Raw genomic sequence first — 57,671 nt, forward strand, 5'->3', positions numbered from 1 at the left:
ATCAATACCGGCGCTTTCCTGAACAAAGACATCACCAAAGACATCACGCTCGGCGTAATCGAAAGCATCGTCGAAGAGACCGCCGTATTCAAACCTTTCGGGACCGGGACCGGTTTGGCGTACTTGGACGTGCCTGGATATGAACCGCCGTTGGAAGATGAGAATTACAAGAAACTGGTCAAAGAACGGATGACGATGCGCACGGAATTCCTGCAGACGTTCAACCAAGAACATCCAGAATGTCCGCTTCCGGATGAAGCCATCCATGCGTTTGACCAGATTGTCCAGTCTCTGTAAGTGCCAGCAGATCGGTTAACTCCTGATTTGAAATGAAAAAACCAACAGCATTGTCCCCGTCAATCAGGAATAATGCTGTTGGTTTTCGTTTGTTGTTGTGTCAGCTTTTTTGGAGTGGGATATTGATGCAGACCGTCAAACCTTTTTGGGCTCTGTCCAGTCTGATTTGCCAATCATATTTATCAGCGATGGAAGAAACCACAAACAGTCCCAAACCGGACCCATTGCTGCCTTTGGTGGTGAAGAAAGGATCGAACAGATCATTGCTCTCCAATCCTTCCGCGATGCCGGGTCCATCGTCTATGATGGATAAGACCGCAAATTCCTTGTCCTTCGTCACAATCGAACGCTTCTGCAATTCGGCGTTGCATTCGGCATCAGCTTTTTTCAGCCTGATCCTGACATTGCCGGGACGCGTGTCGATCGCTTGGAAGGCGTTTGTCAGAAGGTTATACAGGACCACCTGCAAGTCCTGCTTATCGAAGCCTTCAACCAAGATGCCAGGAGCGATGTCACTCTCGACTTTGATGCTCTTCGGCGTCAGGATCGTGATTTCGGAAATGGTGTCCTTGAGCACTTGCGAAAGATCGTGCGCGGTATCTTGTTGTCCTTCGCTGACTTTGGAAAAACGCAATACGTTTGTTGAGAGATCCTTGCCTTTTTCCGCCGCAAGGTAGATTTCCTTCAGTTCGCTGACCAATTCCTCGTTCTCGGCGTAGTCATCCATCAACAGCTGAGCATTTCCCAGGATAGGGGTAAGAAAATTATTCATGTCGTGAACGATGGTCGTGGTCAAAAGTCCGATTGCTTCCAGTTTGCTTTCTTTCAGGATCCGTTTTTCCAGTTGATGGCGCTCATTTTCGAATTTTTGTTTTTCGATGAGGCGTTGGCTTTCTTCGTAAGCCTGATTCTTTTTGTTGTAGCCCCTTATCAAAAGGATGAAGATGAGAATTATAGCAGAAATCAGCAATAATAGACTTAATAGGATATAATTGTTTTGTATAGGAACGCGGTTGTGCTCGTAGAAATCCGAGTTCAGTGCGACTACCCAGTGGGCTGCACCAATGTCGATCCACTCGAAAGCACCCAACTTCAGGACCTTGGTCGGATTCTCTTCGTCCCACCAATAGGAGTAGTAGCTGAGCGTCCCTTGTTCTTGGGTAAGCTGCGCTTCCTCCAATCGTCTCAGGTCGGAAAGATCCAAATCCGGGAACTGCTCTTGGCGGCCGGAGATGATATCAAGTCCGACTTGGCTTTCGACAGGATGGATGACGACTTCCATATCGGCATTCTTTACCAAGGGATAGCCACTGTAATCACTGGTGTTGCTGAATATTTCCGCCTTGAACATGTTCTCAAGGTTCAACGGTGCGACAAAATAACCGCTGACTTGGCCATCGTCTTCAACGATGGGGGAATAAAGATTCACGAAAGATTGGTTTTCCAGAAAATAATCGCTGCTGTTTTGGACGGGTGACCCACCAGTGAATAACGATTTCAGACTCGGATCTGCTTGCAGATACGATTCGGCACGGGTTTCGGAAAGTACCTGAAGGGACCCATCTTCGATCTGCCATGCCTTCGCGAAAATACCTGCGCCATCAAGTTGGATCAAGAGATTCGTTTGATCTGCATAGGAACCGAGATAAGCGGCTACGATTGCCTCTATATCGGCATCGGCGAGTTGCGATTCTGGGAAATCCTCGGAAGCCAGTTTCTGAGAAAATTGCTGGAGCGATAAGGAACGGTTTTCGATGACAAGTTGCAGATTGTTCGTCACATAGTTCAAGGTGCGCATCAGTTGTTCCTGGCCGCTTTTCTTGGCATTCTCCTCCACGGAGTAGAAGCTGCCGGCGATCGTGACCAAGGTAATCGCGATGATGATGAATAACCCTGTCATGATGATGTTGATGATACGTGTCGTTGGTTTATTTTCCATCATAAGAGCCCTTTCTTAAAAAATACACAGTATGTAAATTATCAGTTGACAAAACGATGTTCTGCTTGCGAAACTAGAGAACATTGAGGAGGAAAAATATGAATAATCAAAAAATACTCGTCGTTGATGACGATATCGCAATCCGGCGCCTTATTTGGAAGTCGCTGCAATCAACGGGTGTTCTTATTTACCAAAGTGATTCCATCGAAAAAACACTGGATATTATGACCCGTGTGACTTTTGATCTTTTTCTGTTGGATATCAGTCTGGAATATGAGAATGACGGCTATCATCTGGCGCAGCTGATCCGTGCTGACTACCCGTTAACCCCTATTATATTTATAAGCGGCAAAAAAAGCGAGACCGATATCATCAACGGTCTCGAAACAGGGGCGGATTATTATATTACAAAACCTTTTTCACCTAATCTTTTGCGTGCTCAAATTTTGAGCACGTTGCAAAGAATGAAGACCATTCAGTCACAAAAAACAAATCCGAACAGCCGTGTATTGAAAGTGGGCGATTTTACTTTCGATAAAAACCTGTATCAACTGCAGAAGCGGGGGCAGGATATCGCCCTATCATCCAAAGAAATCCAATTGATGCTGTTTTTCCTGGAAAATCCGAATCAAGTTTTTTCGAAGGAGCAGATCTATGCGAATGTATGGAATGATGGGGAAATGGACAATAACCTGATCATGGTTTACATCAGTTATCTGCGCAACAAGATTGAGGATGACTCGAAAAAGCCGCTTTATTTGAAGACTGTCTGGGGAATAGGCTATACGTTCAGCCCGGACGGCGAATAAGATCAGAAAAGATTTTCCAATTTTGCAAAAAAGATACCTAAGGATAAAAGATCGGCAGCTCCGCCTGGGCTCAAGTGTCTTTCTATCAAGATCAGGTCATAGCTGTACATCAACTCTTTCAGGTTTCCTTCATGTGAATCTTGCAGGAGTTGTTTTGCTTCCGTTTTGACTGTCTGCCAGGCGTCGATGCCTCCACGGTGGATGATGTTGCCATCTTCAACTTGGCTCATCAACAGGAGCAGCGCCTTTAATAATAGCGTTTCAATGGGCTGGCTTTGATTTGCTCTTAAAAAAGGCAAAATCAGTTGGCTCAAGGCAGGGTAGCCGGCTTCGGCTTCACCGCGGATACCGGTGACGCCATAGCTGAGGTATAATTTTTCTCCATACGTCAAGGAGTCTTTGGCTGCGAGATCGGCAAAATCATCCGTCACCAATCCATGACTCATTTCTTGGGCATAGGAGAGTACTTCTTGTGTATCATTTTGTGTGAAAGGAGGCTGCAGACCCCGACCAATGCAAGCGCCAGTCGCCCCCAACAGTACCGCGAAAGAGAAGTTGGCCCCTTTATGGGTATTGATGTTTTTAGTGGCAGCCAACATCGCTTTTTCGGCATGGACGCCCATTGAGCGGACTTTATGGAACAACTCTTTTGCGGTTCCTTCATGTTCCATTCCTAATTTTACATATTGGTACAGGTAAGGGCTCAGGCTGACGATGCTGTCCAAGAAAGTAAAGAAGTCCATGTCGGAGTGGGCACCGCTGTTGTTGCGGTCCACCAGACCAGGTTTTGGCGTCAATGCTACCTCATAAAGGAGAGCTTTCTCGGCTTGCCCGGCAATTTCGACAAGCAGCTCATTCATTGGTTTCAAAGTCAATTTTACGTTTCTCCATTTCTTTGACGATAAAATTCAGCGAGCGATCCAAATGTTCATGGGTGATGAGTTGGATCTGAAGCGAATCTTGCGTTTTCATCCCGCGGTAGATCAACCAGTGTTCCGCCAATGCAAAATCACGTCTTTCCTTCGAACTGATCGAGATGTCCCTGAAGTACATCAAGTATTCCGAAAGCTTCAAAACGATGGACTTCAAGCGTTGCATCTGGCTTTTTTCGTATATGAAATCATTGAACTCAAAAAATTTTTGCTGTAATTCTTCAACTTTATCTTCCTGATTCAGCATTTCGCAATATTCCAAATGCAGGCGCATCACTTTGAAATCCTCGGCTGTCATCAGCTTCATGGCTGTTGTGGTAGCGAGGGTATCCAGCGCTTTGCGGATATCATAAATTTCGTACGCATCTTTGATGCTGATGCCTTTTACGACAACGCCGACTCCAGGGACGTGTTTCACTAAATCTTCTTCGGTCAACTTTTTCAGAGCGTAGCGGATGGGTGTGCGGCTGATGTTCATGTTTTCGGAGAACTCTTTTTCGTTGATGCGTTCTCCAGCTGGGATTTCGCCTAAAATGACGGTCTTGCGAAAAGCTTCGTAAATCAAGTCTTTAAGTGGCTTGTTTTGGCTAAGGTCTAAGTTTTTGCTGACTGCTTTGATTATAGTGCTCATCTTTTTCCCCTTCATCCTATTATTTTTTGGTTAATTGTTGGTTAGTTCTTTATGAGAGCGATTCCTTTATACTAAAAAGCCGAGCAGAGTCGCCCGGCTTTCCAGTCCTTATAAGGATTATACGTTTCTTTATTGTGGGATGTAAAGCGGCATTTGGCCGAACAATACGATTGTCACTAGGAAGATAACGAAAATTCCCAATGCATATTTCGCAGATTCTTTCTGCCAAGCGCCCATGTCCAAACCAGTCAAACGAAGCAACAGGTAGATGAATGCTACCAATGGGCTAAGTAAGTGGAACGCTTGACCCATCAGGGAAGCCAAAGCCATTTGCATGTTTGTGAATCCGTAAGAGCGACCAGCTTCAGCCAATACAGGCAATACACCGAAGTAGAAGCCATCATTGGAGATGAAGAAAGTACCTGGTGCAGAGATAAGGGCGATGATGATTCCCCAGAAACCGGCTAATTGTTTAGGAATGATTGTTGCGAAGCTTTCTGCCAAAGCAGTAGCCATTCCTGAACCTTGGAACAAGCCCATGAATACGCCAGCTGCGAATACTAAGATAACTACTTGAACAGCGTCGCCGCCGTTTGCGCCGATACGAGAAGATTGATCTTTAAGAGCAGGGTAGTTGACCATTAAAGCGATACACGTACCAACCAAGAACAACATCAAAGGTGGCATTGAGATAGCTTCGATAAATGATCCAGCAACCAACCAACCGATCAAGCCGATTGTAAGGATACCATTGAAAGCGAAGTTTTGTGGACGACGGATTTCTTGTGTTTCAGGATCAGTAACAGTAGTCATTTCATCGATTTCTTCATCAGTCAGGACTTTAACGCCTAGACGAGCGCGTTCTTTGCGGCCCATGTGTGGAGCAACCCAGAAAGTGACATAAAGTAAAGCCAATATCATACCAGGAGCAAGGTAAGAAAGGATGCTTGCATCAACTTCAAGAACAGCCATTGCACGAGCAGTAGGACCGCCCCATGGAAGCAAGTTCATGATTGTGTTTTGCAGGATAACCAAGACAGCAAGGTTCATCAAGTTCATGTTTAACTTCTTATAGATAGGAATAAAAGCTGAACAGCAGATCAAAGTTGTTGTAGTACCGTCACCATTCAAGGAAACAGTGGCAGCAACGACAGCAGTTGCCATCAATACTTTCATCGGATCGCCTTTAGCGAAGTGGATCATTTTTTTAGTGATAGGGTCGAATAGACCAGTATCCAACATGATAGAGAAGTAAAGAATAGCGAACAATAACATGATACCAGTTTTAGAAGTTGTGGTTACCCCTTCCAAAACAAATTCCCCGATGTTTCCAGAGGTAACACCCGTTGCCAAAGCGATAAGCGTAAAAACAAGTGGGATGATTACTAATGCGGTGAACGGTGATAATTTCTTTTTCATGATCACGTACATGAAGATCGCGATCATTCCATAAGACAATACTGTAAGTAACATTTTTTTTCTCCTTCCGACTATAAAAAAGTTTTTTGAGAGTGCCTGACCGCTTCTGTATTTAAATAAGTAAGTGAATCGATTCACATTTCTTCTAATTTAAAAAACCCGAAGTTGTTTGGGCTGTCTCTCTAAGAGCAATAATAGTTACTTTGCAAGTCAATTGAAAGCCGTTACTTTAAAAAAACACGAAAAACACACTCGAATTGAAACGCTTTCTTAAATGCGGCTTAACCAAATATTAAAAAAGTCTTAAATGTCTCCAAACGTTGATATGACAACGTTTTTAGTGTTTGGTCGTTTTTGAGAACATAAAAAAAACAATAAAACAGGTGTAATGACCTGTTTTTAATGAGAGAAATTTCTATAATGGGATTAAATCCATAGAAAGGACGTGAGAAAATGATTTTTTTCAAAGGTTTCTTTGGGAAAAAGGACACAATAGCGCCTAAGCAAGTACCGCCAGCAACTGTTTCAGCAAGTGCACCCGTGAATGACCTGATTGAAATTCCAGCTTTTATACCCACTGATCCGAATGAATATGAATTAGTCAGTGTCATCGCGACAGCAATCGCTGCAGGAGATCATCCTAAATCGCAGTTTGTGGTAAAGAATATTATGAAGCGTAATCCCGAGGCTCATCTTGTTTCGCTGATTTCCGCAAGTATTGCGGCAGGCACCATGCCTGAAAGTAAATTTGTCGTAAAAAAAATAAGTCAGGTTAAATAATAAGGAGGAATTATAAATGTTAAGAAAATTCAAGATTGCAATCGATGGTAAGGAATACTTAGTGGAAATGGAAGAAATCGGCGGCGTGCAACAACCGGTTCAAGCGCCAGTTGCAGCAGCACCGGCAGCTCCAGTAGCAGCACCAGCAGAACAAGCAGCACCAGCTGCAGTGCCAGTTTCAGCAGCTTCAGGAGACGCAATGACATCCCCAATGCCAGGAACTATCCTAAGAGTGTTAGTGAACATCGGCGATGAAGTTAAAGAAAACCAACCATTGATGATCCTTGAAGCCATGAAGATGGAAAATGAAGTTGTCGCAAACCATGCTGGTAAAGTAGCTGGAATCCATGTGAACCAAGGTCAAGTCGTAAATGCCGGCGATGCATTAATCACCATCGCATAATTATTTTATTAGGAGGAAGTGAATAAATGGAGACATTATTAGCAGGAATTACATCCATTACGATGGGCCAAATCGTGATGATGCTTATCGGAGCCACCCTGATTTATTTAGGAATAAAGAAAGAGTACGAACCTACATTATTGGTGCCTATGGGACTTGGTACCATCTTGGTCAACTTTCCAGGTACAGGCGTTCTGACTCAAATGGTCAACGGATCTGAATCAGAGGGCGTTTTGGATGTTCTCTTCGAAGCAGGTATCAGCACAGAGCTGTTCCCGTTACTGATTTTCATCGGTATCGGTGCCATGATCGATTTCGGTCCGCTATTGCAAAACCCGTTCATGTTATTATTCGGTGCTGCCGCTCAATTCGGTATCTTCTTTACAATCGTTGTCGCTATCTTCTTCGGATTTGATATCAGAGAAGCCGCTTCAATCGGTATCATCGGTGCTGCTGATGGCCCGACAGCCATCTTCGTATCCAACCAGTTGGCGCCTAATCTACTAGGACCGATCACTGTTGCTGCTTATTCCTACATGGCGCTTGTTCCGATCATCCAACCGATCGCGATCAAAGCTGTCACTACCAAAGCAGAACGTCGCATCCGCATGACTTATAAAGCGGAAGGCGTATCCAAATTGACAAAAATTCTTTTCCCGATCATCATTACGATCGTTGCCGGTTTTATCGCACCAATTTCCCTTCCGTTGGTAGGTTTCCTGATGTTCGGTAACTTGTTGCGCGAATGTGGCGTCTTGGACAGACTTTCATTGACTGCCCAAAACGAATTGGTAAACATCATCAGTATCCTGTTGGGTCTTACGATTTCCGTCAAAATGCAGGCTGAATTGTTCTTGAATTTCCAAACATTGATGATCATCGCTTTCGGTTTGGTTGCCTTCATCATGGATACAATCGGCGGCGTATTGTTCGCAAAACTGCTGAACTTGTTCAGAACTGAAAAAATTAACCCAATGATCGGTGGAGCCGGTATTTCCGCCTTCCCGATGTCAAGCCGTGTTATCCAAAAAATGGCTACGGATGAAGATCCTCAAAACTTTATTTTGATGTATGCTGTCGGTGCGAACGTATCCGGACAAATTGCATCGGTAATCGCTGGTGGTTTAGTACTTGCCTTCTTTAGTTAAGAAGGTTCATTGAAAGGAGAATTATTATGGTATATGATCCAGAAGCTTTAAAAATTGCATTTGAATTGATGATTTTCGGTATGGGCGGCATCTTCCTAGTCCTATTCCTCCTGTATGTTGTATCGATTGTACTGATCAAACGTTTTCCAGCCTAAAAATAAAAAAAAGAAGGCTTACCTATGTATGAACTGAAAAGAATCTGGATAACGCGTGTTCCAGCAGACAAAAAAGCTTGGGAGGATTTATTGTTCTTAGGCGGACTTGTCCCGGACGAGCAAGTCGACTATACAGTAGGCCTTTACGACCGAAACAAATTAGTCGCTACCGGATCGACTTATCAAAATATCATCAAACTTGTCGCTGTCGATCCTGAATATCAAAGCGAAAATTTATTGACAAAAATCGTGATGGCTTTATCTTCCAAGCTTCATGATGAGGGCATTATCCACTTCTTTTTGTATACGAAGCCCTGTGTGGCGATTTCCTTTGCATCTCTGGGTTTTAAAGAGATCATTCGCACAAACACGATTCTCTTTATGGAACAAGGCTCACCCGATTTTTCGGACTACATGGCCTTGCTTGAAAGCCATAAGAGGGATGCCGATCATGCGGGAGCCATCGTAATGAATGCGAATCCGTTCACTAAAGGTCATTTGTACTTAGTCGAAACGGCTGCTGCACAAGTTGATATTCTCTATCTTTTTGTCCTGTCCGATGATCGCTCCGAATTTTCGACGGAAGAGCGATCAATGCTTGTCAAGGCGGGCACACAGCACCTTCCGAATGTGGTCATCCTCCCGACAAGGGATTACCAAGTGTCATCCGCTACTTTCCCATCCTACTTTCTGAAGGATCAGGCAGTAGAAAGCATAGCCCGCGTACAGGCAACGCTGGATGCAACCTTGTTCAAGGAGAGGATCGCGCCTGCTCTCCAGATCAAAACGCGCTTTGTAGGGGAAGAACCACTATCCCCCGTTACAGAGGTATATAACGAGAGTATGCGTGAGATTTTTTCTGATACGCTTGCCCTGACAGTCGTTCCCCGGATCGAACTGGATGGACAGGTCATCAGTGCTACACGTGTACGAAAAGCATTGAAAGAAGATGATTTTCAAACAATTAAAAAACTTGTACCACCAACAACTTATATTTATTTGGCAGAAAATTATGGAAAAGACAAATTTAGGGGTGAAAAAAGTGGAAATTAAAAAATATGCAGTAGCTGGAACGACTGAATCAAGTGACATCATGATCGTCGTTGAACCTAGTGATAACAATGAAGTTGCAGTGACACTGGATTCAAGCGTGGAAAAACAATATGGCGATCGTATCGAGGAAGTCATCATCGCAACACTTAAAAATCTGGGCATCACAAGCGCGAAAGTATCCGCTGTTGACAAAGGCGCATTGGATTGCACGATCGAAGCGCGCACAGTAACAGCCATTCATCGTGCTGCTGAAAACGACGACTACAACTGGAAGGAGATGGACACATGGAACGTTTAAGAAGAACGATGATGTTTGTCCCTGGCGCAAATGCTGCAATGCTTAGGGATGCACCCCTGTATGGTGCTGATTCAATCATGTTTGACTTGGAGGACGCTGTTTCTCTGAAAGAAAAAGATTCAGCCCGCACATTGGTGCATTTTGCATTGAAAACGTTTGATTACAGCAAATCAGAAACAGTTGTACGTATCAATAGTTTAGACACTGTTGGAAAACTAGACATTGAAGCTGTAGTTTTGGCTGGCGTAAATGTTATCAGACTCCCAAAAACAGAAACTGCTCAAGATATCATTGATGTAGATGAAGTAATCACTGAAGTCGAAACAAAATATGGTATCGAAATCGGAACAACTAAAATGATGGCAGCCATCGAATCTGCTGAAGGTACATTGAATGCTCGTGAAATCGCAAAAGCATCTACTCGTTTAATCGGGATTGCATTAGGCGCAGAAGACTACGTAACAAACATGAAAACAAAACGCTACCCTGACGGACAAGAATTGTTCTTCGCAAGAAGCTACATTCTTCATGCTGCTCGTGCAGCTGGAATTGCTGCTATTGATACAGTTTACTCTGACGTTGAAAATGTACAGGGCTTCTCCAGAGAAGTTGAACTTGTTAAACAACTTGGTTTTGATGGTAAATCTGTTATTAATCCTCGTCAAATCCCAATCGTGAACAAGATTTACGCACCAACAGAAAAAGAAATTCAAAATGCAAAAGAAGTTATCTGGGCAATCAGAGAAGCAGAAGAAAAAGGTTCAGGCGTTATCTCATTGAAGGGTAAGATGGTTGACAAACCAATTGTTGAACGTGCACAACGCGTTATTGCATTGGCCAAAGCGGCTAAACTGATTAACGAGGAGGAAATTTAATAATGGCCATCAATAAAGTTGGAAAAGACATTCCTGAAGTATTTGCTCAACAATACGGTGTTTATGACGGGGAATTAGCAAACATCGCTGATTACGAAGAGTCTACTCGTAAACTTCATCCTGTAAAGCCTAACGACAAAAAGATGTTAGGTAGCATTCGTGAAGCGATTGAAAAAACAGGACTTAAAGACGGCATGACAATTTCTTTTCACCATCATTTCCGCGAAGGCGACTTCGTAATGAACATGGTTATGGATCAAATTGCTAAAATGGGTTTCAAAAACATTTCTATCGCACCAAGCTCCATTGCAAATATTCATGAACCATTAATTGGACATATTAAATCAGGTGTTGTGACAAACATTACATCAAGCGGATTACGTGATAAAGTTGGGGCAGCTATTTCCCAAGGTATCATGGAAAACCCTGTTGTGATTCGCTCTCATGGTGGACGTGCCAGAGCAATCGTCCGTGGAGATATCCATATCGATGTTGCTTTCTTAGGCGCTCCAAGTTCTGATGAATATGGTAATGTGAATGGAACATCAGGAAAAACAACGTGCGGATCTTTAGGCTACGCTATGGTAGATGCAAAGTATGCTGATAAAGTTGTCGCTATTACTGACTCATTGATGCCTTATCCAAACACACCAATCAGTATTCCTCAAACAGATGTTGATTATGTTGTTGTCGTTGATGCAATTGGCGATCCTGAAGGAATTGCTAAAGGGGCAACACGGTTCACTAAAAACCCTAAAGAACTATTGATTGCAGAATATGCTTCTAAAGTAATCATTAATTCTCCTTATTATAAACAAGGTTTCTCTTTCCAAACAGGTACCGGTGGAGCATCTCTTGCTGTAACGCGCTTCTTGAAAGATTCTATGATTGAAGATGGTATCAAAGCTAGCTTTGCTTTAGGTGGTATTACTAACGCAATGGTAGAATTGCTTGAAGAAGGACTTGTTGGAAAAATCATCGACGTGCAAGATTTTGACCATCCATCTGCTGTTTCTTTAGGAAATAATGTTAACCATTATGAAATTGATGCAAACATGTATGCTTCTCCATTAAGCAAAGGCGCTGTCATCAATCAATTGGATACAGCTATTTTATCTGCGCTAGAAATCGATACCGACTTTAACGTGAATGTTATAACAGGTTCTGATGGTGTTATTCGTGGCGCTTCAGGCGGACACTCAGATACAAGTGCAGCATGTAAAATGAGTTTGGTTATTTCACCACTTATTCGTGGACGTATCCCAACAATTGTTGATACAGTAAATACTGTCGTTACACCAGGTGCTAGTGTAGATGTAGTTGTTACCGAAGTTGGTATTGCTATCAATCCTGAACGTAAAGATTTAATTGAACACTTCAGTAATCTTGATGTTCCTCAATTTACAATTGAACAATTAAAAGACATTGCATATTCTGTAGTAGGAGCACCAGAACCTATTGAATACGGGAACAAAGTAGTTGCTTTAATCGAATACCGTGATGGCACGATAATCGATGTGGTAAAAAATGTCTAATTCAACCCTTTTTACTGAAGGAGAACGCGTCACTTTAGCAGAAATGTTGGCAGTGCGTGAAAAACGTGTCGCCATCCAACGGGAATTATTGAGCAGCCAGAAAGAGGACAGCCTCTTGATGGCACTCATGAATATCCCGGGTCCGATAAAAAATAATCAACAGTTGGAAGCTGTCTTTACTGAAGTTCTGGAACGCATAGAAGAAGTGGTGGGCAATGATCTGCCGCAAGCTTCCCTCTACCGGAACCTGAAGACCGGAGCGGAATACTTTTTCCTTTCGCCATTGACGCCTGCACAACTGAAGGAAAAAATGGTGATGATCGAAGAAACGCATCCTTTCGGCCGATTGTTTGACTTGGATGTTCTTTGGATGGAAGGCAATGATCTGAAGAGCATCAGCCGGACCGAATTAGGCCTGAATACGAGACGTTGCTTCATCTGCAATCGTGATGCAAAAGATTGCGGCCGAAGCCGTCGCCACACCATAGAAGAAATGCAAGATGCCATTTCTAAAATAATACAAGAAGGAAGTGACCAATTACATGACTAAAGAAATCCGTTTTATGGAAACGGTCTTGCGTGATGGTCAACAAAGTTTGATTGCAACACGTATGCCACTATCAGATATGTTGCCGATCATCAAAACCATGGATGAATCCGGCTACCACTCCATCGAAATGTGGGGAGGCGCCACCTTTGATTCTTGTATCCGTTACTTGAACGAGGATCCTTGGGAACGTCTGCGCACGATCCGTAAAGAAGTCAAAAATGCAAAATTGCAGATGCTTTTACGTGGCCAGAACTTATTGGGATACAAACACTATTCCGATGATGTCGTCAGCGCATTTGTCGAAAAATCGATCGAAAACGGAATCGATGTTGTGCGTGTCTTCGATGCATTGAATGACTTGCGCAACCTGAAGACAGCCATCGATATCACCAAAAAAGCTGGCGGCCATTGCCAGACTGCTATCTCTTATACAACTAGCGAATTCCACACAGTCGACTATTTCGTCGGCTTGACGAAGGAAATGGCTAAAATGGGCGCAGATTCCATCTGCATCAAGGACATGGCAGGCGTTTTGACGCCAGCCGTCGCTTTTGAATTGGTAAGCAAAATCAAAGCTGCAGTTGATTTGCCTTTGGAAGTCCACACACATGCGACAAGCGGCATTGCTGAAATGACGTACTTGAAAGCTGTTGAAGCAGGTGCTGACATCATCGACACAGCCATCTCTCCGTTTGCTGGCGGAACAAGCCAACCGGCTACGGAATCCGTCGCAATCGCGTTGGAAGGTCTAGGCTACAACACGGGGCTTGATATGAATAAACTTGCAGAAATCGCTGATCATTTTGCACCGATCCGGGATCGTTTCCGCAACGATGGTATCCTGAACCCTAAAGTGAAGGACGTCGAGCCGAAAACATTGCTGTACCAAGTACCAGGCGGCATGCTTTCAAACTTGTTGAGCCAACTGACTGAACAAGGCCTGCAGGACAAATACGACGATGTATTGGCAGAAGTTCCGAAAGTGCGCGCGGACTTAGGCTATCCTCCATTGGTTACACCGTTATCGCAAATGGTCGGTACGCAAGCCTTGATGAACGTCATCTCAGGTGAGCGCTACAAACTTGTGCCTAACGAAATCAAAGAATATGTAAGAGGTCAATACGGCAAACCGCCAGTAGCGATTTCTGCAGAAATCACGAAAAAAATCATCGGCAACGAAGGCATCACAACTGTGAGACCTGCCGATCTGATCTTGCCGCAAATGCCTAAATTTGAAAAAGAGATCAGTCAATACGCTAAATCTACGGAAGACGTCTTGATGTACGCTTTGTTCCCGCAACAAGCAAAAGACTTCCTGGGACGCAGAGAAGACAGATTCTACGATGTTCCGTTACAAACAATCGATGTTTCCATCGACGTACAATAATTTTGTATCAAACCAAAAACTTCAAGCAAACCTTTAGTGGTTCGCTTGAAGTTTTTTTGAGTTTCGGATGTTAAAATAAATGTATACACAGTCGATAGACCGAGTTTATCGACGGGAAAAAGGAGGGCTATAATGTTCTGCGATTATCATGTCCATACGTATTACAGCGATGATTCCGTCTACCCGATGGAAGACGTCGTAAAGGATGCCATCGGATTGGGGATGGCGGAAATCTGCTTCACGGACCACGTCGACTACGGCATCAAGGTCGATCCGGAAAACTTGTCGGAAGAGGAAAAAATCGGAAAGATCCTGAACGTCGATTATCCGGCTTATTTTGAAGAGTTAGGCCGCTTGAAGGAAAAGTATGCGGAAAACATCGCCATCCGGACAGGCTTGGAATTCGGGATGCAAACCCATACCATCGAAGTTTTCCAAAAGTTGTACGATCGCTTTGAACTGGATTTTGTGATCCTTTCCTGCCATCAGGTCGGAGACAAAGAGTTTTGGACTCAGGACTTCCAGAACGGGAAAACCCAAAAAGAATACAATGATAGTTACTATCAAGAAATCCTGGATGTCATCTCCCGCTACAAAGACTACAGTGTGCTGGGTCATCTTGATCTGATCAAGCGCTATGACATGAAAGGGGATTACCCATTCGAAGCGGTAGAGGAGATCATCACCGAAATTCTCAAGAAGGTCATCCAGGACGGCAAAGGAATCGAAGTGAACACGTCCTCCCACAGATATGGCCTGAAGGATCTGACGCCATCCAGAGCCGTTTTGAGGCTCTACAAGGACTTGGGCGGCAAGGTTATAACCATCGGCAGCGACAGCCATGAAAAGCATCACCTGGGGGCATATATTGAAGATACAAAGTTGGAATTAAAGGCGTTGGGGTATGAACAGTACTGCACCTTTGAAGGGATGCAGCCGATTTTCCACGAATTGTAGAACGATGAAAGAAGAGCCGAATGCCTGTGAGCATTGCGGCTCTTCTTTTTGTCGATTGGCTTATATGATTGCCTTGTGGGGTTCGCGTTCATGGCGTGATTCCCCGCCAAGGTGGTTTTGGCGGGTTATTTCTGTAGCTTGCAGTCCCTGCGTCTTTATGTTGTATGCGGCACCTCAAGGGAATCACCGGTGTGAGCTTTTTGCTGCTCAACCTGCCAAAAAGATTTCCGGTATTTCTCCGGCGTGATGCCTACATAATCTTTGAAGGCTTTTTGGAAGTGGCTTTGGCTGGAGAAACAGAGATAATTGCTGATTTCGCCTAGGCTTTGCATGGAATAGGACAGCAAATCTTTGGCTTCCTCCAATTTTGTATCCCTGATGAAAGTACTCAGGTTGAAACCAAGTTCTTTTTTTACCTTTCTGGAAAGAGATGTGCGGGTGTAGCCCACGCGGTCCGCGATTTCCGCTACAGTAAGGGATTTATTCGTGTTGTTGCGGATGTATTGGACCACTTCATGCAGTACTTTGTCGGCATGGAGCGGAATTGCGGAATCGGCTACCCGTTGCGCATAATCGAATTGGACTTGCCAAAGGAGCGCTTTGACAGCCTCCACATCGGCCAACCGTTCCACTTGCTGCAGATAGACATTCGATAATTGGTAAGCTGTACTCGGGGAGAGTCCGCCTCGCATGGCAGCCCGGGAAACAAGCGTGACGCTGACAATAAACAAATTTTTCCATTGCCGCAGAGCGCCCGGCGCAATCGCACCTATTTTTGCGTATCTGGCTTGGTTGGCGAATTCTTTCAATTTCTCGACTTGGCCGGTCTCGACAAAACGCACCATCGCTTCCTCTACGTTGAAGGTGTTATACAGGGCACCTTCCTCTTTTTCCAGAGCATTCGTCAGTACAAATTCTTCATGGATGGGCATATTGGACTGCTGCGGGGAAATGAGCGCAACCTCTTTTTTTGTCAGTTTGGTTCCATTCAAAAGGAAGTCGACAAACAGCAACGTATTGATGAAAGAGTCCCAGTTTTGGGAAGGTATCTTTTTGAAAAAATCGCTGAAGGTAGGAGAATCGGCATCCGCGACGCCAAATTCCTTTTGTATCGCCGCCAACGAGTCTTCCGAATAGGCGAAATCATTCACTGGCCCAATCAGGAGATGCTGATTCCCTTCCAAGTGCACACAGCCGTAATAAGAGTGGAAGGAAGTCATGATATAGGTGATCTTTTTGGAAGGATCTCCCGTCAAAAGCGCCAAATAATCTTCCGGGGGATGGGTGTCTTCTCCTTGTGACGGGACTGCGCGGATCACTTCCTGATTTTTACATAAGTAGACCGGAATGTAGTAGGAAAAGTAAAAGTAGTCCAAAAAAGAAGATAGATCCATTATTCACGCCTCCTGAGCATTGTTGGCACCATTATATAATTTGAGGAACATATTTGCAATACAGGATTGGAAACGCTCTCTATAATAACTACTATACGACAGAAAAGGGAATGGTAGAAATGGAAAAAATGGATTTCATGAAAGGTTGGGAGTTCTTCAGAGAGGGAAGTACAGTAAAGGAGATCATCAAGCTGCCCCATGATGCCATGATAGCGGAAAAACGGCATCCTGAGAATCCATCCAGCAGTGCGGGGGCATTCTTCCCAGGCGGAGTCTATACCTACAAGAAAGAGTTTTTCGTTCCTGTTGATTGGAAAGGTAAAAAGATTCTGCTTGAATTTGAAGGGGTTTACAAAGATGCTTGGGTGTACATAAACGGGGAAGAGGCGGGCAAGAATGCCTATGGGTACACGCCCTTTGTGGTTGATACAGATGGTTTCCTCCATCATGGGGAAAGCAATGATGTGAAAGTGGTGGTGGACAACAGTCAGCACCCGAATAGCCGTTGGTACACCGGCAGCGGCATCCATCGCCCGGTCTGGTTGCATATCGGGAACAAGGCACATATCCAGCGTCAAGGGGTGAAAATAACCACTTTATCCCATCAACCGGCAAGCATCCGGATAGAAACGGAACATACCGGGGAAGAAGTGCAGGTGGAAATCCGCCGTGAAGATGCAACCGTGGCCTCCGGAAAAGGAGACAAACTCACTTTAGATATTCCGGATGCGCAGCTATGGAGTGACGAAAGCCCTCATCTTTACCAGTGCGTGGTCCAGCTTAAAAGAAATGGAAAGATTGTTGACCAGGTAACGGAAGATTTTGGGATCCGCACGATTGAATGGAATGAAAACGGTCTCTTCGTCAATGGGAGAGAGACATTGCTCAGAGGCGGCTGTGTCCACAGCGACAATGGCCTATTGGGTGCCGTTTCGCTTCCTGAAAGTGAAGACCGTAAAGTCAGGATCATGAAGGAAGCCGGTTTTAACGCTGTGCGGGCTTCGCACAATCCTGCATCCGAATCTTTCCTGACGGCTTGCGATAAATACGGCATGTATGTGATGGATGAGACGTGGGACATGTGGTACTTCCATAAGAGCAAACATGACTACGCATCTCAATTCATGGATAACTATCAGGGGGACATCCGCGCCATGGTGGAAAGGGACTACAATCATCCTTCCGTGATCATGTATTCGATCGGAAACGAAATCTCCGAACCGAAGGACGAGAAAGGTGTCCAGCTTGCGCGGGAAATGGTGGATATCATTAAGGAACTGGATGCTACGCGTCCTGTGACTTGCGGGGTGAATCTGATGGTCATCAATATGGCAAGCAAAGGAAAAGGTATCTACAAAGAAGAAGGCGGAAGAGAGAAGGAAACCGCTGGCGGAGACAATAAGAAAGTAAGCAGTACCTTGTTCAACCTTATGACATCAGTCGTAGGTACGGGGATGAACAAGGCTGCCAACTCCAAAAAAGCGGATGCCGTCACTACTCCGTTATTCGATAGTTTGGATATCGCGGGCTACAACTACGCTTCCGGCCGTTACCGGAAAGAAGGGAAGATCCATCCCGAAAGAATTCTGGTAGGGTCAGAAACCTTTCCACAGGATATCGCCAAAAACTGGAAAATGGTAAAAGAATTGCCTTATCTGATCGGGGATTTCATGTGGACTGCTTGGGACTATTTGGGTGAAGCCGGCATCGGTGCCTGGTCGTATACGGAAGACGGCAGACGGTTCGACAAGCCTTATCCTTGGATCTTGGCGGATGTAGGCGCCATAGATATCTTGGGCAACATCGGCGCGGAAGCGGAATATGCAGCAGTTGTCTGGGGAGTCCGGAATGACCCCTATATCGCAGTTCAGCCAGCCAATCAGCCAGGGAATCGTCCCGCAAAATCCGTTTGGCGAGGAACGAACGGGCTCAACAGTTGGTCCTGGAAGAATTGCGAAGGAAATAATGCCATCATAGAAGTGTATGCAGCTGCCCATTCAGTGCAATTACTGCTGGGCGATAAAGCAACGAAGAGGAAAAAACTGAAAGACTGCAAAGCGACTTTCAAGAGTACTTATGCGGCGGGTACACTTATTGCTGTGACCTTCGATGAAAAAGGCAATGAAACGGGCAGGACAGCACTCAGCTCCGCGAGCGGCAAGACGGGTTTGCAGTTGACCACAGACGGCGCTACAATCAAGCAAAATGAAGTCGTATACATAGAAGTGTCCTTGATCGGCGAGAACGGGATCATCGAAAGCAATGACGATCAGCTTTTGCAGGTAACGGTTGACGGCGGGGAGCTGCTTGCTTTCGGCAGCGCAAATCCCCGGACCAAAGAGGAATACCACAAGGGCGCGTTCACTAGCTATTATGGCCGTGCACAAGCAATCGTGCGGAGCGGAAAGCAAGGCGAAATCACCGTTAAGGTGCAAGGAGTAAGCGCAGGAACGGCTGAACTGAAAATTCAGGTAAAAGAGGAGGGACAAGCGTGAAGGCATTTGAGCTTCGGACAGAGTATTTAAAAGAACCGATTGGTATGGATATTCTCCGTCCCCGTTTGTATTGGAAATGTGAAAACGGGATTCAGCAGACCGCCTACCAATTGACCGCAAAAAAGGATAATGAAATCATTTGGGATACTGGGAAGGTACAGTCCAACAGGATGACGCATATCCCGTACGAAGGCCCTCCTTTGAAGAGCCGTGACCGCATAGCTTGGTCCGTCGCGCTTTGGGATGAACAGGACAGAAAAGGGGAAGCCGTTACCTCCTGGTTCGAAATGGGGCTTCTGGATGAAACCGACTGGGAAGCACATTGGATCAGCGGGGATTACATCCCCCGTAAGAATGAAAGATACCCGGTGGATTGCTTCAATAAGACTTTCCGACTGCACAAGGAAATCAAAAAAGCCCGGTTATACATCACCGCCTGCGGGCTGTATGAGGCGGCTATAAATGGAAAGCGCGTCGGCAATTTTGAATTGGCGCCCGGCTGCACCGATTACCGTCACCGCATCCAGTATCAAAGCTATGATATCACAGATCTTTTGGGAACGGAAAATGCCTTGGAAATCCAATTGGCGGATGGCTGGTATCGTGGATCGATTGGTTGCTTTGGCCCAACGAATGTTTTCGGAAAACAGACAAAACTGCTTTGCCAACTGGAAGTGGAATTTGAGGACGGAACGAAAGAAAAAATAATCAGCGACGAGCGTTTCGCTTGGTCGAATGATGGCGCCATCCGGTTTGCTGACCTGAAGGATGGGGAAGTAGTAGATGCCTCCTTCACACCTTCCTATCAAGGGAAAGCGGCGCTTGTTAAAGAAGAACTGTTTCCTACAGCTTCCAACAATGTCGACATCAAACAACAGGAACACTTCACGCCGAAATTGATCGTGACACCTTCAGGGAAAAAAGTGCTCGATTTCGGCCAAAACATCGCCGGATTCATTTCATTCCGGATAAAAGGGGATAAAGGGCAAAAACTGAAACTGCGCTTGGGTGAAATTTTGGATGAGGATGGGGAATTCACCCAAAAGAATTTCCAAAAACTGAAGCCCGCCAAAGAATTCGGGACAGTGAAAAAGTTGCTGCTAATAACCGGAAATGAGAGCAAGATTCCGGGGGAAATGGCCGCTACACCCAAACAGGAAGTTGAATACGTTTGCAGCGGCGAGGCTGATGCCTACCAAACCCGGTTTGCCATCTTTGGCTTCCGTTATGCCGAAGTGGAAACGGATATCCGCATAGAACCCGAGCAATTCACAGCAATCGCCGTGTATTCCGATATGGAAGAGACAGGAGAATTTTCCTGCTCAAACGAGAAGGTCAACCGATTTTTGGAGAATACGCGCTGGAGCATGAAAGGCAACTTTGCCGATATTCCAACAGATTGTCCTACGAGAGAGCGTTTGGGATGGACCGGCGATGGGCAAGTATTCTTCCATACCGCAGCATTTCTGATGAATATCGCTCCTTTCTATCGGAAGTGGATGCACGACTTCGCGGATGGACAATTCAAAAATGGTAAAAATGCTGCAGTGATTCCTTATGTCGGAATGGACATGGTGTACAACAATACCGGAGGATCGGTTGGTTGGGCGGATGCGATCGTGTTGATCCCTTACCGCTTCTGGAAATGGTATGGAGACAAAGACATCATAGAAACCTTCTATCCTCAGATGGCGCGCTATGCGCAGTTCATGATCAAAAACACAGGAATGAAAAATAAAAAACTGGCGAAGGATAACCCTTATGACCAGTATACGTACGAGAAAGGATTCCACTTAGGGGAATGGCTTGAGCCCGAGGAATTCAGGATCTCTCCAAGGGAACGGACGTTGCACACGGAAATATGCACCGCCTACCTGCACGAAACGATGAAGTGCATGGCTGAGATAGCTGCAGCAATCGGGAAAGAGCAGGATGCGGCTGTATACGGAGAATATGCAAAAGGCGCAAAAGAAGCCTATGCATGGCTGTTCCTCAAGGACAAGTCATTCGAGACCAACCGTCAAGCCGTATTGGTCCGGCCTTTAGCCTTCGATTTAGCGGAAGATGAAAAACGGGAGGAAATCGCCACAGCTTTAGTAAGTGCGGTCAAGAATCGAGACTACCGCGTCGGAACGGGCTTTCTCTCCACGCCGTTTCTCCTGACGGCCTTGTCGAAGAATGGGCATCCGGATGTTGCCTATAAAATGCTGGAGAATGAAAAGTCCCCCAGCTGGCTCGCAGAAGTGAATGCGGGAGCTACAACTGTTTGGGAAGATTGGGAAGGGAAAGAGAGCCACAACCACTATTCTCCTGGTGCGGTATGCGAGTGGTTGTTCAACACGGTTGGCGGCATTACGGTTGCTGGCGAAAATCATTTCAGGATTGAAACACAGCCCGGAGGAACATTCACTTATGCCAATACGCAATACAACAGTTTGTATGGAGTAGTGGAGACGCGTTGGGAAAAAACAGCAGCTGGCTACCACCTGGAGGTGATGATACCGACGAATACATCAGCAGAAATCCAGTTGCCGAACCGGAAGCCGGAAACAGTGGGAACCGGGACTTATCACTATACATTTCAATAAAAGAAAGGTGATCAACAATGAAATATAAATCAATTAGACCCGGCCAAGTTTGGTTGGATACAGAGGGAAAAAGAATCCAGGCTCATGGAGGATCCATCCTCGAGGTGGATGGAACTTATTACTGGTACGGAGAAAATAAAGAAAAAACGGAAGTGGGCGGGGGCATCTGGCACTGGGGTGTCCGCTGTTACGCATCCACTGATCTTTACAACTGGGAAGACAAAGGGCTGATCATCCCGCCGGAACCGGATAATCCGGAATCGTCATTGCATCCGGAAGCCTGCATGGATCGTCCGCATATCATTTATAACCGCTGGACGAAGAAATACGTTTGCTGGTTGAAAATCATGCATAAAGACGATACGCAGACGGCCACAATCCTGACAGCCGATCACATATTAGGACCGTACACGAAGGTAAAAGAAGGCTACCGTCCGCTGAACATGAATGCGGGAGATTTTGATCTGGTGGTTGCACCGGATGGAAAAGCTTATTACTATTTTGAAAGGGTCCACAGTGAGACAATCTGCGCGGACCTTACCGAGGATTACACAGGTGTGACTGGGTATTACAGCACGCATTTCCCGAACATTGCGCCACCCTTCGTCAGGGAAGCAACGGCTCATTTCTATCGGAAAGGCCGCCATTATTTAGTGACATCGGGAACGACCGGGTACTTCCCGAATCCATCCGAAGTTGCTGTCGCAAAAACATGGCATGGGCCTTATGAAGTGCAAGGAAATCCGCACACAGATCATCATGAAAGAACTTCTTTCCAATCCCAAATCACTTCCGTGTTTAAGGTGCCGGGGAAAAAGGATTTGTATATAGCGCTGGCTGACAGATGGTTAGTGGGCGAACTGCCGATCCGCTATGATGACTTGGAAAAAGTGTTTGCTTGGCTTTATGCTCCTGACCTTTACGAAATGCCGACCGATGTCGATCCGGAAGTGCGAAACGCATTAAAGAACTTAGGTAACCCGGATACTGCGGTTGCGGATTATGTGTGGCTGCCGTTGCGTTTCGATGGTGAAAAAGCGTATCTTGATTGGGAAGATGAGTGGACAACAGAAGAATTTGAATAAAAAAATTGATTAGAAGGAGTAACATATAATGAAAAAAGAACGCGTACAGAATCCGGATAACATCGGAGCGTTAAAGTTTTGGGCATGGCAAGGACGGGGAGTATCCGTTGCGGCTTCCGTAATTCTGATGGCTCATCTGATGTTTTACACAACGGAAATTTTACATTTGAACGCTGCGATTGTAGGTACCTTGTTGATGGCAACCCGCCTCTTGGACGGGGTGACGGATATATTTGCCGGCTACATCGTTGATCGCACGAATACGAAAATGGGTAAGGCGCGGCCTTATGAATTGGCGATTCTGATAGTGTGGCTATCCATGTGGCTCATGTATTCGACACCTACCGGATTAAGCGATGTCCTGAAATATGTATGGGTATTTGGTTTTTATTCTCTTGTAAACGCTGTCGGAATCACTTTGCTTAGTGCCAATAATAATGCTTATATGATCCGCGCTTTTGGAAGCAATGAGCAACGGGTTAAAATTGCTTCTTTCGGTGGTGGCGTCATCATGTTGGGTGCCCTCGTCATCAATATTTCTTTCCCGATTTTTTTACAGCGAATGGGAGATACAGCAGCCGGATGGAGCACGATGTTTGCGATCTTCGCTATTCCTATGGCAATCATCGGAATTATGCGTTTCGTCTTTGTGAAGGAAACGAATCCCGTTGAAGTTTCAACAGATCCGCCAAAAGTAAAAGATATATTCCGGGTATTAAAGGGTAATCCGTACGTACTGATGGTTGCCGGAATGTATTTCTTGTATTCGGCTGCAACAGGATTGGGGATCGCCACCTACTACTTTAAGTATATCGTCGGCGATCTTAGTCTGATGGGTATCGCAACTGCCGTCAGTGTATTGGTGGTTCCGCTGCTGTTCATTTTCCCTAAGCTGATGAAAAAAATATCTATGGGTAAAATGATTGTTTTTGGAAGTATCGCAGCGATTCTTGGTAATATTACGATGTTCTTTGCAGGGGCTAATTTCCCTGTCATTTTGGTCGCAAATCTTATGATGGCAGTCGGAATTCTTCCTGTAACGTATCTGACTGACCTGCTTATGATCGACTGCGCTTCCTACAATGAATGGAAAGGAGAGCCCCGCATGGATGGTACTATAGGCGCAGTAAAAGGGTTGGCCGGAAAAATCGGTGGAGCAGCAGGAGCAGCGGTTGTCGGGGTTTTGTTGAGTTGGGGTGGTTACAGTGGAGCGTTGGCTGTGCAACCTGCTTCGGCTATGCTGATGATCCGCATCATTATGGCAGTTGTTCCGGGAATCATGAACGTGTTGATCCTGTTACTGATGTCCTTTTATAAATTGGATCGTTTGATGCCTCAAATCAACCAAGAACTGGAAGAAAGAAGAGAATCCGCAGCAGCAGAAGTTGCAGCAGTAAAAGAGACAGTTGCCTTGGACGTGAATTGATCCAGGAAGACGGAAAGGAACGATAAGTCATGACAATTTTAATAGGAGCTGCTACGGCAGCGCATCAGATCGAAGGAAACAATACGAACAGTGATTTTTGGGTGTTGGAAAACATCGAAAATACGACCTATAAAGAACCGTCTTTGGATGCAGTGGACCATTATAACCGATACAAAGAGGATATTACGTTGCTGAAGCAAGCGGGATTGAACGCCTTCCGCTTTTCAATCGAGTGGGCAAGGATCCAGCCGAATAAAGATGCGGTCGATCTAAAAGAAATTGAGCATTATAGAGATGTCTTAAAATACTGTCAGAGTTGCGGTATTACCCCTGTTGTGACGCTGCACCATTTTTCATCCCCAAAATGGTTGATTTCGGAAGGCGGATGGGAAGACAGAAAAACAATCGGCTACTTCAAGAAATATGCCGGGATCGTGATGGAGCATCTGGGCGAATACATCCCTTATGTGTGCACAATCAATGAAGCGAATATGGGCGTCCAATTGAACCGGATCATTGAGGAATTCAGAAAACAGGCACGAAAAATGAGTGAAAAACAAAATGATGTTCAAGTGGGTGTGAACCTCCAGCATAACAAACGGGAACTGGGAGCGATCGAAGCGAGTGAAATCTTTGGTGTCGCACCTGATAAAATGGCTACCTTCCTATACCCAAGGAGCGAAGAGGGGCAAAAAGTTATTTTTGAAAGTCATATAGAAGCAAGAAACGTCATCAAAAAATTTGATCCAAACATAAAAGTGGGCCTGACGCTTTCCTTGTACGATTATCAAACAGTAGGGGAATATTCATCCCTCGCAGACAATCTCTGGCAAGAAGACTATGGGCAATATCTGCCATATCTGGCGGAAGATGACTTTATCGGGGTACAGAATTATACAAGGAAGCTAATCGAAGGAGGGGAAATTCTCGATGTCCCGGATACTGCCATCAAGACGGAAATGGGGAACGAATTTTATCCCCATTCTCTGGCGAACGTATGCAGAAAAGTATCCGAAACTTGGCATAAAGAAATCCTCATCACCGAAAATGGTGTTTCAAGTTCGGACGACAGCTTGCGCGAAAAACATATCGAAGTAGTGATGGATGATCTGAAGGCTATCTTAGAAGCGGGAATCCCGGTAACAGGTTATTTGCATTGGTCCCTCCTGGATAATTTCGAATGGCAATTAGGGTTCGCTCAAAAATTTGGCTTGATCGAAGTGGACAGGGAGACGATGGAAAGAAAACCGAAGAACAGCTTGTGGTTATTGGGGCGTTTGGGCGCAACTTTAAATGAACAACTGGAAGAAGCAGTAACTACGTGATAAAAACAAAAAAGTGAAATCAAGAGAATCATAAAGGGGACACGTTTACCAATGAAAGACAAAATACAAGCATGGATAGAAGAAATGACATTGGAAGAAAAAGCCGGCTTATGCTCGGGCAAAGATAATTGGCGGACAAAAGCGGTCGATCGTCTTACTATTCCCGAAATTTGGGTATCGGATGGCCCGCATGGCTTGCGGAAACAAGATGGGACGCAAGACCATCTGGGAATCAACGAAAGCAATCCCGCGGTATGTTTCCCGACAGCTTGCAGCAGTGCCGCCAGTTTTGACACAGATTTGCTTTATGAAATCGGCGAAGAATTGGGTAAACAAAGCAAGGCTGAAAATGTGCACGTACTCCTGGGACCAGGCGTAAACATCAAACGCTCCCCGCTGTGCGGTCGCAACTTCGAATATTTTTCGGAAGATCCGCTCTTGTCGACTGAATTGGGAACGGCCTTTGTCAAAGGAGTCCAGGATCAAGGCGTCGGCACAAGTTTGAAACACTTTTTGGCAAACAATCAGGAACACAGACGGAATACCTCTTCCTCAAATATTGATGAGCGGACGCTGCGTGAAATTTATCTGCGCGCATTCGAAAAGGTCGTAAAAGAAGCACAGCCTTGGACGATCATGTCCGCCTATAACAAAGTGAATGGCACTTTCGCTTCACAGAGCGAATATTTTCTGACCGAAATCTTAAGGGATGAATGGGGATTTGAAGGTGCGGTCGTCAGTGACTGGGGCGCTGTTCATGACCGCATAGCTGCACTTACTGCCGGATGCGACCTGACCATGCCAGCAGCGTTGGATACGGATAACGACATTGTGAAAGCAGTACAGGATGGAAGCTTGGAAGAAGCAAAGCTGAACCAAGCGTGCGAACGCATCCTTACACTCATTCTGAAATCACACGAAGCAGAACAGGCAACAGGAACCATTGATCTGAAAAAAGGGCATCAGCTTGCGCAAAAAGCGGCTGAAGAGTCCATCGTCCTGTTGAAGAACCAAGACAACATTCTGCCTTTACAAGACACCCAAAAAATTGCTTTCATCGGAAAATTTGCAGAAATTCCACGCTATCAAGGCAGCGGGAGTTCGCGCGTCAACAGTTGGAAAGTCATACCGGCTCTGGAAGAAGTGGCCCACAAAGCCAAGGTAACCTATGCGCCAGGGTTTGATCCGGAGCAGGATGTGGATGATCCGGCATTAAGAGCGGAAGCCGTTAAGGTGGCCGCTGAAGCTGACGTCGCCGTTATTTTTGCAGGATTGATCGAACAGATGGAATCAGAGGGCTTTGACCGCAAGCATCTGGGTATGCCTGCGAATCAGAATGCACTTATTGAAGCCGTTTGCGACGTGCAACCAAATACCATCGTGATTCTCCATAATGGGGGGCCGATCGAAATGCCGTGGCTTGGACGCGTGAAAGGGGTATTGGAAGCCTATTTGGCAGGCGAAGCGGTTGGTGGAGCAGTCGTACGGATTCTTTTTGGGGATGTAAACCCAAGCGGAAGACTGCCGGAATCATTTCCTATCCGTCTGAAGGACACTCCTTCCTATCTGTCTTTCCCGGGTCAAGGAGATCAAGTGGATTACCAGGAAGGAATCTTTGTCGGGTACCGCTACTATGAAACGAAAGACGTGGACGTTCTGTTCCCGTTTGGTTACGGACTTTCCTATACACACTTTACTTACAGCAATCTGCAGGTAAGCCAGAAAAAGGCCACTGCGGAAGATCAGCTGACGGTTTCCGTCGAAGTGACAAACGTAGGCGAGCATGATGGCAAAGAAGTGGTTCAGCTTTACGTAGGCCTAGAATGGGATATGTTGGGGGTTCACCGTCCTCTAAGAGAACTGCGGGCCTTCAAGAAAATCAGTTTAGCTGCAGGTGAGACAGCCAGGGTCACGTTTGAGTTGGACAGAAAAGCATTTTCATACTGGGATGTGGAGGCGCATAATTGGCGCGTGGATGGCGGTGTCTTCCAGATCCAAATCGGTAAATCCGCCCATGAGATTGTCCTCAGCGAGGAAATTGAAATGGAAGATGAATTCATTCAGGGCTTTGCAAGATATACCATGCTGAGCACGGTTGGGGATGTCATCCGTCATCCTGCCGGAGCGAAGTTCATTGAAGAGGCCGCCCCGATCATGATGAAAAATCTTATCCAATTGGGATTTATAAATGAAGAACAGCTGACTAACCGGGAACAGGACAGCCAGGCGATGAACGGGCTGCCGTTAAGCGTTGTAAAAGGGCTCGTTGCTGAATACGAAAATGCAAGATGGGAAGATTTATTGAACGAGCTGAACGAAGTGGATCTGAGCAACGATAGTGAAGAGTAGCCAACTACCAGTGTTATTTCACGAACTGTAGAAGGACAAAAGAAGAGCCGAAATGCCCGTTGGCATTTCGGCTCTTCTTTGTCTTTAAGTGTTTTCAGATTTGTCTTAATGCTGTTCAACCAGTCCACCTTGTCCTTTTTCTAACTGGAAGAAGCTTATGCTTCCGGAAACAACAGCTCCACGATATCGTTTGTTGTGATGCAGTACAACTGCCCTTCAGACAATATTGGCGTTAAACGGTTTGCTATATCCGATTTCTCAAAACGGGAACCGCGCAGAGCGAACTCGAGTGTATCGATATCAATCGAACTGAAGAAATCACCAGAAATTTGACAGTCTTGAATGACGTAATGATCTAGCTGAAGAGCAATCTCGATGCGTCCTCCGGGCAAACGGCCGGTAACGCTGAAGTTGGTTTCACGTGATTGGCCATAGTTCCATTCCCAGCGGCGATATTTTTGTTCAGCCAGCTGCTGCACGGCTTCATATTGCTCCGGAGTGAGCTCAAGGATGTGTGCTTCTTGGCCCAAGAGGTTCCGGCGAAATGCGTCAGCAAACCAGTTGCGTTCAGTCGTAGGCCCTACATGGTCGCTGATGAGGGTGGTGCGTTCACGGACCGAATCAATGCCCTTGCTGCGCAGTTTTTCGGGATCAACCTTCAAGGCAGCCGCCATATGATCGATATTCGTATCGAAAAGGAGAGTCCCATGATGGACGGTAAAGCCCGCCTTCATATATTGGGCATTTCCCGATATTTTTTGACCGTGGATGGCGATATCGTTCCGGCTGTTCCGCTCTGCTGGAATACCAAGCGTTTGCAGGGTATGGATAATTCTGTCCATATAAGGTTCGAAATCGATGACTTGATGTTGGCCATCCACGATGAAGCTGTATTGGTAGCAACCGCCATCTGTGTAAATAGCACCACCGCCGGAAGGCCGCCGCACAACATCAATTGATTCAGCATCGATATAGGCTGAATCAACTTCCTTGAACGCATTCTGGTATTTTCCCAACATCACGGTAGGACGCGTTTGCCACAGTAAAAAAAGGGTGTCTGCCTCTGCCGGGAAGTTTGTTATACAGTATTCTTCCAAGGCAAAGTAGAAAGCGGCATCCTGTTCCTCACATGAAATCGTATACAATATTTTTCCTCCTTATTGGTTATGAGTGGATTCGACAGCGGCACGGGCACGGTAAGAGCTTCGCACAAGCGGTGAACTAGCTACATATTTGAATTTTTTCGCCATACCTGTCCGTTGGTATTCAGCAAAAGTTTCCACGGAAACATATTCATGCAACGGATAATGTTTCGGCGAAGGCTGTGAGTATTGGCCGATTGTCAAAAAGTCCACATCGACTGCACGTAAATCATCCATCAATTCATTGATTTCGCTGGCTGTTTCTCCTAAACCAAGCATAATGCCTGTTTTCGTCAAAATGCTGGAATCTTGTTTTTTGACATATTCCAGTACGTCCAGCGAACAATCATAAGTGGCGCGGTGACGGATTTTTGGTGAAATGCGGCGCACGCTTTCCATATTATGGTTAAACACATCTGGTTTTGCCGCAATGACTTTATCGATCGCCAACCGGTCTCCTTGGAAGTCGGGTGTCAGCACTTCGATCATTGTGTGTGGATTCTGTTTGCGGACTTCTTCGATGACTTCAGCAAAGTGACCAGCTCCGTAATCCGGTAAATCATCGCGGTCGACGCTTGTGATCACGACATATTCCAAGCCCATTTTTTTTACTGCTTGAGCCAGTTGCTGAGGCTCTTTTGCATTGACAGGGCTTGGTCTGCCATGGGTAACGTCGCAAAAACGACAACTGCGCGTACATATGCGCCCCAAAATCATAAAGGTTGCTGTGCCGCTGCTGTAGCATTCACCCATGTTCGGACAGCTGGCTTCATTGCACACAGTATTTAATTCGAGTTCATCCATTAATTGCGTTACTTTTTCAACAGCTTCTTGGTTATAGCGCACTTTGAACCATTGTGGTTTGGTTTCCAAAATCATTCCTCCTGAAGTTTAGCGAATGTCGATAATAGCGATAGCTTCACCGGTTTTGACAGCATCATTTTCCTTGACCAAAGTTTCTGCAAGCACGCCGTTAAAGTTACTCTCGACTTCGCTGACGACTTTATCCGTTTCAACCTCGAATAATACTTCGCCAGCTTCGATTATATCTCCAATATTTTTCGTCCAGATTCCAAAAATGACTTCATCACTTTTCGGGTTAATTTTCGGCATCGTTACTGTTTGTTGCATGAAATTCCCTCCATTTTTTCAGAATACACAGTTAAAAATTTAGATTGGTACAGTTTGCGTTTCATTTTAAATCATTGCATCCGGGTTAAAAAAAAGATTTATTTTAACCACTTTATCATTTTAACGGTTCGATCAGCATAATTCAAGGGGATATGGTGAAGAATGGAAATATGCTGAATAACCTCCCGCCTTCGCCATTATGCTAATGGGAGGACGGGGGGTATTCATTTTATTCGGGCTTTGGATCGGCGGCAAAAGGCATGTCAGGATGTTTGCACCGGAATTTTATCCGGTAAGGAAACGTTTGGTTTTCTTACCGAATGAAAACGGTACAAATTTTGGGTAAATAATACAGATATTCAATCTGTTTACTGAGGGTATCCAGTGGTGGAATAGTTCAGCGATCCCAAATTTGCTTGGTGGAAAGACCGGAAAGCAGCCAGCTATTCTGGTTGCGTTTGATCAGATTGTTGACCCTGCGCTCCTCGTAGCCGGAACAGATCATCTTTTCTTCTTCGGATTCAGGCAGAATCAGCGGCATCGCAAAGTCCGGATCCGAGCTGTCGGTGATGACGAAAGTCAGGAATGCGTAGGCGCAGATGCGGCTTTCGCCAGAGCGCACATCCGTGGCGGTCAGTTTGGCGAAGGCCTCCACGGATGTGTTCCCGCTCCCGGAAACATACGCCTCCACATAGATGGCCTCATTTTTCCGGACGGGCTGGATGAAGGCGACCAAATCGACAGTAGCGGTGAAGGAAGGCCGCTTGACGAAATTGAACACCGCCCTTCCGCAAGCTGAGTCGAAGTGCGACATGATTTCGCCGCCGAACAGGGTATCTTTATCGTTCAATTCGCTGTAGGATACGAACGCGGTGCGCACGTTGCGCGTCTGGTTGCATGTCATTTCTTTTTTGGGGTCCATATCATCACTCCTTATTTTGGATTATTTTTTTCATTGTATCATAGCTTTTGACCGCAATAGTGTCTTCCTGCTTCTTTTGCATTTTGCCGGTCGAGGCTTCTGGTTTGTGTCCGCTTACATTACGTTATAAAATGGACACAAGAGATGCATTGCCTACCCAAAGGAAAATGTTGCTTGCAACTGTCATCCGAAACCAGCAGAAGAAAAGAGGGCTCGCCAATGAACAGAAAACTGATGCGCATGCTGATTGTTGCCGGTTATATCCTTCTCCCTGTACTTATCGCCGCAGTCGCACTCAGGAACAGGAGCTTCCTTTCCGCAGGCCCGCCATTTCTGGGGATTGTGTCCTATACTTGGCTTTTGACGGGAGTCATCATTGCATCCCGTCCGAGGTTCATTGAACAATACTTCAGCCTGGACAAGCTGAATCGATTCCATGCCATCATGGCCGTCGTCGCCTTGTCGATCGGAGTCACGCATAAATTATGGGTGACGCTTCTCTGGGGCTGGGTATACCGCTTTTCTACCATCTTCGGGGACTTGGCAATCATCTTCTTTTTGACCATCGCCGTCTTTTCTGCCCTCATCATGACGAACTGGTTCGGACGAAAAAAAATCGTTAAAACCGCCAAAACAACCCTTAAAAAATATCCCATCGCCAACTACGAGAAAATGAAATTCGTCCATAATTTCAACATAGTCGCCGCCACTTTTTTGGCTATCCATGTCTTGACCATGACCGTGATCGTGCAGGGCGACTACCTTGCCGCCGCCATTCTCGGAGGCTATTTCGTTTTGGCGTTTGGCCTGTACGTCAACCACAAATTCCTCAAACCCGCAAGACTCAAGAAAAACTTGTTCACCGTCACCGCCACAAAACCGGAAAAGGGCAATGTCCTGGAAGTACATTTGAAGCCTGACAATGGCGAACTATTCCCGTACCAAGCCGGACAGTTTGTCTTTCTGCGCCTCTATAACGCACAGTATTCATCGGAAGAGCATCCGTTCTCGCTGATCAGTGCCCCTCAGGATCGGGATGAAGTCGCATTGGCCATCAAGGATTCCGGCGATTACACTCACCGGTTCCAAACGCTGCAGCCGGGAGTCAAAGCGTCGCTTGAAGGCCCTCATGGCGGTATGTGGCATGTTCAGGAAGGCATGCACGATAAAGCGGTGAGTATGGTCATGTTTGCGGGAGGCATTGGGATCACACCGATGCTGGGGATATTGGAAAACAGCGCACGCCTGCAATTTCCGAACCGGACAGTATTGATCTGGAGCCTGAAAAATCAGGATGAATATGGTTTTACCGATAAGTTGCAAGCATTGAAGGACACCCTCCCTGATTTCCGTTTGGTGCCTTTCTTTGCTAATGAGAGCGGCTTTCTCGATGAAGGGAAAATCGAGAAGATTCTCCAGGATCAAGAAATCCGCTTTGAGGCTGCAGAATACCTGTTGTGCGGTCCGCCGCCATTCATGAATGCAGTCGAAGCGGTTTTGCTTAAAAAAGGAGTTTCCAAAGACCGCATCCATTATGAAACATTTGGTTTATGATTAAGGGGGAACCAAAGATGTCGAAAATAAAATTGAGCATGATGCTGCAAGCAAGCATAGTCGGCTTGTTATTGGTCGCGTGTGCGCCTGCCACTGTCGAAGATAGTGCAACAACGAGCTCCGAAGCCGTATCGGTCAGCAGTTCCGCTGTGGAAATGAGGACCTTCACGCTCGAAGAACTCAGCCAATACAACGGCAAGGATGGCCAGCCAGCGTATGTTGCTGTCGATGGCGTAGTCTACAACGTCACTAATGTGGAAGCATGGAAAGATGGAGAACATAAATTGGGGTTAACTGCAGGCAATGAACTGACGGAAGAAATCACCAACCAGTCGCCTCACGGCCTAAAGGTCCTTGAAGGTCTGCCTATAGTCGGCGAACTTGTTGAATGATTTTTTGAGAATAAAAGAGAAAGTGGAGCCTTCCGTATGGAGAGCTCCTTTTTCTGGTTAATGGGATACTGTGACAAAAAAATGACAAACAGATCAGGCTTTCTTTTTGTTCGTAGGGATTTTCCAAAGTATTTACCTATCGATTGAAATGGCTTCACAGAGCGGTTTTTGATGCAGGGAAGTTCTTGGCATCAACTGTTTTTGTCCAATGGTTCAATTTTGAACAGAATCCGAACCTTTTGAAAACAGGGTGAAAGTGCCTTCATTTTTTTAGATAAAATGCCTATACTTGTTCTTGTAGGAAAGACGGTGCTGACGCCAACCCGCTGCAGCATCGATCTGTTCCAGAACTATTTTGAGAGGGGTCAAATCATGAGAGTCGACTTAACAAGCAAACCTTATAAACTAGATGCCGAGGGAATCAAGTGGGTCAAAGATACAATCGCAGACATGACGATCGAAGAAAAAATCGGTCAACTGTTCATCAATATGGGTTCAGAACGCACGGAGGAATATTTGACTGGCGTACTGAATAACTATCACATCGGCGGAGTCCGTTACAATCCAGGCTTGGCGGAAGAAGTATATGAGCAAAATAAAATTCTGCAGGAAAACAGCAAAATTCCTTTGTTAATCGCTGCCAACACGGAAGCGGGCGGTAACGGCGCTTGTAAAGACGGCACCTATGTAGGCGTTGAAGTGAAAATTGCTGCTACAAACGATACGAAGTACGCATACGAAATGGGCCGCGTTTCCGGTGTGGAAGCTGCTGCTATCGGCTGCAACTGGAGTTTCGCCCCTATCGTGGACATCAACCGCAACTGGCGTAACCCAATCATCGCAACCCGTACATGGAGCGGCGATGTGGATAAGACTATTGCATTATCGTTGGCATACATGAAGGGAATCCAGGAAAGCGGCATCGCGCCAGCGGCAAAACATTTCCCTGGGGACGGAATCGATGAGCGCGACCAACATTTATCTTTCAGTGTAAACCCATATTCGACAGAAGAATGGGACGCTACTTTCGGTAAAGTGTACGGCACTTTGTTCGATGCTGGCTTGCCGTCCATCATGGCAGGACACATCTCCTTGCCTGAATACGTGAAACACTTCAACCCGGCTGCTACCGTTCAGGAACAGATTATGCCGGCTACTTTGAACAAATACATCCTGACTGATCTGTTGCGCGACAAGATGGGCTTCAATGGTTTAGTAGTAACAGACGCTAGCCACATGGTTGCGATGACTTCTGCTATGAAACGTCAAGATATGCTGCCGACAGCTATCGCTGCAGGTTCTGACTTGTTCTTGTTCTTCAACGATCCGGACGAAGATTTCCAATGGATGTTGGATGGCTACAACAACGGCGTCATCACGGATGAGCGTTTGGAAGAAGCTCTGATGCGTATCTTGGGTACAAAAGCTGCTTTAGGCCTGCACAAAAAAGCGAAAACAGAAATCTTGCCATCCAAAGAAGAAGCGATGGCTAAAATCGGCTTGCCGGAAAACAAAGCAATCGCAGTTGAGGTTGCCGACAAGGCAATCACTTTGGTCAAAAACAACCAAAATATCTTCCCGATTTCACCAGAAAAGACAAAACGTGTCCTATTGGTCAACGTTGAAGGCCACAAAGGCGGCTTCGGCGCAATGATCGGCGGCGAAGCGGTTCGTCCTGTCGATACATTGAAAGGTATTTTGGAAGCTGAAGGCTTTGAAGTCTCCATCTGGGAATCCACGGAAGAGCGGATCAACAAATTGCCGGAAGAAGAAAGAGGCGCTGCCGTTGCGAACGTATACGCTCAAAAACGTCCGATCAAAGAATTGATCGCAGCCTACGACCTGATCATCAACGTAGCTTCGGTACAACCGAATACGGATCAACGCATCCAATGGCCAGCTTCAAAAGGGACACCGGACATTCCTTTCTATGTCCATGAAATTCCAACAATCTTTATTTCTGTACAGGCACCGAACCACTTGGCTGACGTGCCGCAAGTACAAACGTACATCAATACATACGATAGCAAGGACTTCACTTTGCAAGCCCTTGTCAACAAAATGGTAGGCCGTTCCGAATTCACTGGCGTTTCTCCAGTAGATGCATTCTGCGGATTCCTGGATACGCGTTATTAATCGATAAGAAAAAACTTCACAAGTCCGCGCTCCGCGATCCTGTGGAGTTTTTTTGTGGTTTATCCAGTGTTGATGCGCCATCTTGCCAGCCGTCCTTCCCGAAAACATATTTGCAAGTGCCTGTTAGTGGTGATAAAATGAAAGAAATTTCATTTATAAAATAAATGAATATTAGAGCCTGAGAATGGCCCGAATGCGTATAGCCAGAGGAGGCAAAACGATGAAAAACGAATTGAAGGAAAAAATCCTGAAGATTATCGAAAAGAACAACAAACTGACTGATGAAGAAGTTGCGGTGATGTTAGGCGTGGCCACAGAAGCAGTGGCGATTGCGGTGAAAGAACTGGAAGCGGACAAAATCATCTGCGGCTACCATACCTTGATCAATTGGGACAAGACCGGCGATGACGAAGTTTCTGCCATCATCGAGCTGCGCGTAAATCCGCAAAGAGGGTCCGGATTCGACCGTATCGCGGAAAAAGTATACCAATTCCCGGAAGTGGAAACTGTTTTCCTGATGTCCGGCGGTTTTGATTTCATGGTGCAACTGAAGAAAGCTCCGATGAAGGAAATTGCTTTGTTTGTTGCGAAACGCCTTTCTGTGATCGACGAAGTACAATCAACCACTACTCATTTCGTATTGAAACGTTATAAAGACCACGGCACGTTGTTCGTGGATGAGGGTGACGACAAACGGATGGTGCTGACTCCATGAGAAATCCGATAAATGCTAAGGTGCGCGAAATCAAACCTTCCGGCATCCGGAGATTTTTTGATATTGCGAATGAGATACCCGGAGTGATTTCGTTGGGGGTAGGTGAGCCCGACTTTGACACCCCTTGGATTGTGCGTGACGAAGGCATGTATACCCTCCAAAAAGGACGTACGTTCTACACTGCTAATGCCGGTTTGGCCGAACTGCGCCAGGAAATCTGCTTATATTTGGAACGTCGCTACAATCTGCACTATTCCCCCGAGGATGAAACTGTCGTTACGGTGGGCGGAAGTGAAGCCATTGATTTGGCGCTGCGGGCCATGCTGGATCCGGGCGATGAGGTCGTCTACGCGGAGCCATGCTATGTTTCCTATCTTCCATGCATCGTATTGGCTGACGGGGTTCCCGTAGCTATCCCGTTGCAGGAGAAGAACCAATTCCGTTTGACGAAAGAAGAGCTGGAAGCAGCGATCACTCCCAAAACAAAAGTACTGATTCTTTCTTATCCCAACAATCCGACTGGGGCCGTTATGTCCAAAGAGGACCTGGAAGCGATCGCTGAAGTCATCATCGCAAACGATCTATTCGTCATCACTGATGAGATCTATAGTGAACTTTCCTACAATGGAAATCACTTCAGCATTGCCGCTTTGCCGGGAATGAAGGAACGGACCGTGTACATCAATGGCTTCTCGAAAGGATACGCGATGACCGGTTGGCGTCTGGGCTACGCAACTGCTCCGCCGATCATTATGGAACAGATGATCAAAATCCATCAATTCGCCATCATGGCCGCACCGACGACAAGTCAGTACGCCGGCATTGTTGCGTTGCGGAATTGTGATGACAATGTAGCCGAGATGCGTGAAAGTTACAATCAACGTCGCCGTTATCTAATGAAAGTCCTAAAAGATTTGGAATTGCCTTGTTTTGTACCTTATGGCGCCTTTTATATCTTCCCGAACATAACCGAATTCGGCTTGACTTCGGAAGAATTCGCCACCCGGTTGGTTCAGGAGGAGAAAGTGGCCGTTGTGCCAGGCACAGCCTTCGGAGAGAGCGGAGAGGGATTCATCCGTATTTCCTACGCTTATTCAATCGAAGAGCTGAAAGAAGCCTTCGAACACATAAAAAGCTTTATCGGACGCCTACGTGCAGAGAATAAAAGCAATCAATAAGAAGAAAGACTGCAGAGTTGCGTTCCTACGCAAATTTTGCGGTCTTTTTTATCTTTATCATGCGGGAAAGAAGCGTATAATTCGGGAGGGATGTTTGTGCGTTTATTTTCTAAAGCATCAGAAGAATGGCTATGTATCAAGATTTTTGAACATTTTAAAAATTTTTGAATAAAAATGGTTTACAAAATATACCCTATGGGGTATTATAAGTCCATAAGCGATTGATACTACTTACGAAAAAGGAGCCAAGTATGCTATTTAATTTATTCAACAGTATGCCTTCCGTATCCACTAAGGAATTGGAAGCCAAATTAACCGAAAAACCACAAATAATCGATGTCCGTGAACCGAACGAATTCATCGCAGGACATATTCCTGGCGCAAAAAATGTTCCGTTGCGAAAAGCGGAGACATATACCCCCAAGGGTAAGGTTTATGTGATCTGCCAATCAGGCGGACGCAGCAAACGGGCAGCGACCATCTTAAAATCCAAAGGCTACGATGTAGTCAATGTAAAAGGCGGCATGTCCGCATGGTCAGGACCGACAAGAGGAGGAAAACTATGATGAAAATTGTTATTATCGGTGGAGTGGCAGGCGGTATGTCCGCTGCAACACGTTTGAGAAGATTGAATGAAGATGCAGAAATCATCGTATTGGAAAAAGGACCTTTCGTTTCCTTTGCGAACTGTGGCTTGCCTTACTATGTTTCAGGCGATATCCAAGAACGCAGTGATCTCTTGGTCCAAACCCCTGAGCAATTGCGCGCACGTTTTGACTTGGATGTCCGTCCTTTCAGCGAAGCGATCGCAATCGATCCGGATAAAAAAGAAGTGACAGTCCGTTCTAAAGAGGGCGAATACCAACTGGCTTACGATAAAGTCATTTTATCCCCAGGTGCGAAACCATTCGTACCGCCGGCTGAAGGCCTTTCCGAAGCCAAAAATATCTTCACAATGCGCAATGTACCGGATGTGGATGCTGTCACAGGCTTCATCCTTGAGCACAAACCGAAAAAAGCGGTCGTCATCGGAGCAGGATTCATCGGTCTTGAAATGGCTGAGAGCTTAGCGCACCGCGGTTTGGCTGTAACGATTGTCGAAAAAGCACCGCATGTCTTGCCTCCATTTGATGAAGAAATGGCTGCCTACTTGGCGGATGAATTGAAAGCGAACGGCGTGACGCTGTATACAGGCGTTGCGGCTACAGCTTTCCAAAATGAAGGCAAAACAATCATCTTGGAAAACGGCGTGGAACTCGAAAGCGACTTGACAATCATGTCAGTCGGCGTCCAACCTGAGAACAGCCTAGCGATCGCTGCGGGTATCGAAACAGGCATGCGCGGCGGTATTCTGGTCGATGAAAACTATGAGACAAGCAAAAAAGACATCTACGCAGTAGGTGACGCAATCATCGTGAAACAACAAATCACTGGTGAAGATACGATGATCGCTTTGGCTTCGCCAGCGAACCGTCAAGGACGCCAGGTAGCCGATGTCATCAGCGGCTTGAACAGAAAAAATAAAGGCAGCATCGGTACCGCGATCGTCCGTGTATTCGGTCTGGCCGGCGGTTCAACAGGTTTGAACGAGCGCCAATTGCAGCTGTCAGGAAAAGAGTATGCAGTCGTGCATATCCAAGGAAAGAACCATGCCGGCTACTATCCGAATGCGTCAGCGATCGTCCTGAAATTGGTTTTCCATCCGAAAACCGGTGAAATTTACGGAGCGCAAGCTATCGGGGCGGATGGCGTAGACAAACGGATCGACATCATCGCTACAGCAATCAAAGGCAATTTGACGGTTCATGATTTGCCGGAATTGGAATTCACTTACGCGCCGCCGTTCGGTTCAGCCAAAGATCCAGTCAATATGGTGGGCTACGCAGCCATGAACATCATCGAAGGCGTTTCTGAATCCATCCAATGGTATGAATTGGAAAAGATGCAGGAAGCTGGCTATCAACTGTTGGACGTCCGCGGTGAGGGCGAAATCGCAAGACTAGGAGCCTTGAAGGGCGCCATCAACATCCCAGTCGATGATTTACGCGCACGTATCGGAGAATTATCGAAGGAAACACCGATCATCGTCAGCTGCCAAAGCGGCTTGCGTAGCTATATAGCAGAACGTGTATTGAAACAAAATGGATTTACAGTCAAAAATTTAGATGGTGCATTCAGCTTATATGCAACCGTCAGACCAGAAAAGGTGGTAAAATAATATGTATCAATCAATTACAATGCCGGAATTCGAACAATTATGGAAAAAAACTCCTGTCAAACTAGTGGACGTACGTGAAGATGATGAATTTGCACATGCACACGTTGACGGTGCCATCTCTATGCCTTTGAGCGGTTTAGAAGACACTGTGGATCAACTGGATAAGGATGAAAATTACTATGTTATGTGCCTGAGCGGTGCTCGCTCAACTGCAGCTTGCCAATATCTTGCTTCAAAGGGCTACAAAGTAACGAACGTAATGGGAGGCATTTCGGCCTGGAGGGGTGAAGTTGTGTGAACCAATACAACAAAAATATAATCAACCGCATTAAGCGTGCGGAAGGACAAATGCGTGGCATCCTTGCCATGATGGAAGACGGAAAGAACTGTTCCGACGTCGTAACGCAATTATCCGCAGTCCGATCCAGCATCGACCGCGCAATGGGGATCATCGTTGCGGAAAATCTGGTCGCCTGCGTGAACGACCAGGAAAAAGACAACATTTCGAAAGAAGAAAGCGTCCAACAAGCAATCAATCTGTTGGTTAAGAGCAGATAGAGCGAGATGATTCGCGTTTAGACACCCATACGTTGGAGGAACCTGCTGCCGTTCATCGTTTTTGTGGACGACAGCAGGTTGCGAAACGGCAGTGGTGTCTGCGAATCAGAACGCGTTTGCTGAGAGCATAACAAATGTAAGCAGGGGCTGTCTCGAAAAGAGATGGTCTCTGCTTTTTTGTTGTCCGCTATAAATATGTTGGCAGCTGGAGTGATCATCAGCTCCGGCGAGGATCCGCCCGCCGGAGTACGCCGGTAACGTTCATCCCCACCTCTTGCCAAGCTTCCCTCATCGGAGGAGGGAATCAGAATGTTGGCCGACCTCCGGCGAAGCCTCCGTTCGCCGGAGCACACATAATAAAAAAACGAATGCCAAACTCCGGCACACAATTATTTTGTACACACACGCCATTCTGATACACTGAACATGAAGAAGTTATTACATATTCTGGAATAGCAATGCTTCGCTATCAGAGAGGGTGTTTTCAGTTGGAAAAAATCATAGAAGTCAAAGGCTTATCAAAGCGTTTCGGGGATGTGCAGGCGGTCAATAACATCGATTTCCATGTGAATACCGGCCAGCTTTTTGCATTTTTGGGGCCGAACGGAGCGGGAAAGTCAACAACAATCGATATCATCTGCACGCTGCTGCAGGCGGACAGTGGAGAAGTCATGATAAATGGTTTCACTTTAGGAAAGGATGATTTTGCGATCCGTTCCAATATAGGCGTCGTCTTCCAAACGAACTTGTTGGACAAACTGCTGACCGTCAAGGAAAATCTTGAGGTGAGAGGGAGTTTTTACGGATTGTCCAAAGCTGATTGGGAGCCGGCATTCCTCAGAGCGACTCAGGCTGCCGGGGTAACCGAATTTTTGGACAGGCCCTATGGAAAGTTGTCCGGGGGGCAGAAGCGGCGAGCCGATATCGCGCGGGCGTTGATCAACACGCCAAAGATCCTCTTTTTGGATGAGCCGACAACCGGCTTGGATCCCCAAACCCGCAAGAATGTTTGGGATACAATCCGGCAACTCCAAGCTGAACATGGGATGACGATTTTTCTGACGACGCATTACATGGAGGAGGCAGCCAACGCTGATTATGTCATGATCATTGATGAAGGAGAAATCATCGCGGAAGGAACCCCTGATGCGCTAAGGGAAAAGTACAGCTCTGACGTATTGAAGATGCGGACCCAAACAGTTTCCGAAGTGAGCCGCATTTTGGATGCTCAACAGGCACAGTATGAGCTGCAGCAAGATCTCTTCCGTGTGAAATTAGGTAAAACAATGGATGCACTACCCATTCTGGAGCAATGCAAACCATACCTGACATACTTTGAGGTGGTGGCGGGTTCCATGGACGATGCCTTTATTGCGATCACAGGAAAGCAGGTGCAGGAATGATACCGATCATTGGCCGCAACATCAAAATATTTTTCAGGGATAAGGCGAATGTCTTCTTCTCCTTGTTGGCAGTGCTGATCATCATCGGACTCTATGTCTTTTTCTTGGGTAAAAATTTAACGAGCTCTCTGGGGGATACAGTAGGCGCGCAGTATGTCATGGACAGCTGGATCATGTCCGGTGTCATCTCGGTTTCCGGAGTGACGACAACGATGGGGGCATTCGCAGTCATGATCGATGACCGGGCCAATAAAATATTGAAGGACTTTACGGTCTCGCCGATCCGTTCGAGCAGATTGGCGGCAGGATACATCCTGAGTTCGGTGGTTGTTGGGTTCATCATGAGTATCGTTACGTTCGTATTGGCCGAAGCCTACATCTTCCTGAACGGTGGGGAATTGCTGGATCCGCTTGCCATGCTGAAGATGATCGGCTTGATCCTGCTCACCGTGTTGACAAGCAGTGCAATGGTCTATTTCCTGACTTCCTTCTTCCAAAGCCAAAACGCTTTCGCGACCGCCAGCACGATCCTAGGCACAATCATCGGATTCCTTGCCGGTGTCTATGTGCCGATCGGACAGTTCTCGGACAGTGTGCAGACGATCATCAAACTGTTCCCGATGACCTATTCGGCTTCCTTGATGAGGCAAGTGATGATGGAGGATCCTTTGGAAATCTCGTTCGAAGGGGTTCCGGCTGAAGGTTTGGATGCCTTTAATCTGATGATGGGGCATACCATCCGCTTCGGGGAAACCACAGTGACGCCATTCACCAGCATCCTCATCCTAATCGGCACCGCGCTGTTGCTCTACGGCCTGTCCATCCTGAACATCTCCAGAAAAGCGAAATAAGCAAAGAACCGATGGCGCTCAATGCGAGGCCATCGGTTCTTTGGTGTTTAGAACAGATTTTTGATTTTTTCAATATTTTTGATGATGACGGATGTTGTGCCGTCGGGATTGTTGATGAATTCCACGACATCCGGATCTTTGTAAAGCTCCAGCGGGATGCTGATTTCGATACCGTTATCGAGCCGAAATTTTTGTTTGGAATATTTCGGTCCGGCGATTGCCGCTTCCGCTGGGGAGCGATCGACATAGCCCAATTCTTCGACCTGTTCGAAATATTTCTGTTTTTTGGCGAAATTATCGCCGAACAAGGCCTCAGCTATTTTTTCGTTATCGATGAGGTTGTCTTCCTGCATGCTCGTGACGATGGCTTCCTTCGTTTCTGCCAATACCTGGAATTCTTCATCGTTGAAGGCTTTGCTTGTTTTTTGGACCGCCTTTTTGATGATCGAGATGTTCTCCTTCAGGCTCGGCTTTGGCGTGTCCTCGAGGAACATTTCCGTGAAGTAGTTCACCTTTTCGCCCAGTTCCGCGATCATGTGTTTTTTCTCGATGACATGGTATACCATCTGCTCCAGGTTCACCACAAGGCCTTCCTGGATTGCTTGCCGTTGCGAAGGCAGAATGGCACGGTTCAGGATGATTTGGTTGGTCAAAACGTCCCCTTCATACGAAACAAAGTGCGTATAGCTGTCTGAGTAATTCAATTTGAACACCCCAAGGCAAGGCACTTCGTCCAATTCAAAATGCGCGATTAGCAGATCAGCGGGCGGGATTTCGGGATTCAATTTGGTTACGTTGAAGAATTTTTCCGACAAGGCTTTCGTGCCTTCGACGAAATCACTTTGGCAATTCTTGAACAGGGCAGTCATCGGATTGTCCTCTTCCAAAATCCCGTCCTTCATGCTGTCGGAATCTTCGACCTTTGCGACCATCGCTTCGATGTATTCGATCATCATGCGTTCTGATATATCCAATCCGGCATAGGAAAAAATCGGTTCATTCGTGTTGATGTCCAAAATGTGTAAAATAGCTTCTTTAATGCGTATCAAGTTTGTCGACCTCCGTTTTTCTTCACGTATATCAGTATCCCACAAAATCGCCTTTCGGACAAAGCAAAAATATCAGCTTTCTATTTGTCCGACCATCACATATAATGATGTTATTTGAAATAATTAAAGTAATGGAGGGATGAAATGTCTCAATATAAATCCGGCGTGCTGTTCACCGTCGTAGGGGCTCTGCTGTGGGGGATTTCGGGAACCAGCGGGCAGTTTTTGCTGCAGCAGCGCGGGTTGACCTCCGGCTGGCTGGTTGCTGTCAGGATGCTGATGGCCGGCCTCATATTGTTGGTGCTGTGCTACAAAAAAGAAAAGAGCGCCATCTTTCGGGTCTGGAAAGAGAAGCGGGACTACAGGGATTTGTTCCTGTTCGCGGCTTTGGGCCTGTCCTTTTGCCAATACACGTATTTTGCGACCATCAGCCATTCGAATGCGGGAACGGCTACAGTCCTGCAATTTTTGGCTCCGGTCCTGATTATGATTTACCTTTCTGTCAAGAACAGAAAATTACCGCGGTCAGCTGAATTAACAGCCATCATTTTTGCCGTCGCCGGTATTTTCCTGTTGGCCACACATGGGCGGTTTGACAGTCTGGCCATATCGCAGGAAGCATTGCTGTACGGGCTCTTGTCGGCTGTGTCCGTCGTCATCTACAATCTGCAGCCTGCCCGACTGATCAAAACCTACGGGACGCTGCTCGCCTTGGGATGGGGGATGCTGATCGGGGGCGTTCTGCTTTCGGTCTTGTACCAGCCTTGGCGGATCGTCGGAACCTGGGATTTTGCAGCATTTGCTGCATTGCTGGTCATCATTCTGTTTGGGACGGTCATTTCCTTCAGTCTCTATCTGGAAGGCGTGCATCGCATCGGCGCAACAGTCGGAAGCCTGTTGTCATCGGCCGAACCGCTTTCTGCAACGTTCCTTTCCGTTTTTTGGCTCGGGACCAGTCTTCATTGGACGGATCTGCTCGGTATTGCTTTGATCCTGTCGACTGTATTCTTGTTGACGCTGAAATCAAAAACCTTAAAATCAAGCGATGCTATCCAAATCGAACCGAATATTTGAATTTTTCAAGAACGTGGCGCCGAAAAGCATCACGTTTTTGTCTTTTGACAGCGTCATAATTTCTAAACCAGAGCATTTGTTCTATAATGAAGACAGGTAAATGTCAGTTTATGAGGATGGTCAAATCAGAAATGAGGGGCTAATAGTGAAAAAAACGAAGATAGTCTGCACAATCGGACCAGCCAGCGATTCCGTCGATGTGCTGGTAAGGATGATGAACAGCGGCATGAATGTGGCGCGGCTGAATTTTTCGCACGGCGCACATGATACGCATATGGTCAGTCTGAATAATGTCAGGGAAGCGGCACGCTTGGCGAACAAAAACATAGGCATCATGATGGATATCCAAGGACAAAAAATCCGGACAAATAAAATGACTGATGACGCAGTTACGTTGGTTTCCGGGGAGTCGGTAATCATCAGTATGGAACCCGTACTAGGAACAAAAGAAAAATTCTCTGTCACCTATCCGGAGCTGATCAATGATGTGACGATCGGCATGCATATTTTAATCGATGACGGATTATTGGTTCTGGAAGTTACGGATATCAATTATGAATCCAAAGAAATCATAGCCATAGTCCAAGTGGACGGCATCCTGAAGAATTCAAAAGGCATTAATGTGCCTGAAGCCAAGTTCAGTATGCCGGGTCTGACGGAAAAGGATGCTGCGGATATCCGCTTCGGTGTCCAGCAGGGAGTGGACTTCATTGCCGCTAGCTTTGTCCGCAGGGCCAGTGATATCCTGGAGATTATCGAAATCCTTGAAGAAATGGACGCGACGCACACGCAAATAATCGCCAAAATCGAAAACCAGGAAGGCGTCCAGAACGCCGAAGAAATACTCAAAGTGTGCAGCGGCTTGATGGTGGCGCGCGGCGATTTGGGTGTGGAAATAAACGGTGCCGATGTGCCGATCGTCCAAAAAGATCTGATCCGGAAATGCAATTTGGCCGGCAAACAAGTCATCACCGCCACGCAGATGTTGGACTCCATGCAATGGAACCCACGGCCGACAAGGGCAGAAGCGAGCGACGTCGCGAATGCTATATTTGATGGAACAGATGCAGTCATGCTTTCGGGCGAATCGGCTGTCGGCCAGTACCCAGTAGAAACCGTAGCGATGATGGCGCGGATTGCGGAAAGGACGGAAGAAGCTTTGGAGGCAAATGGCGGTAACCTGTCCACATTGGCCTTGTTCGATAAGGCATCCGTTACCGAAGCAATCAGCCAGGCTGCTGCACGCACGGTCATGAATCTGGGCATCAAAACGATTGTAGCGGCAACCAGTTCCGGGCACACGGCCCGCATGATTTCCAAATACCGACCGAAATCGAACATTTTGGCGGCAACCTACAGTGAAAGGGTTCAGAGAGGGCTGACGCTGGTCTGGGGAGTTCAGTCTTTCGTGATCGAAGAGCCTGAAAATGTTGATGATATGCTTAGCAAGGTAACCGCATTGGCGAAGGAAAAGGGATTTGCTCAACCTGGAGACGCCATTGTCATCACAGCTGGGACGCCGATAAAAGAAAGCGGCACGACCAATCTGATGAAGATCGAACGCATCCCCGAGTGAATGCACTGAACTGAGCAGAACGTTTTTTGAAGGGACAAAAAAATGCGGGACCACCAAAACTGGCAATGTCATTAACTTAAGCGACTTGACAACTGTAAAAAGGCGAGAATGCATTCAAATTATGCATTCTCGCCTTTTTTTTATGAGGATATTATTCCTCCTCTTTATATTTCCCGTTATACTTAATGTAAAGAGGATGGTTCATTTATCAAAAGGAGGGGTCAAAAATGACGGTCCAACTGACGGTGTTTCAGGAATATATTGAAGAAGCCCAAACGATTTATCTGGAAGATATCCGCGAAGGGAACCCACAAGCTTTTACCCGAAAAAGGAAAACGACCCCACTCACATTGATGCTTCAAATGTTTGCGCAAAAGGGGAACTCCCAATTTTGTGAACTCTTAAATTTCTACGATAATCAGAGGAAACCGCTCGACATTTCGACCGTCGCTTTTTATAAGGCCCGAATGAACTATAACCCCAAAGCTATCCGGTTGATGATGACTGACTACATGTCCATGATTTATGAAGAAAACGATGACCAATTGGTCAAGCTGAACGGCTACATTGTGACCGCGATAGACGGCTCTGACATCATCCTGCCCTCCACGGAGGAAAACGCCAAGAAATATGGTGTGGCTCTTAATGCAAAGGCATCCGCCAATCCGGTGATGGCCTCCGTCTCCCTGCTTTATGATTGTATCAACAAATTGGTGATTGACACGTTTGTCGGTCCGTACAAGAGCAGCGAGCGCGATTCGGCTTCGCAGCACCTCCACGTATTGAAAGAAACGCTGCGGCAACCGACCATTACCGTGTTTGATCGCGGCTATTTTTCGTTGCGTCTGGTCCATCAACTGATTCAGGACGGGCAGAAATTTGTGATGAGAATGGATCACCAGAAATTAAAACGCTATTCCAGTCAGCTGTCTGTAGGGCAAGATAAAACCTTTGAAGTCACCTTTGACAGATCCCAGACAGACGAGTACCGGAATGACCGAATTTTCCGGGCGACCTTGATGAGCACGGTTTATCCCTTGCGTTTTGTAAAAATCCCGCTTCGCAAGCAGGATAGCGAGAAGATAGAGGACGAAGTCCTTTTGACGAATCTAACACCCGCAGAATTTTCATCCGACGACTTGAATGAAGTGTACCGATTGAGATGGGGAATCGAAACTGCCTACAACGTACTGAAAAACCGGATGAAGTTAGAGGAGTTCAGTGGCATTCGGGAACGGCTGATTCTTCAGGACATTTATTGTAGTGTTTGGTTGTACAACCTGACAATGCTTCATTTAATCGAAGTGAGCGAAACAAGAGCAATCCCCCAAGAGCGTTATAAATATGAAATGAAGCAAAATCTCAGCATCGCTATCGGAATCGTGAAAACCTATTTCATACGATCGTTCATGAGTGAAACACGCGAACAACGGAGAGAAAGTTTTGAACAAATGAGTGCGCTGCTTACCAAGCACCTTGTCCCCGTCCGCCCACATAGGGCGGCCAAAAGGAAGACCCCGGTGAACAAATCCAGACGATCTTATCGTTACACATATTAACTTGAATTCCCTATAAAATTACAACGGGAATCATTTAAAGCTTGATAAATCAATGTTTCCCTGTTGAAACACGTTATAATAATCCGGGAATGAAGTTATTAGGGCAACTTTCTTCATGGAGTTGCCTTGCTTCGTCGTGCTTTCCACTGTCTCTTATTTGTCAATACCCTTAAGTTAATGACATTGCCAAAACTGGTGGTCCCGCATTTTTATGTTATTTTTGGTGATCAGGAAATAATCTGGTAGTCTTCCAATTTTGTTTTGACCGACTCGATGTGCTCTTTCACGCGTTCCGGTGCCGGTCCGCCGGCTACATTTCTGCGGATGACGCATTCTTTCAGGTCAACCTTCTTGTAGATGGTTTCGTCAAAAGCGTCCGAGTGTTTTTTGTACATCTCCAACGGGAAGTTTTCCAGTGTCAGGTTCTGTTCCTCGCACTCCTTCAGGATATTTCCGGTGATCTGGTAAGCGTCACGGAAAGGGATGCCTTTTTCGACAAGGAAGTCGGCACAGTCGGTGGCGTTCAGATAACCTTTTTGCGAAGCCTTCAGCATGGCTGATTCAATCACGTCCATATCGTTCAGCATTGCAGGCAGGATCTCCAGACAGAATGTGACTGTGTCGATCGCTTCGAACAGCAATTCCTTCTCTTCCTGCATATCTTTGTTGTAGGCAAGCGGCAAGCCTTTCATCAAAGTCAATACGCCAATCAAATCGCCGAAGACGCGGCCGGATTTACCGCGCAGCAATTCCGCGATGTCCGGATTTTTCTTCTGCGGCATGATGCTGGATCCGGAAGAGAATGTATCCCGGATTTTCACAAAGCCAAATTCTTGCGATGACCAGAGGATGACTTCTTCAGCCAGACGGGAAATGTGGACCATGATAATCGACATATCCGCCAGCATTTCCAAGGAATGGTCGCGATCGGATACGCCATCCAAACTGTTCCGGGAAAAATCCTTGAATCCAAGTGCTTCAGCAGTGAAGGCGCGGTCCAATGGCAAGGTAGTTGTCGCAAGAGCGGCACTGCCCAGCGGCATATAATGCAGAACCCGTTCTTGGGCATCATCCAGACGGGATTTGTCCCTCAGGAACATCTCCGTGTAAGCCATCAGGTGATGGGCAAAAGTGATGGGTTGTGCACGTTGCAGATGGGTATAACCAGGCATGATCGTTTCCAGATGCTGTTCGGCTTTTTCGCTCAAAGCGAGGGCAACATTGGCGGTAAGGCTGGAAAGATGCTCCAAGGCAGAAACGGAATACAACTTCAAAGCAGTCGCTACTTGATCATTGCGGCTTCTTCCGGTGTGGACTTTCTTGCCGATAGCGCCAAGACGACGCGTCAATTCCGCTTCCAGGAAACTGTGGATATCTTCCTCCGAAAAATCGATGGTGAGATCGCCATCCTGCAGCTCATCATTCATTTTGCCCAGTTCATTGACGAGGGCATCCGCTTCTTCGCGGGGAATGATTTCGGTTTTGCCCAACATTTTTGCATGAGCGATACTTCCGGCGATATCCGCATAGACCAGACGGGCATCAGCATCGATGGATGAATTGAATTCAAATGCCTTTTCATTCATGGAACCGTGATAATTATTTGACCAAATTGCCATAATTTCCTCCTTGGCAGGGTGTTTGTCTTGCAGTGGATGACCACACTCGACGCCCTGGCTCTTTACGATAGTATTTTATTACGCTTCATTATTGATTGTTGCTTTTTTCTTTTTGCTTCTGTCAATTGTACAATTGTTTCGAATGCGAGTTCAATCCCTTTTTGCAATTGCGTATAATCTGTCCGTTTTTAATACTACTCTTTCCCCAAAAAATATGCCAATGCAAGTATTCTCATTCTTTTTTAATTTTATTTTCTATATTGAATCCTAGAGCAAAAGTGTTCAAAAAGCAAGAAAAATCAAGGATATTCATGGAAAATAGAGAATAAAAATGAGATGCTGCAATGAGAAACGCCACAACTCGTCATTGACAGAGGCATGACGGCACGTTACAATAGCATTAATTTATTTTTAAATGTGAATTTGGTGAAAAAGTTTATCGAATAGCAATAATAGGGGTGGAGGAATGAGAATGATGGACAGCTGCCTGGACATGTATATGTGTTGCGGTAAAGTTAAGCTTGTGCATCGTGCGCTCATTTGGACAGCCTTTTTGGGAAGTGTTTGCAGATCATGACCGCACTTCATTAGAAAAAAATGTGACGGGAGGAATAAGGGATGAAACCGATTATAGGAATTGGAGGCAACCATTTGAGCGCTGAACTCGGCAATCAGATGGAAAAAACCTACACACCGCAAGGCTTTATCGATGGTGTACAAGTAGCAGGAGGGATTCCGCTCGTGATTCCCATCAGCGATCCCATGGATGCAGAGCATTACATCAATGCTGTGGACGGATTGATTTTGGCAGGCGGGCAGGACGTATCCCCGATCCTTTATGATGAGGAGCCGACTCATCGCTTGGGTGTCACGCATCCGGCGAGGGACGCTTTCGAAATCGCTTTAGCGAGAGAGGCTTACAATCAGTGCAAACCGATTTTTGCGGTATGCCGTGGGATGCAGCTGATCAATGTCGCTTTTGGCGGCAGCCTGCATCAGGATATCAGCCAGCTGGAAGAGTATGATGTCCAACATGACCAAAAAACGAACATCCAGTATGCTTCCCATTCGATTGCGATTGCACCGAATAATTTCTTGCGTTCCTTTTTAGGGGAGAAACATCTTGTCAATTCTTTCCATCACCAAGGCGTCAAGGAATTGGCGGAGCCATTTGAGGCAATCGCGTGGAGCTCAGACGGGTTGATCGAAGCCTTCCAAGCAAAAGAAAGAAGCCAAAACATCTTCGCGGTGCAGTGGCATCCGGAATTCATGCTGGCCTCTTCCCAGAAGATGCAATATTTCTTCGATGAGATTGTCTTCCTGGCGGGGACAGGCATCCATTATCAAGACAACGTCATGCATTATTGAAAATCGTTCAGAAATCTGCTGCCATCCGGCTGCTTGGTTTCTGAATTTTTTTGCGCGTGCGACTCTGCTAAAAATAGCTAAAGGATGCGGTATAGATTAAAATATATATAAGAAGAACGCCAATGGTAGCTGGGAGGCCAAATTTATGAAACGTGTACCGAACATCCTGACGCTGATACGCCTGTTTTTGATCCCTTTTTATTTGATGGTCTTCTATTCCGATGTGGCGCACCCGGTCCGTTGGGCGATGATTATTTTTCTGGTCGCCAGTCTTACCGACATCATCGATGGCTATATCGCCAGGAAATATGATGCCATCACGAAATTCGGGCAGGTGGCTGATCCGTTTGCGGATAAAGTGATGCAGATTTCTGTTCTGTACACCTTGATGGACATCGGGTATATAGAAAACTGGTTTTTCCTGATCGTATTGATAAAAGACGGCCTGCAGATACTGCTGGGCGTGGCTTTGCTGAATGTCGAGCCGAAGATCATCGTGCCGGCGAATGTATTCGGAAAAGCGACGACTGTCCTGCTTTTTGTCACGATCCTGCTTTCCTTGTTCCGTCTGCCTGGTTTGATCTACCTGCAGCTGTTCGTCGGGGGATTGGCTGTCATCACCTTCTCCCAATATGCCTACCATGTCTGGCAAGCATGGAAAAAAAATAAGTCAGCCAAAATTGATAACCAATGATCCAAAAAAACGACGAGGAGACTCGTCGTTTTTTTGTTCTATAAATGCGGATAAGCTTTTATGATATAGGCTTTGATGCGGTCAACGGCTTCCTGCAGGACTTCTTCCGATTCGGCGAACGGAATCCTCAAGTAGCCTTCGCCCATTTTCCCGAAAGCGGAGCCCGGTGTCAGCGCCACATGGGTTTCCGTTAAGATTTCCATCGCAAAATCATAGGAGGACTTGCCGAATGACTTGATGTTCGGGAAGGCATAGAAGGCACCTTCCGTACTCAGACAATGGAAGCCCGGGATTTGGTTCAAGCCATCGACGATGATGTGGCGGCGACGGTCATATTGTTCCAGAAAATAACTGACATCATCCTGCGGTCCTGTGATTGCAGCGATTGCGGCTTCCTGGATGAATGGAGGGACACAGAATCCGATACCTTCCCTGAACTCAGCCATCCGATCGATGGCCTCCGTATTGCCGACGACATAACCGATCCGCCAGCCCGTCATCGCATAAGTTTTGGATAAGCTGTTCACGACGAAATGATTTTCCTTGGCCCCATGTATCTGGAACAGGCTGAAATGTTTCTTCCCATCGTAAATGAGGCTTTCATAGACCTCATCAGACAGAATCGCAATCTGATGGCGATCGGCCAAGGACACGATGGCTTCCATATCGCACTGATCAAGGATCGAACCCATCGGATTATTCGGCGTATTCAGAATGATCAGGCGTGTTTTGTCGGTCAGGACCTGTGCGATGTCGGAAGCCTGCATCTTGAATGAATTTGCTTCGTAGACGGGCACAGGGACAACTTTGGCTCCCAAAAGCATGATCTGGCCGAGATAATTCGGATAGCTCGGGTCGGCTATGACCACCTCGTCGCCTGGATTGAGGATCGCCATCATCACGTGCAGAATGGCTTCCGTTCCGCCAAAAGTTGCCATGACTTCATTCGGATCGAAGGGGATGCCGATCTGGTCCGTATATTTATTCGCTACGGCTTGCTGGAAAGCGAACTCACCGACATTGGGACCGTAGTGCGTATGATTGGCGGCGATGGCGTCCTGCGCGGCTTTTTTTATGCTTTCCGGTGTTTCGAAATTCGGTTCGCCCATCGTCAGCATCAGCGTGTCATCAAATTGGGCCGCCAACTTCGCCATCTTTCGGATGCTGGATGCCGGATAGTTTTTGGATAGTTCAGACCAATGGTACATGTGTGTGCTCCTTTTAATCAACTTTTCTTCTATTTTTCTACTATCTTATCAGATATTCTTCGACTATCCTAGTATCGGGAGCGGGGAGACGAATGAAACAAAAAAGAAGGTAAAGATAATTTTCTGAAAAGTTGCATTCAGCTTAAATGTTTTTGGTATAATGAAAGGATGGGTACAAAAACAGAACGACTTTTCATTTGCTGCAACGGGATGGCCTATTTTAAGAGTAAACTCAAGAATAGGTGTGGAAGGCGGATTTTGTAATAACAAATTAGGAGCATCAGGATGTCAGATCAGAAGATTTATTTATTATTGACGGATACAGGATCGCTATTGACTCGGATCATCAAACTGTTCACGAGAAAAAAATATAACCATGTATCCTTGGCGTTTGATGCAGAACTGGCGGATACCTTCAGTTTCGGCCGCAAAACAGCCAATAACCCTTTTATCGGTGGGTTCATACAAGAAGATGTGACATCCGATTTCTATAGCCGGGCAAAATGCGCGGTTTATGAGTTGACCGTGTCAGAGGAACAGGCGGCTGTGATGAGAGCCTATGTTTCTTCATTCGAGAAGGACAAAGAACAATACCATTACAATCTGCTGGGACTATTGCCGGCTCTATTCAATATGGAATGGAACAGAGAAAATTATTATTTTTGTTCCCATTTTATTTCGACTGTATTAGTGGAGGGGGACGTGCTGCAAGCCAACAAACCCGTGGCACTGATGAGGCCAACAGATGTTTTGGAAGCATTGCCGTTTGTGCCCTTGTATGAAGGAATCCTTTGTCATTTCAATGAGCTGTCCCTGCGTGAGGGCGAGCATGGTTTGGCGTACGCAACGGAAATGATCATCGATTCCATCGATGCGGATAGTGCGGATCTCTGCTTTCCGGAAAAATTTTCGCCTGTTCCTGTCCTTTAGTCGTAAGGATGCATGGAGACAGTTGATTGGATTATGAAAGAAAAATAAAAGCATTGACTTATTTCTAATTTAGATTTAATATTTAAAGAAAGATAATGAAAGGAGTTGCAGTATGATGAGAAAAATGAACGCACACAGTACGCCAACTTGCCATGCTGTAAACACATTATTAGTCATTATTATGCCCTAGGATTCAAACTATTCAATTAGTTGAGTCCTATTCTTAGTGAATCAGGGCTCGACGTAAGCTGGAGCCCTATGTCACATGAGGGCTTCTTTTTTATAAATACAATGGAAAAAGGGGAGACAGCAATGCGTAGTGATAAAATCAAAAAGGGAATAGATAAAGCGCCACATCGTTCCTTGTTGCGAGCGACCGGACAAATCAGGGAAGAAGGGGACATGGACAAACCGTTCATAGCTGTCTGCAATTCCTATACAGATATCGTGCCTGGTCACGTGCATTTGAGAGAATTAGGCGATATCGCCAAAGAAGCGATCCGTGAAGCCGGCGGGATTCCTTTTGAGTTCAACACTATCGGTGTCGATGACGGGATCGCGATGGGACACATCGGGATGCGTTACTCATTGCCATCACGCGAAATCATTGCCGATGCCGCTGAAACGGTCATCAACGCACACTGGTTCGACGGTGTCTTCTACATCCCGAACTGCGATAAAATTACACCGGGTATGCTGTTGGCTGCTGTCCGCACCAACGTTCCGGCGATTTTCTGCTCGGGCGGCCCGATGAAGGCTGGACTTTCCGCTACTGGACAGGCTCTGACATTGTCATCCATGTTTGAAGCGGTCGGCACTTTCAAGGATGGCAAAATGACCGAGGAAGAATTCTTCGATATGGAAGCCAACGCTTGCCCAACATGCGGCTCTTGTGCAGGGATGTTCACCGCAAACTCGATGAACTGTTTGATGGAAGTATTGGGATTGGCATTGCCATACAACGGTACTGCTTTGGCAGTCAGCGACGAGAGAAGAGAACTGATCCGCGAAGCGGCCTTCAAATTGATGGACTTGGTCAAAAAAGACATCAAACCGCTTGACATCATCACTGCTGATGCAATTGATGATGCTTTCGCCTTGGATATGGCGATGGGCGGCTCGACGAATACGGTGCTGCATACATTGGCTTTGGCGAAAGAAGCCGGAATCGACTATGACATGAACCGCATCAACGAGATTGCGGAAACAACGCCGTACCTGTCAAAAATCGCACCATCATCTGTTTACTCCATGCATGACGTGCATGAGGCGGGCGGTGTGCCGGCGATCATGAATGAGTTGATCAAACACGGCAACCTGCATCCGGACCGTATCACTGTCACCAGCAAGACAATCCGTGAAAATGTCGCAGATCACGAAATCAAGAATGAAGCAGTCATCCATAAATACGAAAATGCCTATTCTCCGGTCGGAGGCTTGTCCATCCTGAACGGGAATATCGCTCCTTTCGGCGGTGTCATCAAAGTAGGCGGCGTGGATGCCGACATCAAAAAATTCGTCGGAAAAGCGATCTGCTTCAGCAGCCATGATGAAGCGGTGGAAGCAATCGATAACCGCACAGTCAAAAAAGGCCATGTTGTCGTCATCCGCTATGAAGGCCCTAAAGGCGGACCCGGAATGCCGGAAATGCTGGCGCCAACATCTTCCATCGTGGGACGCGGCTTAGGCCGTGACGTTGCCCTGATCACGGACGGCCGTTTCTCCGGTGCCACTCGCGGTATCGCAATCGGACACATCTCTCCTGAAGCAGCTTCAGGCGGCCCAATCGGCTTGATTGAAGACGGCGATGAGATCGTCATCGATCTTGAGCACCGTACGATCAACGTAAGCGTCGCTGATGAAGTGCTGGAAGAAAGAAAGAAAAAACAGACGCGCTTTGTGTCGAAAGTGAAGACAGGCTGGTTGGCACGTTACGCCGCTTTGGTTACATCAGCCAATACCGGCGGCGTTCTGAAGACACCCGAAGAATTCTTTGCAGAACACGAATAATAAAAAAATCCCAACCGGAAGTAATAATCCGGTTGGGATTTTTTTTGTCGTGGATGGGTTATTCTTCGTCGCGGCCTAAAGCGACTTGCATCTCTGCAACTGTTTTTCTGTCCAAGTTGAAGATGAACTTGAAGCAGATGAAGATCAGGATATAGCCAATCAATGGGAATAGGGCAGCCATATCCCGGATGGCCAGTGAGTTTTCGGCGGTCCAAGTCACCGGATTCTTAACATCCAATGTAGGAATCAGGATGGCGATGGCTGCAGGGATGAATGATTGGCCGAAACCTTGTGCGACTTTACGCAGCATGGAATAGGTTGCGTAGACCGAACCTTCATTACGGATGCCGGTCTTCCACTCTTGAAAATCGATCGCATCAGCAACCATACCCCACGTGTAAATCGTCAAACCGAATGCGAAGCTGTTTGCGATGATCTGCATCGCGATCCAAAGAATCGGGTTTGTGATTTCGACCAAGTAAAGGAAGGCATAAACTGCGATGGAGCCAATCAATGGCCAAGTGGATAATTCCTTTTTGCCTAGTTTTCCGACCAATACGCCACCGATAGCAGTACCCACGAACAATGGGATAACTTGCGTGAGGATGGAGTAAGAACTCAAGGTTCCGTCCCCGAAGTACATCTGGTAAGTCAATTGGTGCAATTGGTTCCCACCCATGATGAACAGGATCTGCGCGATGGAGGCAAGAGCGATACCCAGAATTGCGCGGTTGCGGAAGAAGTCTCTTAATGTCTTAAAATAGTTGAATTTCACTTCTTCGCCTTCAACCTCTACGTGTTGGATGCGTTCTTCCGTATTCAGATAAAGAAGCGCAAAGGCTATGATGGAAACCACACCCAAAATGACAGCAATCGGAAACATTCTTTCGCCGCGGAAAATACTGGCTGTTTGGCCGTTTTTTGTGACCTGTTCGTAAGCGAACATCGGAATCAGGATGCCTAGAGGAACACCGGCGATGATGTATCCCCAAGAACGTGCATTGGATAGAGCAGCGCGTTGTGAAGGTTTGGAAGTCATAACAGAGCTTAAGGCGCCGTAAGGTACGTTAACGACTGTATAGGTGACATCCCATAATATGTAGCCACCGATACACAAGCCAAGTTTGGCAGGATAGCTCCAATCGGCTGCGTCGATGAACATGACGGTTGCTGCCAATGCTAAGAAAGGAGCCCCGCGGAGAATCCATTGCTTGAATTTTTCGCCTTTTTTATTTGCACCCATACGGTCGACGATCGCGCCGATGATCGGATCATTGATGCCATCGAGGATTTTTGTGATCAGAATGACGATGGAATAGTGGGCCAATGAAATCCCGATGTACTGTGTGTAGAAGATGAACATGTAGCTGGAAATTAGCGTGAAACTCATATTGCAGCCGAAGTCGCCCATGAAATATCCGAGTAGGTCACGGAATCCGAATGGACGTTTTGTAGCGCCGGTTAACTGATTTTGAGCCATTTTTAAAACTTCCTCCCATAAAAGATTATTTTTGATAAGAAGAGTGAAAATAATAATAACGGAAATAATATATCACAATATGAAACCACTTTTCTTAATCTGATATGAGTATAGTGAGAAAACGCATTCAAGTCAAAGGAGATGAGGAGAAATGATCCAAAATAAAGACAGGCTTGTCAAATTTCTGACATAATCCTCAGCGTTTGCTTCCATAAGAAGACACAAAAGCTGTCCGTCGTGAATGTGTGTATCTGTGCCTGGATATAAATATTTATGGAAATATCACTCAGGGGGCTTATCATGGTTTATTTTCTTTGCTATAATATCACAATATGAAACGGTTTCCCGTTTAGTGAATCCAAACGCTGATTTTTGATTAGATAAGCATGGAAAATGGAATGGTATACAAAGATTTTATAAGGTTTGAGACTATATTTTGAAAAAAGGATGATCAGAAAAATGGTGCAAAAAGAAGAAACAAACACAAGCCCGAAAGTGCAATCGATAGATCGGGCCTTATCGATTTTGGAAACATTGGCGGACTATCCGAGCCTCAGCCTGATGGAGTTGAGCGAAAAAGTCCACCTGCATAAAGCAACGACCCATCGTTTGGTGAACTCTTTGATGGAAAATGGCTATATCGACCGCAATCCTGACACCAAGCAATATCGTATTTCCTTGAAGATGTTCCATCTCGGGAACAAACGTGTCCACAACATCGACTTCTTGAATGTGGCCAAAAGCATGATCCGTCAGTTGTCGGATGATACGAAACAGACCGTGCATCTGGTTGTGGAAGACAATGATGAAGTTCTCTACATCGATAAGTATGGTGAGTCCCGCGGCGTGCGGATGCAATCAAAGATTGGTACGAAAGCGCCGCTTTATTGCACTGCGGTCGGGAAAGCACTTCTGAGCACCCGTCAAAATGCTGCCGTCCGTGAATATTGGGACAGTATCGTGCCGGAACAGAAGACCGGACGCACAATCACCACTTATGAAGATCTCGTCAATGAACTGGATGAAATCAGAAGAAATGGTTACGCCCTTGACGATGAGGAGTTTGAAGAGGGT

General features: G+C 46.3%; 50 protein-coding genes and 1 pseudogene (2 of these 51 running past the window's edge). 38 read left to right on the plus strand and 13 right to left on the minus strand.

Annotation, left to right across the window (positions count from 1 at the left end; all coding sequences use genetic code 11):
- Positions 1-297: the end of a phosphoenolpyruvate carboxykinase (ATP) gene (locus AC0J5I_RS07475; protein WP_475305405.1), read on the plus strand. 1,347 nt of this gene lie to the left of the window's left edge; 297 of the gene's 1,644 nt are visible here — the last part of the coding sequence; its start codon lies beyond the left edge, outside the window; it ends in the stop codon at positions 295-297.
- Between the two features lie 100 nt (positions 298-397).
- Here the strand turns inward: AC0J5I_RS07475 and AC0J5I_RS07480 are convergent, their stop codons facing one another.
- Positions 398-2,239 (minus strand): sensor histidine kinase, encoded by a 1,842-nt coding sequence (locus AC0J5I_RS07480; protein WP_475305409.1) that lies wholly within the window; start codon positions 2,237-2,239, stop codon positions 398-400.
- Positions 2,240-2,334: 95 nt separating this feature from the next.
- Here AC0J5I_RS07480 and AC0J5I_RS07485 point away from each other — a divergent pair, with 95 nt between their 5' ends.
- Positions 2,335-3,045, plus strand: coding sequence for a response regulator transcription factor (locus tag AC0J5I_RS07485; RefSeq protein ID WP_475305413.1), 711 nt, complete (start codon positions 2,335-2,337; stop codon positions 3,043-3,045).
- 2 nt (positions 3,046-3,047) lie between these two features.
- Here AC0J5I_RS07485 and citG read toward each other — a convergent pair whose 3' ends face one another.
- The 3 genes from citG to AC0J5I_RS07500 all read right to left on the minus strand — a co-directional run bounded on the left by citG (position 3,048) and on the right by AC0J5I_RS07500 (position 6,081).
- Positions 3,048-3,920, minus strand: coding sequence for a triphosphoribosyl-dephospho-CoA synthase CitG (citG, locus tag AC0J5I_RS07490; protein ID WP_475305417.1), 873 nt, complete (start codon positions 3,918-3,920; stop codon positions 3,048-3,050).
- Positions 3,898-4,608: a GntR family transcriptional regulator gene (locus AC0J5I_RS07495; RefSeq protein WP_475305420.1), complete on the minus strand. Its 711-nt coding sequence runs from the start codon at positions 4,606-4,608 to the stop codon at positions 3,898-3,900. Before AC0J5I_RS07495 ends, citG begins: the two co-directional genes overlap by 23 nt.
- A 129-nt stretch (positions 4,609-4,737) precedes the next feature.
- On the minus strand, positions 4,738-6,081 hold the full coding sequence (locus AC0J5I_RS07500) for a CitMHS family transporter (protein ID WP_086987245.1): 1,344 nt from the start codon (positions 6,079-6,081) through the stop codon (positions 4,738-4,740).
- A gap of 399 nt (positions 6,082-6,480) precedes the next feature.
- Here AC0J5I_RS07500 and AC0J5I_RS07505 point away from each other — a divergent pair, with 399 nt between their 5' ends.
- From AC0J5I_RS07505 to AC0J5I_RS07555, 11 genes are all read left to right on the plus strand, one after another.
- On the plus strand, positions 6,481-6,807 hold the full coding sequence (locus AC0J5I_RS07505; protein WP_475305427.1) for a hypothetical protein: 327 nt from the start codon (positions 6,481-6,483) through the stop codon (positions 6,805-6,807).
- Positions 6,808-6,823: 16 nt separating this feature from the next.
- Positions 6,824-7,210 (plus strand): acetyl-CoA carboxylase biotin carboxyl carrier protein subunit, encoded by a 387-nt coding sequence (locus AC0J5I_RS07510; protein ID WP_107994849.1) that lies wholly within the window; start codon positions 6,824-6,826, stop codon positions 7,208-7,210.
- A gap of 26 nt (positions 7,211-7,236) precedes the next feature.
- On the plus strand, positions 7,237-8,358 hold the full coding sequence (locus tag AC0J5I_RS07515; RefSeq protein ID WP_106449006.1) for a sodium ion-translocating decarboxylase subunit beta: 1,122 nt from the start codon (positions 7,237-7,239) through the stop codon (positions 8,356-8,358).
- A 26-nt stretch (positions 8,359-8,384) separates the two neighbouring features.
- Positions 8,385-8,513 (plus strand): OadG-related small transporter subunit, encoded by a 129-nt coding sequence (locus AC0J5I_RS07520; RefSeq protein ID WP_086988847.1) that lies wholly within the window; start codon positions 8,385-8,387, stop codon positions 8,511-8,513.
- 33 nt (positions 8,514-8,546) lie between these two features.
- Positions 8,547-9,566, plus strand: coding sequence for a [citrate (pro-3S)-lyase] ligase (gene citC, locus AC0J5I_RS07525; RefSeq protein ID WP_199902968.1), 1,020 nt, complete (start codon positions 8,547-8,549; stop codon positions 9,564-9,566).
- Positions 9,556-9,864 (plus strand): citrate lyase acyl carrier protein, encoded by a 309-nt coding sequence (citD, locus tag AC0J5I_RS07530; protein ID WP_086987251.1) that lies wholly within the window; start codon positions 9,556-9,558, stop codon positions 9,862-9,864. Before citC ends, citD begins: the two co-directional genes overlap by 11 nt.
- Positions 9,852-10,739, plus strand: coding sequence for a citrate (pro-3S)-lyase subunit beta (gene citE / locus AC0J5I_RS07535; protein WP_106449004.1), 888 nt, complete (start codon positions 9,852-9,854; stop codon positions 10,737-10,739). The genes citD and citE overlap by 13 nt, the downstream gene beginning before the upstream one ends.
- A 2-nt stretch (positions 10,740-10,741) precedes the next feature.
- Positions 10,742-12,274, plus strand: coding sequence for a citrate lyase subunit alpha (gene citF, locus AC0J5I_RS07540; RefSeq protein ID WP_106449003.1), 1,533 nt, complete (start codon positions 10,742-10,744; stop codon positions 12,272-12,274).
- A complete protein-coding gene (citX, locus tag AC0J5I_RS07545; RefSeq protein ID WP_475299333.1) occupies positions 12,267-12,824 on the plus strand; it encodes a citrate lyase holo-[acyl-carrier protein] synthase in 558 nt (185 codons plus the stop codon). The genes citF and citX overlap by 8 nt, the downstream gene beginning before the upstream one ends.
- Positions 12,817-14,211 carry an oxaloacetate decarboxylase subunit alpha gene (locus AC0J5I_RS07550; RefSeq protein ID WP_475299334.1) on the plus strand — a complete coding sequence of 465 codons (1,395 nt, stop codon included), beginning with the start codon at positions 12,817-12,819 and terminating at the stop codon, positions 14,209-14,211. The genes citX and AC0J5I_RS07550 overlap by 8 nt, the downstream gene beginning before the upstream one ends.
- Before the next feature lie 132 nt (positions 14,212-14,343).
- On the plus strand, positions 14,344-15,168 hold the full coding sequence (locus AC0J5I_RS07555; protein WP_107994853.1) for a histidinol-phosphatase HisJ family protein: 825 nt from the start codon (positions 14,344-14,346) through the stop codon (positions 15,166-15,168).
- A gap of 155 nt (positions 15,169-15,323) precedes the next feature.
- Here AC0J5I_RS07555 and AC0J5I_RS07560 read toward each other — a convergent pair whose 3' ends face one another.
- Positions 15,324-16,562, minus strand: coding sequence for a helix-turn-helix domain-containing protein (locus tag AC0J5I_RS07560; RefSeq protein WP_107994854.1), 1,239 nt, complete (start codon positions 16,560-16,562; stop codon positions 15,324-15,326).
- Positions 16,563-16,681: 119 nt separating this feature from the next.
- On the opposite strand from AC0J5I_RS07560, the gene AC0J5I_RS07565 reads away from it, so the two are divergent.
- From AC0J5I_RS07565 to AC0J5I_RS07590, 6 genes are read left to right on the plus strand one after another with little or no spacing between them, the layout of a single operon-like run.
- Positions 16,682-19,057 carry a glycoside hydrolase family 2 protein gene (locus AC0J5I_RS07565; protein WP_475299335.1) on the plus strand — a complete coding sequence of 792 codons (2,376 nt, stop codon included), beginning with the start codon at positions 16,682-16,684 and terminating at the stop codon, positions 19,055-19,057.
- The gene (locus tag AC0J5I_RS07570) at positions 19,054-21,645 is read left to right on the plus strand and encodes a family 78 glycoside hydrolase catalytic domain (protein ID WP_475299336.1); all 2,592 of its coding nucleotides are present in this window, start codon (positions 19,054-19,056) and stop codon (positions 21,643-21,645) included. The genes AC0J5I_RS07565 and AC0J5I_RS07570 overlap by 4 nt, the downstream gene beginning before the upstream one ends.
- 17 nt (positions 21,646-21,662) lie before the next feature.
- Positions 21,663-22,730 (plus strand): family 43 glycosylhydrolase, encoded by a 1,068-nt coding sequence (locus AC0J5I_RS07575; protein WP_475299337.1) that lies wholly within the window; start codon positions 21,663-21,665, stop codon positions 22,728-22,730.
- A gap of 28 nt (positions 22,731-22,758) precedes the next feature.
- On the plus strand, positions 22,759-24,156 hold the full coding sequence (locus AC0J5I_RS07580) for an MFS transporter (protein WP_107994858.1): 1,398 nt from the start codon (positions 22,759-22,761) through the stop codon (positions 24,154-24,156).
- A gap of 29 nt (positions 24,157-24,185) precedes the next feature.
- Positions 24,186-25,481, plus strand: a complete 1,296-nt coding sequence (locus tag AC0J5I_RS07585) for a glycoside hydrolase family 1 protein (RefSeq protein ID WP_475299338.1) — start codon at positions 24,186-24,188, stop codon at positions 25,479-25,481.
- Between the two features lie 51 nt (positions 25,482-25,532).
- Positions 25,533-27,830 carry a glycoside hydrolase family 3 C-terminal domain-containing protein gene (locus AC0J5I_RS07590; RefSeq protein WP_475299339.1) on the plus strand — a complete coding sequence of 766 codons (2,298 nt, stop codon included), beginning with the start codon at positions 25,533-25,535 and terminating at the stop codon, positions 27,828-27,830.
- Positions 27,831-27,985: 155 nt separating this feature from the next.
- Here AC0J5I_RS07590 and AC0J5I_RS07595 read toward each other — a convergent pair whose 3' ends face one another.
- The 4 genes from AC0J5I_RS07595 to AC0J5I_RS07610 form a co-directional block, all read right to left on the minus strand.
- Positions 27,986-28,975, minus strand: a complete 990-nt coding sequence (locus AC0J5I_RS07595; protein ID WP_159072122.1) for a lipoate--protein ligase — start codon at positions 28,973-28,975, stop codon at positions 27,986-27,988.
- Between the two features lie 12 nt (positions 28,976-28,987).
- The gene (gene lipA, locus AC0J5I_RS07600; protein WP_107994862.1) at positions 28,988-29,851 is read right to left on the minus strand and encodes a lipoyl synthase; all 864 of its coding nucleotides are present in this window, start codon (positions 29,849-29,851) and stop codon (positions 28,988-28,990) included.
- A gap of 12 nt (positions 29,852-29,863) precedes the next feature.
- Positions 29,864-30,103: a lipoyl domain-containing protein gene (locus tag AC0J5I_RS07605; protein WP_107994863.1), complete on the minus strand. Its 240-nt coding sequence runs from the start codon at positions 30,101-30,103 to the stop codon at positions 29,864-29,866.
- A 397-nt stretch (positions 30,104-30,500) separates the two neighbouring features.
- Entirely contained in the window at positions 30,501-31,025 is a 525-nt protein-coding gene (locus AC0J5I_RS07610; RefSeq protein ID WP_475299340.1) for an acyl-CoA thioesterase, read from the minus strand.
- 219 nt (positions 31,026-31,244) lie between these two features.
- On the opposite strand from AC0J5I_RS07610, the gene AC0J5I_RS07615 reads away from it, so the two are divergent.
- From AC0J5I_RS07615 to AC0J5I_RS07665, 11 genes are all read left to right on the plus strand, one after another.
- Positions 31,245-32,579 carry a ferredoxin reductase family protein gene (locus AC0J5I_RS07615; protein WP_475299341.1) on the plus strand — a complete coding sequence of 445 codons (1,335 nt, stop codon included), beginning with the start codon at positions 31,245-31,247 and terminating at the stop codon, positions 32,577-32,579.
- 149 nt (positions 32,580-32,728) lie between these two features.
- Entirely contained in the window at positions 32,729-32,971 is a 243-nt protein-coding gene (locus AC0J5I_RS07620; RefSeq protein WP_475305607.1) for a cytochrome b5 domain-containing protein, read from the plus strand.
- Positions 32,972-33,343: 372 nt separating this feature from the next.
- On the plus strand, positions 33,344-35,107 hold the full coding sequence (locus AC0J5I_RS07625; RefSeq protein ID WP_475299342.1) for a glycoside hydrolase family 3 protein: 1,764 nt from the start codon (positions 33,344-33,346) through the stop codon (positions 35,105-35,107).
- 220 nt (positions 35,108-35,327) lie between these two features.
- Positions 35,328-35,822, plus strand: coding sequence for an Lrp/AsnC family transcriptional regulator (locus AC0J5I_RS07630; RefSeq protein WP_107994867.1), 495 nt, complete (start codon positions 35,328-35,330; stop codon positions 35,820-35,822).
- Positions 35,819-37,000, plus strand: a complete 1,182-nt coding sequence (locus tag AC0J5I_RS07635; RefSeq protein ID WP_107994868.1) for an aminotransferase class I/II-fold pyridoxal phosphate-dependent enzyme — start codon at positions 35,819-35,821, stop codon at positions 36,998-37,000. The genes AC0J5I_RS07630 and AC0J5I_RS07635 overlap by 4 nt, the downstream gene beginning before the upstream one ends.
- Positions 37,001-37,251: 251 nt before the next feature.
- Positions 37,252-37,566 carry a rhodanese-like domain-containing protein gene (locus tag AC0J5I_RS07640; protein ID WP_086626845.1) on the plus strand — a complete coding sequence of 105 codons (315 nt, stop codon included), beginning with the start codon at positions 37,252-37,254 and terminating at the stop codon, positions 37,564-37,566.
- Complete coding sequence (locus tag AC0J5I_RS07645) at positions 37,566-39,218, plus strand: FAD-dependent oxidoreductase (protein ID WP_475305612.1); 1,653 nt, start codon at positions 37,566-37,568, stop codon at positions 39,216-39,218. Before AC0J5I_RS07640 ends, AC0J5I_RS07645 begins: the two co-directional genes overlap by 1 nt.
- 1 nt (position 39,219) lies before the next feature.
- Positions 39,220-39,516 carry a rhodanese-like domain-containing protein gene (locus AC0J5I_RS07650; protein ID WP_107994869.1) on the plus strand — a complete coding sequence of 99 codons (297 nt, stop codon included), beginning with the start codon at positions 39,220-39,222 and terminating at the stop codon, positions 39,514-39,516.
- Positions 39,513-39,776, plus strand: a complete 264-nt coding sequence (locus AC0J5I_RS07655) for a metal-sensitive transcriptional regulator (RefSeq protein WP_084253961.1) — start codon at positions 39,513-39,515, stop codon at positions 39,774-39,776. The genes AC0J5I_RS07650 and AC0J5I_RS07655 overlap by 4 nt, the downstream gene beginning before the upstream one ends.
- Before the next feature lie 488 nt (positions 39,777-40,264).
- Positions 40,265-41,179 carry an ABC transporter ATP-binding protein gene (locus tag AC0J5I_RS07660; RefSeq protein WP_475299343.1) on the plus strand — a complete coding sequence of 305 codons (915 nt, stop codon included), beginning with the start codon at positions 40,265-40,267 and terminating at the stop codon, positions 41,177-41,179.
- Positions 41,176-42,030 carry an ABC transporter permease gene (locus AC0J5I_RS07665; RefSeq protein ID WP_475299344.1) on the plus strand — a complete coding sequence of 285 codons (855 nt, stop codon included), beginning with the start codon at positions 41,176-41,178 and terminating at the stop codon, positions 42,028-42,030. The genes AC0J5I_RS07660 and AC0J5I_RS07665 overlap by 4 nt, the downstream gene beginning before the upstream one ends.
- A gap of 47 nt (positions 42,031-42,077) precedes the next feature.
- Here AC0J5I_RS07665 and AC0J5I_RS07670 read toward each other — a convergent pair whose 3' ends face one another.
- The gene (locus tag AC0J5I_RS07670) at positions 42,078-43,079 is read right to left on the minus strand and encodes a nucleoid-associated protein (protein ID WP_475299345.1); all 1,002 of its coding nucleotides are present in this window, start codon (positions 43,077-43,079) and stop codon (positions 42,078-42,080) included.
- 144 nt (positions 43,080-43,223) lie between these two features.
- On the opposite strand from AC0J5I_RS07670, the gene AC0J5I_RS07675 reads away from it, so the two are divergent.
- The 3 genes and pseudogenes from AC0J5I_RS07675 to AC0J5I_RS07685 all read left to right on the plus strand — a co-directional run bounded on the left by AC0J5I_RS07675 (position 43,224) and on the right by AC0J5I_RS07685 (position 47,288).
- Complete coding sequence (locus tag AC0J5I_RS07675) at positions 43,224-44,153, plus strand: DMT family transporter (RefSeq protein WP_475299346.1); 930 nt, start codon at positions 43,224-43,226, stop codon at positions 44,151-44,153.
- Positions 44,154-44,298: 145 nt separating this feature from the next.
- Positions 44,299-45,720: pseudogene (pyk, locus tag AC0J5I_RS07680) on the plus strand (pyruvate kinase); the annotation flags it as partial.
- Between the two features lie 236 nt (positions 45,721-45,956).
- Positions 45,957-47,288, plus strand: a complete 1,332-nt coding sequence (locus AC0J5I_RS07685; RefSeq protein ID WP_475299347.1) for an IS4 family transposase — start codon at positions 45,957-45,959, stop codon at positions 47,286-47,288.
- Positions 47,289-47,515: 227 nt separating this feature from the next.
- Here AC0J5I_RS07685 and argH read toward each other — a convergent pair whose 3' ends face one another.
- Positions 47,516-48,907 (minus strand): argininosuccinate lyase, encoded by a 1,392-nt coding sequence (argH, locus tag AC0J5I_RS07690; RefSeq protein WP_475299348.1) that lies wholly within the window; start codon positions 48,905-48,907, stop codon positions 47,516-47,518.
- Positions 48,908-49,525: 618 nt separating this feature from the next.
- On the opposite strand from argH, the gene AC0J5I_RS07695 reads away from it, so the two are divergent.
- Positions 49,526-50,275, plus strand: a complete 750-nt coding sequence (locus AC0J5I_RS07695) for a gamma-glutamyl-gamma-aminobutyrate hydrolase family protein (protein WP_086987268.1) — start codon at positions 49,526-49,528, stop codon at positions 50,273-50,275.
- Positions 50,276-50,420: 145 nt separating this feature from the next.
- A complete protein-coding gene (locus tag AC0J5I_RS07700; protein WP_475299349.1) occupies positions 50,421-50,969 on the plus strand; it encodes a CDP-alcohol phosphatidyltransferase family protein in 549 nt (182 codons plus the stop codon).
- A 38-nt stretch (positions 50,970-51,007) separates the two neighbouring features.
- Here AC0J5I_RS07700 and AC0J5I_RS07705 read toward each other — a convergent pair whose 3' ends face one another.
- Positions 51,008-52,177 (minus strand): pyridoxal phosphate-dependent aminotransferase, encoded by a 1,170-nt coding sequence (locus tag AC0J5I_RS07705; protein ID WP_475299350.1) that lies wholly within the window; start codon positions 52,175-52,177, stop codon positions 51,008-51,010.
- Between the two features lie 285 nt (positions 52,178-52,462).
- Between AC0J5I_RS07705 and AC0J5I_RS07710 the strand changes: the two genes are divergently transcribed.
- Positions 52,463-53,107: a hypothetical protein gene (locus AC0J5I_RS07710; RefSeq protein ID WP_475299351.1), complete on the plus strand. Its 645-nt coding sequence runs from the start codon at positions 52,463-52,465 to the stop codon at positions 53,105-53,107.
- A gap of 312 nt (positions 53,108-53,419) precedes the next feature.
- Positions 53,420-55,117: a dihydroxy-acid dehydratase gene (gene ilvD / locus AC0J5I_RS07715; protein ID WP_107995075.1), complete on the plus strand. Its 1,698-nt coding sequence runs from the start codon at positions 53,420-53,422 to the stop codon at positions 55,115-55,117.
- 58 nt (positions 55,118-55,175) lie between these two features.
- Here ilvD and AC0J5I_RS07720 read toward each other — a convergent pair whose 3' ends face one another.
- Entirely contained in the window at positions 55,176-56,597 is a 1,422-nt protein-coding gene (locus tag AC0J5I_RS07720) for an MFS transporter (RefSeq protein ID WP_107994879.1), read from the minus strand.
- 459 nt (positions 56,598-57,056) lie between these two features.
- Here AC0J5I_RS07720 and AC0J5I_RS07725 point away from each other — a divergent pair, with 459 nt between their 5' ends.
- On the plus strand, positions 57,057-57,671 hold the 5' portion of the coding sequence (locus tag AC0J5I_RS07725; protein WP_107994880.1) for an IclR family transcriptional regulator. 159 nt of this gene lie beyond the right edge of the window; 615 of the gene's 774 nt are visible here — the first part of the coding sequence; the start codon lies at positions 57,057-57,059; the stop codon falls past the right edge of the window.

Source organism: Trichococcus sp. TS_SC_9, from assembly GCF_056156325.1.

What these genes read in the sequence shown, in the direction of transcription:
- AC0J5I_RS07710 (WP_475299351.1), top strand. Translation starts at nt 52,463, where the DNA reads ATGTCAGATCAGAAGATTTATTTATTATTGACGGATACAGGATCGCTA.
- AC0J5I_RS07575 (WP_475299337.1), top strand. Translation starts at nt 21,663, where the DNA reads ATGAAATATAAATCAATTAGACCCGGCCAAGTTTGGTTGGATACAGAG.
- AC0J5I_RS07590 (WP_475299339.1), top strand. Translation starts at nt 25,533, where the DNA reads ATGAAAGACAAAATACAAGCATGGATAGAAGAAATGACATTGGAAGAA.
- AC0J5I_RS07650 (WP_107994869.1), top strand. Translation starts at nt 39,220, where the DNA reads ATGTATCAATCAATTACAATGCCGGAATTCGAACAATTATGGAAAAAA.
- AC0J5I_RS07635 (WP_107994868.1), top strand. Translation starts at nt 35,819, where the DNA reads ATGAGAAATCCGATAAATGCTAAGGTGCGCGAAATCAAACCTTCCGGC.
- citE (WP_106449004.1), top strand. Translation starts at nt 9,852, where the DNA reads ATGGAACGTTTAAGAAGAACGATGATGTTTGTCCCTGGCGCAAATGCT.
- AC0J5I_RS07480 (WP_475305409.1), bottom strand. Translation starts at nt 2,239, where the DNA reads ATGATGGAAAATAAACCAACGACACGTATCATCAACATCATCATGACA.
- AC0J5I_RS07700 (WP_475299349.1), top strand. Translation starts at nt 50,421, where the DNA reads ATGAAACGTGTACCGAACATCCTGACGCTGATACGCCTGTTTTTGATC.
- AC0J5I_RS07555 (WP_107994853.1), top strand. Translation starts at nt 14,344, where the DNA reads ATGTTCTGCGATTATCATGTCCATACGTATTACAGCGATGATTCCGTC.
- AC0J5I_RS07685 (WP_475299347.1), top strand. Translation starts at nt 45,957, where the DNA reads ATGACGGTCCAACTGACGGTGTTTCAGGAATATATTGAAGAAGCCCAA.
- AC0J5I_RS07610 (WP_475299340.1), bottom strand. Translation starts at nt 31,025, where the DNA reads ATGGACCCCAAAAAAGAAATGACATGCAACCAGACGCGCAACGTGCGC.
- citF (WP_106449003.1), top strand. Translation starts at nt 10,742, where the DNA reads ATGGCCATCAATAAAGTTGGAAAAGACATTCCTGAAGTATTTGCTCAA.
- AC0J5I_RS07505 (WP_475305427.1), top strand. Translation starts at nt 6,481, where the DNA reads ATGATTTTTTTCAAAGGTTTCTTTGGGAAAAAGGACACAATAGCGCCT.
- AC0J5I_RS07645 (WP_475305612.1), top strand. Translation starts at nt 37,566, where the DNA reads ATGAAAATTGTTATTATCGGTGGAGTGGCAGGCGGTATGTCCGCTGCA.
- AC0J5I_RS07560 (WP_107994854.1), bottom strand. Translation starts at nt 16,562, where the DNA reads ATGGATCTATCTTCTTTTTTGGACTACTTTTACTTTTCCTACTACATT.
- AC0J5I_RS07550 (WP_475299334.1), top strand. Translation starts at nt 12,817, where the DNA reads ATGACTAAAGAAATCCGTTTTATGGAAACGGTCTTGCGTGATGGTCAA.
- AC0J5I_RS07565 (WP_475299335.1), top strand. Translation starts at nt 16,682, where the DNA reads ATGGAAAAAATGGATTTCATGAAAGGTTGGGAGTTCTTCAGAGAGGGA.
- AC0J5I_RS07605 (WP_107994863.1), bottom strand. Translation starts at nt 30,103, where the DNA reads ATGCAACAAACAGTAACGATGCCGAAAATTAACCCGAAAAGTGATGAA.
- lipA (WP_107994862.1), bottom strand. Translation starts at nt 29,851, where the DNA reads ATGATTTTGGAAACCAAACCACAATGGTTCAAAGTGCGCTATAACCAA.
- AC0J5I_RS07520 (WP_086988847.1), top strand. Translation starts at nt 8,385, where the DNA reads ATGGTATATGATCCAGAAGCTTTAAAAATTGCATTTGAATTGATGATT.
- ilvD (WP_107995075.1), top strand. Translation starts at nt 53,420, where the DNA reads ATGCGTAGTGATAAAATCAAAAAGGGAATAGATAAAGCGCCACATCGT.
- argH (WP_475299348.1), bottom strand. Translation starts at nt 48,907, where the DNA reads ATGGCAATTTGGTCAAATAATTATCACGGTTCCATGAATGAAAAGGCA.
- AC0J5I_RS07580 (WP_107994858.1), top strand. Translation starts at nt 22,759, where the DNA reads ATGAAAAAAGAACGCGTACAGAATCCGGATAACATCGGAGCGTTAAAG.
- AC0J5I_RS07585 (WP_475299338.1), top strand. Translation starts at nt 24,186, where the DNA reads ATGACAATTTTAATAGGAGCTGCTACGGCAGCGCATCAGATCGAAGGA.
- AC0J5I_RS07675 (WP_475299346.1), top strand. Translation starts at nt 43,224, where the DNA reads ATGTCTCAATATAAATCCGGCGTGCTGTTCACCGTCGTAGGGGCTCTG.
- AC0J5I_RS07665 (WP_475299344.1), top strand. Translation starts at nt 41,176, where the DNA reads ATGATACCGATCATTGGCCGCAACATCAAAATATTTTTCAGGGATAAG.
- AC0J5I_RS07640 (WP_086626845.1), top strand. Translation starts at nt 37,252, where the DNA reads ATGCTATTTAATTTATTCAACAGTATGCCTTCCGTATCCACTAAGGAA.
- AC0J5I_RS07630 (WP_107994867.1), top strand. Translation starts at nt 35,328, where the DNA reads ATGAAAAACGAATTGAAGGAAAAAATCCTGAAGATTATCGAAAAGAAC.
- citX (WP_475299333.1), top strand. Translation starts at nt 12,267, where the DNA reads ATGTCTAATTCAACCCTTTTTACTGAAGGAGAACGCGTCACTTTAGCA.
- AC0J5I_RS07695 (WP_086987268.1), top strand. Translation starts at nt 49,526, where the DNA reads ATGAAACCGATTATAGGAATTGGAGGCAACCATTTGAGCGCTGAACTC.
- AC0J5I_RS07720 (WP_107994879.1), bottom strand. Translation starts at nt 56,597, where the DNA reads ATGGCTCAAAATCAGTTAACCGGCGCTACAAAACGTCCATTCGGATTC.
- AC0J5I_RS07625 (WP_475299342.1), top strand. Translation starts at nt 33,344, where the DNA reads ATGAGAGTCGACTTAACAAGCAAACCTTATAAACTAGATGCCGAGGGA.
- AC0J5I_RS07705 (WP_475299350.1), bottom strand. Translation starts at nt 52,177, where the DNA reads ATGTACCATTGGTCTGAACTATCCAAAAACTATCCGGCATCCAGCATC.
- AC0J5I_RS07485 (WP_475305413.1), top strand. Translation starts at nt 2,335, where the DNA reads ATGAATAATCAAAAAATACTCGTCGTTGATGACGATATCGCAATCCGG.
- AC0J5I_RS07500 (WP_086987245.1), bottom strand. Translation starts at nt 6,081, where the DNA reads ATGTTACTTACAGTATTGTCTTATGGAATGATCGCGATCTTCATGTAC.
- AC0J5I_RS07510 (WP_107994849.1), top strand. Translation starts at nt 6,824, where the DNA reads ATGTTAAGAAAATTCAAGATTGCAATCGATGGTAAGGAATACTTAGTG.
- AC0J5I_RS07515 (WP_106449006.1), top strand. Translation starts at nt 7,237, where the DNA reads ATGGAGACATTATTAGCAGGAATTACATCCATTACGATGGGCCAAATC.
- AC0J5I_RS07495 (WP_475305420.1), bottom strand. Translation starts at nt 4,608, where the DNA reads ATGAGCACTATAATCAAAGCAGTCAGCAAAAACTTAGACCTTAGCCAA.
- AC0J5I_RS07615 (WP_475299341.1), top strand. Translation starts at nt 31,245, where the DNA reads ATGAACAGAAAACTGATGCGCATGCTGATTGTTGCCGGTTATATCCTT.